Genomic DNA, 40,823 nt, shown 5'->3' with positions numbered 1-40,823 from the left:
GATGGACCTTCCCGCCATAATTTTTGTTCTTATCATTCTCGTAAGAAAGGAAAACCCCCGAGGTTCCGATACTACATAGGGCTGTTCCCTCTGATAAAATCCCTGCCCCAATGGCACCACAAGCATTATCCGCTCCACCTGCAAATACTTTTGTCTTGGCCGATAAACCGGTAAGTTCGGCCACCTCTGGCAAAATCGTCCCGACTAATTCTTCTGTTTCCACTAATGGCGGGCAAATGGACGCTGGGATTTCAAAAGTCCTTAAGATGTCGGCGCTCCATGATTTATTCACTACATCCAAAATAAGTGTACCTGCCGCATCTGAATAATCCATATTGATTTTTCCTGTTAACCGATAGCGCAAATAATCTTTAGGTAGTAAAAAGACACTTGTTTTTTCAAGGTTCTCCGGCTCATTTTCTTTTACCCAAAGGATCTTTGGTAAGGTAAAGCCTTCGAGCGCTGGATTCTTGGTGATCTCAAGCAGCTTTCCGCCTAATTGCTGATCAATTTTCTTACACTGCGGAGTCGTTCTGGTGTCATTCCAAAGGATCGCATTCCGAATAACAAGATGCTCTTCATCTAACAAGACCAACCCATGCATTTGTCCGGAAAAACTAAGCCCCTCAATCTCATCGGGGTGTACATTTGCTTCCTGGACTAACTGTTGGAGGGCTTTCGTTGTTTGCTCTACCCACTCTTCTGGATTTTGTTCGCTGTAGCCCGGCTGCTGTTGAATAAGCGGGTAGTCCTTCGAAACAGAATAGTGAACAGTTCCTTGTTGATCAACGAGTAGTACTTTAACTGAGCTTGTTCCTAAATCAATCCCCATCACATATTTCATGTGTATCTCCTCACATTTCACCGAATGATTTTTAGATAAATAAACGCTACCCTTCATGTAGCTAGAGGATAGCGTTCTGTTTTGATTAAGCAGTCTTTTTCCAGGCACCTTCCATGTCTTCTAACGTCTTGCCTTTTGTTTCAGGCACAAACTTCCACACAAAGATGGCTGAAAGCACACTCATTAAGCCGTAAAAACCGTAAGTTAACGCGCCACTATATTCCATCATCATTGGATAAGTAGAAGAAATTAAGTAGTTCGCAGCCCATTGTGCGGCAACCGCAATGGCCACGGCGCGACCGCGGATATTATTTGGAAAAATTTCAGAAATCAATACCCAGCAAATTGGACCCCATGACATCATAAAGGAAGCCGTATAAACAATAATGAAGATTAATGTACCCATTCCAATGACGCCAGCATAGGCCATGCCCGCAACCCCAAACATACCTAGAGCCATACCAATCGAACCAATGATTAACAATGGTTTACGTCCCCATTTATCAACCGTCATAATCGCCACAAGTGTAAAGACCACGTTAACAAGTCCCATCACTGTCGTCTGCATCATGGAAGCATCTTTCCCAGCCCCCATGCTTTCAAAAATTCTAGGAGCATAATATAAGGCCACATTGATTCCTACAAACTGTTGGAACACAGACAACAGAATGCCGATCACGATAACCGTTTTTCCATATGTAAATAGTTTAGCTGATGACACATCAACCGTTTGTTTAATCTGTTGCAGAATGGATTTTGCTGCGGCAGAGCCATTTATTTTCGCAAGGATAGACAGTGCCTTTTCATCTTGATTTTTTAATGATAAGTAGCGAGGTGTTTCAGGCACCATTAATAAAAACACTCCGAACAATAAGGCTGGAACTGCACACGAAGCAAACATATATCGCCAACCAATATCATTAATCCATGCTTGTGTTTCTCCACTCGAAATGGAGAAGTTAACAAAGTAGGCAATTAGCATCCCCAAAATAATCATAAACTGGTTAAACGATACTAACCGGCCGCGGACATGTGCCGGAGCCACTTCGCCGATATACATCGGGCAAACAGCCGAAGCCAAGCCAACGCCAATTCCACCTACAATACGATAAAGGTTAAACGCGATTAACAGGCCAATCGTTGGTTCCCCTTTGCTGAAAAATAAAAACTCTGGGTAAGCAGCCCCTAAGGACGATATTAAGAATAAGATTGATGCTATAATGAGTGAATTTTTTCGGCCAAATCTTGAGGCAAAAATACCGGAAATGAAGCCCCCAATAATACAACCAATTAATGCACTAGAGATTGTTGCTCCATGAATGAATGCTCCTAAGTGCAAACTATCAATTAAATAAACTTTTAATGATTCCTCAGCCCCAGAAATAACGGCTGTATCATAGCCAAATAGCAAGCCGCCAATAGCAGCTACCAGCGTGATTCCAAATAAATAAAATGAGTTCTTCTTTTGCTCCATCGTAATAGTTAAAGACAGCCAGCCTATTTAGAAAAATAACATCCATTCTATTATTACAGCGCTTTCAAATAATTCAATAGAATGGTAGTCCGTTATCTTTCATCCTCGCCCCCATCTTTATCCTCCTTTTATTTTCGATAATGGCTTGTTACTCAAAAAGAAGGGACCCGCAACAAATGTTCACGCTCTTTTAGTTGACGGGTCCTTTAAGAAGGACTGATGTTTTATACTTCTAAAAGGTATTGATTTAAGATGGCCTTTAAACGCTCTGTTCTACCGGATACGTTTTTAATGGTGTCATTGTTAAGTGCATATGCTTCAAGGGTGTGGAAGTTAGCTCGGCCTTCCACGATATCAAGGCCAATGCCCTTTGTGAAGCTGCTATAACGATCGGCAATCACATCTTCAAAGACACGATCTTCGATTAATTTATGAGCGACTTTTAAGCCTCTTGCAAAGGCATCCATACCTGCCACATGTGCATGGACAAGATCTTCTACTTCAAAAGATGTTCTTCTTACTTTTGCATCGAAGTTTAAGCCACCCTTACCTAGACCACCATTTTTCAAAATTTCATACATAGCAAGAGTGGTAGAATATAAGTCAGTTGGGAATTCATCTGTATCCCAGCCTAGTAGTGGGTTTCCTTGGTTTGCATCAACAGAACCAAGAAGACCGCTTGTTCTAGCTACGCGTAATTCATGTTCAAATGTATGGCCAGCTAGTGTAGCATGGTTTGCTTCAAGATTTAATTTAAAGTAGTCTTGTAAACCATATTGATGTAAGAAAGCAATTGTTGTCGCTGCATCTGTATCGTATTGATGAGTCGTAGGCTCTTTTGGTTTTGGCTCAATTAAGAATTGTCCTGTATAGCCGATTTCTTTCGCATAATCAACCGCCATATGCATAAATCTTGCTAAATTATCAAGCTCAAGTTTTAAATCAGTATTTAATAAAGTTTCATAGCCTTCACGGCCGCCCCAGAATACATAGTTTTCGGCACCAAGTAATTTTGCTGTTTCTAAGCCCTTTTTCACTTGTGCTGCAGCGTAGGCAAATACGTCCGCATTATTAGTTGTCGCTGCCCCATGAACAAAGCGAGGATTCGTAAACATATTCGCTGTGTTCCACAATAGTTTCGTATTACTTGTTTTCATATAATCTTGAATCATTTCAATAATAGTATCTAAATTTTTATTCGTTTCACTTAAATTCTTTCCTTCTGGTGCAATATCGCGATCATGGAAGGCAAAGAATGGTACGCCTAATTTTTCAAACAGTTCAAATGCTGCTTCCACTCTGGCTTTCGCTAAATCCATTCCAGTGAAGTGATTCCATGGTCTTTCCATTGTAGCAGCACCAAATGGGTCTGTTCCATCAGCTGTAAAGGTATGCCAGTAGGCTACTGAAAAACGTAGAAGATCTTTCATTGTTTTGCCGCCAATTACTTCCTCGGGATTATAATATTTAAACGCCAACGGATTTTTAGAATTCTTTCCTTCAAATACCACCTTGTTTACGCTTCCAAAATAATTATTCGTCATTGTTTGTATCATGTTTATTCCCTCCTGAAATGGTAGTTAGTAAAAAAAGTTATCTGGCTACAATAAATGTTTTTCTATTAGTTTGTTGTTCCAATAAACTAACTTAATTACATCTTATAAAATTAAAGCGCTTTAATCAAGCTTTTTTTTTGAACATTTTATGTATATATTCGATGAAAAATCCTTTATAATAGGAGAATACTACTAAAAATCGGTTGTAAGACTTAGTTTAAATACCATACAAACAAGGGGTTAGCATATGATAATTGCAGATCAGACTTTAGTAAAAAAAATCAATCAAAAAATTGTTTTACAGGAAATAGTCGCTAATTCACCTATTTCAAGGGCCAGATTATCGGAAATAACCGGATTAAATAAATCGACTGTCTCCTCCCAAGTTAATACATTAATAGAAAAGAATCTGATCTTCGAAATCGGCCAGGGACAATCAAGCGGTGGCCGAAAGCCCGTGATGCTTGTTTTTAATAAGAATGCCGGCTATACGATTGGCATTGATATTGGTGTCGATTATTTAAATGCCATCTTAACAGATTTAAAAGGGAACATTGTCCTTGACCATTATAATCCCATCGTGAAATCTTCATCTGGCTTCAACAAGGATGTTTTATTTTCGATCATTAAGGAATTAATCGAGCAGATGCCAGACTCCCCTTATGGGTTAATGGGCATTGGCTTATGTGTGCCAGGCCTTGTCAACACAGAACAGAAGATCATTTTCACGCCAAACATTGACTGGGATTATGAGGTTGACCTGAAGGCACTTCTCGAACAGGAATTTACAGTCCCTGTATTTATTGAAAATGAGGCCAATGCCGGGGCCTATGGTGAAAAAGTATTCGGGGCGGCAAAAAATTATGAAAATCTGATTTATGTGAGTGTCGGAATTGGGATTGGGACCGGAATCGTCATTAACAATGATTTATACCGAGGAGTAAATGGGTTTGCCGGTGAATTGGGGCATGTTTCCATTGATTTAAATGGGCTCAAATGCAGCTGTGGTAACCGTGGCTGTTGGGAATTATATGCTTCTGAAAAAGCACTGCTCCATTCCATCCACGATAAACAGGCGCTAGTCTCCCATCAAGAGATCATTCAGCTCGCTAACCAAAATGATCCGGAGATATTAATGGAGCTACAAAATTTCGGTTTCTATATAGGGGTAGGGTTAACCAGTATCCTCAATACCTTTAATCCACAGGCGGTGATTATCCGCAACGAACTGGTAGAGGCTCTGCCGATGGTGTTGAACTCGATCCGAAATTCGATATCATCACGCATGTATGATCAACTGAATAACAGTTATGAATTATTGCTGTCTTCGCTTGGAAAAAACGCCCCCGCATTAGGCGCCTGCTCTATCGTCATGGATCACTCTTTTGAACGGTTTACAGAGTAATAAGAAAAACCGGGCAAAAACCGCCCGGTCCTTTTTGGTTTGGCTCTGTCAAAAAAGTCTGTTGATTTCCGCTCCAGGTGCTTGCTTTCCGGGGGGGGCGTTCGCCGAGCCTCCTCGTCGCAAGCTCCTGCGGGGTCTCGCCTGTAACGCTAATCCCCCAGGAGTCAAGCACCTTCCGCTCCAATCAACAGAGTGTTAAAAATCAATCTTGAGCATTATCTTAGTCTTTGTTATGTGAATATCCGATAATTTGTGCTCTATTCCATGAACTCCTTTATCATACTCCGGGTCCATTTCTCCACCACATTTTTCACATGAAAACATGGCTGGGAGTTGTGAAAAGGCCAATGTGAAAGGATAAGCCACATCCATTGAGTAACCAACGAAAGTAATAAGCGGAGTTTTTCCGGTTAAATACAGAATGGGGCCCGTTTCGGGGGTAAATAAGCGGAGTTTTTCCGCTTATGCAAAAAAAATCCCCCCATTTTCACGTTTTTCGAGTCAATAAGCGGAATTTTTCCGTCTATTTTGGCTAATTTTGATGATAATTCCTAAATAAGCGGAATTTTTCCGTCTATTTATCAGATCGGGTGCTTAACCGGATCTCAAAACCGATAAGAGCGAGGCCAGGTACCGCGACTTCATGCTTCTCGTCTTTAACCTTCTCGACGGACCCGCTTGTGACCTCGAGCCGATGGCTTCTTGAGCTGGACCATTCTCAAAGTCAAAATTTATACATTCTTATCTTTCTAAAAAAAGGATCCTCACGAACAAAAATAGGTTAGCTTGCATAAGTTGGATTAACTAAACAACAAGGGATGTTTCCAAATGTCTTTAATACCTGGGCAAGTGAAAATTGATACCGTAAGTGGAGGGGTTGTCCAATTTGGCGGGGCTGTTTTTGTTTCCCCTAAAAATGCCTTTAAGACGACACATGGTTCAGGTGCTTCCAATTCGGGGGCACAGATCGTAACAATTAATGGCGTCAATTCAACGACAACGCTCGACACCGATGTCATTGACCAGCCAATTCTTCGCGATAACTAATTGGATTAGCACCACTCCCCCATTAAGTTCAGTAACAAATTTGCATCTTTTATTTAAATCGTGTACGATTAAATCGTAGACGATTTAAATATGTGTTCCAAACTATCTTGGTAATGGAGGAATAAACAGTGACAACGGTATATGACTTTACTGTTACAATGACCAACGGTGCGCCGAAATCCTTGCAGGATTACAAGGGCAAGACATTACTTATTGTGAATACTGCTAGTAAATGTGGATTTACGCCTCAATTTAAAGGACTTCAAGCCTTATATGAAAAATATAAAGACCAAGATTTAGAAATTTTAGGTTTTCCTTGCGACCAATTCAACAATCAAGAATTTGATAATATTGATGAAACCACTCAGTTTTGCCAAGTCAACTACGGTGTCACCTTTCCGATTTTTGCCAAAATCGACGTGAACGGAGATAAAGCTGATCCCTTATTTACATTTTTAAAGGATCAGAAAAAAGGCTTACTCCTCAAAAATATCAAATGGAATTTCACGAAATTCCTTGTGGACGCTAGCGGTCAGGTATATGATCGGTATGCACCGACAACGGAACCGAGTAAAATGGAACAGGATATTATAAAATTATTATCGTAGTCCTTCACCCTGATTGGGAAAATGAAAAATATAGGTGATAGTGTGCACGACTTCTTCACATTAAAAAAGCAACTATGCTTTGCTATCTATGAAACTGCAGGTGAATTCACCAAGTTATATACGAGTGTGCTCCATCCCTTTGGATTAACCTATCCGCAATACCTGGTTCTCTTGGCTTTATGGGAACAGGATGGTATCACCCTTAAGGATCTAGGTGAGACGCTGTCACTCGGCACTGGGACCTTAACCCCGATGATTACCAGAATGGAAGCAAATGGCTGGCTGCGAAAAGAGCGTTCCAGACAGGATGAACGAAGGGTGTTCATTTTGTTAGAAGAGAAGGCTCATGCTGAAAAGCAGGCGATCACAAAGAAGGTAGGTCAGGAAATTCAATCCTGCCACATTGAACTTGATGAATATAGCCAGCTGATGAAGCAGTTAAATCAGTTACAGCAAAAATTGAAACAGCGAAAGTCGTAGCATCCTGATGCAGATCAGGATGCTTTTTTCTATCCAAGTGCCAAATCATTGACCATGCCTATTCATTTTCAGCAAAGAACAACGTAACTTGAAAAGTGTAAGACGCCCGCCCATTCATCGGACAAATATCATGCATACATTACAGATAGTAAGAATTCTTTCTTTGCAACAGAACATGAAGGAATAGCTGAATGTGAAAAAGGAGATGTATGAGCATGATGAATCAAAGACAATTTAGTGGGCAGTTTAGCGGTCACCATGGAGGGCATCACGGCGGAGGTGGGCATCACGGTGGAGGTGGACACCACGGTGGTGGGTACCCACATCATGGACATGGCGGTTTTGGTGCACCATTTCTCGGAGGCGTATTAGGTGGATTAACGGTTGGAGCCTTATCATCGGCAGGGGGATACCCGTATCCATACCCTGTTTCCTATCCAACTACTTATCCAGCACCATACCCCACACCAGTCCCCTACCCTGCACCGTATCCATATGGCGGCGGAGGCTACCCTTACTACTAAGAATAAGAAATCGGCTATGATGTAAGGTCTTTACCTCCGGGCCTTCGTCATAGCTTATTCTATTTTGTATTCTTGAGATAATGTGTAATTCCCTTTATTCCTTCCTTACTGAACACAGCATTTTTCTAAATTACGACAACAATTGACGGCAATTCCTAAATAATTTGGAATTAATAGATGGATCAGGAATATATATATATCACTCAAGTATATTCTAGATAGGGTGGTTGAAAAATGGAAGTAGTGAGATATGAAGGAAAACTATATACGGTCATTTATAAGTACACTTCAGGCTATTGGGAAATCAAAGAGAAGGAAAATCGTTTTAATATTCAATTAGTCCATCAATCAGAAGTACAGCAAGTATCATAAAAGTTTATAAATAAAAAGAGGCTGACTCAACTGTCATAAAGTACATGACGTTCGAGCCAGCCTCCTTTTCTTGTTTCGTGCTTCATCCCCACTATTTACACAAAATTTTGGGTTGAATTATTTCGGCTGAATTTATAAACGGCAATTAAGAAAAAGGCAGCCGCGAAGGCGAAGAGAATCGCATAATTTAAATACAGGCTGCTAAAGGACTGACCCTCTTGTAGTTGTGTTAACGTATCAAGCGCCCAGCGCTGCGGCAAAAAGTCAGCGATTTTCTGCAATCCTTTTGGCATGACCTCCACTGGCCAATAGCACCCGGAGAGCATAACGGTCGGTGTAATAATTAAATTTTGTAAAGCACTCGCAGCACTGCGGCTATTTGAAAAGGCAATCATCAGTAACGATAGACCCACAGCAATGAATGAGAATAATAACATGACAAAGAATGCATCCACAAATGACACGTTAAGGCCAATATGGAAAATGGTTTTCATGACCGTTAGTGTAATAAGCACTTGCATGGTCATGATAATCATGTTGACAATGACATTCGCGAGTAAATATTTTCGCGCATTAATCGGCGTCGAAAGTAAGCGAAAATAAGTACGATTTTCTTTTTCTAACAAGATGATTTCGGACATATTGGCCGCGGATAGCATCATAATCATAATGAGGAAGCCAATGGTTTGATTCGTCATGTTCTTACTTCTAGCTGCATTTTCTAAAGAATGTGTGCCAAGCTTGAAGTCCTTCTGTTGATAGGCTGAATACAATTGCTTAAAGGTTTGCTCATTCCCATCAGCTGCTCTACTAATCGTCGAAAGATTATCGATAAACTGATATAAATAAGATTTTACGTAACCTGTAATGGCTGCCCCTTTAATCGATGTCAGTTGAATATGATCAGGCTGCCCCTTTAGGACACTGTCTGAGTATCCCTTTTCAAACGTAATAACCGTATCCAGTTTGCCCGAGGTCATTTTATCCTTCATATCCTTGGCGGCAATCTTAGAAATTTCCACGTTATCTAATCCCTCTAAAAACTGGATGGTATCCGTTGTGATTTCGCTATTGTCATGATTCACTATCCCCACATTTAGAGTAGTTCCTTGATTTCCACCATAAGCAAGCAAGGCAATGATAATTCCGACGAGAGGCATACAAAGGTACATAACAATATTTTTCTTCTTTCTAAACGTCACACTAAGCGTGTTCTGTATTAACCAGAGGATATCCTTCATTATAGCCCCTCCCTTCTTTGTAATGAGACGATAGATATAAGTAAGAATAGAATGGCCCCTACCAAATTGATCGTCAGCGCCGGGATGGCAGCAGAAAAGTCATTTGCATAGATGATTTTCGTTAATGCCGAATTGATCCAAGTTAACGGAGAAAGATCTGTGATAAACTTAAAAATGCCCTCTGGATTTTCCAGTTTGAAATAGGCTCCACCAAAGAAGGATGATAATTGGACAAACAGCATGATGATCACCTTTGGGGCCGCACTTGTTTTCGCTAGGAAGCTTACACCGATTCCCAGACTGACAGCAAAGATAACTTCTGCTAGTAGCACTAAAAATACCAGACCCATATGGTCTCCCCAGTTGGCTTTGAAAAATAGTTTACTAAACAGGACGACTAGCAAAACGCATAAACTATTACTAACGAGACTCCCCAGGACTTTGCCGATAAAGATTTCACTTTTTCTGACAGGAGATGCTATTAAACGATCGGCTGTCTTTCTTACTCTTTCCCCAACAATTAATGAGCTTGACGACATCGCCCCGTAAAGAACAATCATCGACGTGATCACAATCGCATAATAATCCATTGAACCTGGTTGTTTAGTGGGATTGACCGAGGTTTCTTTAATAAAATTCGTTTGTTTCCCACCGGAGAAGGCCTGCTCCAATTTATCAGGGGCCACCTTCATGATTTCAGAGGAGATATTGTACTTGTCGACATAGGAAGAGAGCATTCCTTGGAGGATATTTCCGCCTATGCTGTCACCCGAATTGACATACAGTTCGACCCCTTCTTCCGTCACTTCTACATACCCCGTGTATTTTCCTTGTTTCACTTCTTTTTTACCATCGGTGTGTATCGTCACTTTCTTAAACTCAATCCCTGATTGATCAGCCTGCTGAATAAACTGCTGTAAGGCCGCACCGTCCGTTGTATCCTTATATAAGACATCGATATCATCTATCGGAAGTGTGGTCGTAAACGCATTTGAAAGTGCTGTTCCAAGCACAAGCATTAAGATAATAGGGAAGGCTAACATAAAAAACAAGGTGCGGATATCACGAAAATCCGTTTTGATTCCCTTCCAAGCCATATTGATTATATTCAAAGAAAAAAACTCCTTTCCCTTTCTTATTGGTCACGTAAATTTCTGCCTGTTAACGTTAAAAATACCGTCTCTAAATTTGGTGCCTTTTCCTGTAAGGAGCGGATTTCGATATGACTGTTCATAAAGTGCTCAAGGATTTTGTTTAAGTTGTTAACACCTGTATCGGAGTTGATTTTAATAAAATTTTCATCCACAGAAACAGCCTCTACGCCGTTGATGTCTTGAATGGCCGCAAGATTCACCTTTTCCGTTGTTTTCACTTCAATCCAGACATCCTTCGTATTGGTAATAATCGATTTCAACTGTTCCTTCGTGCCCTCCGCGATAATTTTGCCATGGTCAATGATGGCAATTTTCGAACAGATCTCCTCGACTTCCTCCATATAGTGGCTGGTATAGATAATCGTACAGCCCATTTCGTTTAACTTCCGGACAGAAGTCAGAATGTAATTCCGGGACTGTGGATCAATCCCAACGGTTGGTTCATCCATGATAATTAACTTTGGGCGATGGGCAATAGCACAGGCAATGTTTAAGCGTCGTTTCATCCCACCGGAAAAACTTTTTGGATAACTTTTATGTTTATCTTGAAGGCCTACGAACTCAAGCGCCTCCACGACGCGTTCATTGAGCTCCGCTCCACGCAGACCATATAGTCCGGCAAAGAATTTGACGTTTTCATAAGCTGTCATATCCTCATAAATCGCTATATCCTGTGGCACCATCCCAATATTCATTTTGGCAAAGCGACTTTGTTTGGCATTATTTTTTCCAAGAATACTAATGGTTCCATCATTACTGCGCAAGAGACCAGCAATCATGTTAATCGTGGTACTTTTTCCTGCCCCATTTGCGCCAAGAAACCCAAAGATTTCTCCCTCCGCCACCGTTAAGCTCATATTATCAACAGCAATAAAATCACCGAATTTTTTCGTTAAATTCTTAATTTCTAATACATTCATGTTTTCACCCCTAGTGAAGTTTCTTTATGTTTCAAGTATAAATAAAAAGAATGAACGCTATAAGTGCAATCGTTCATTCTTTTCGCATGAGAATATTCATATTGTGGATGTGAGATGTTCATGAGGGAATCGGCAAGAGCGTGGTGACGGAAAAACCATGGCTGCTGTCGACAATGATTTTGCCGTTCAGAGCGGCGGTACGTTCTTCCATACCAATAATGCCTAGGCCTTTTTTGATAGTATCCGTTCCCGCCCCATTATCCCGCACTTCTATTCTGATGATTTTGTTTAGCACCTTCAAATCGATGGAAACCTGTGAAGCATGCGAGTACTTCATCGCATTCGTTAGCGCCTCCATAACATTTTCATGGATAATTTTCCATTGAATCGATGTGATAATATCAAGATTCCCCTCATGAGTAAGCAGTGTTTTGATGGATTGCTTCGTATTAAAATTCTCCACTAACAGCTTTAGGCGATGAATCCCAACCTGCTCGGTCGGGGGCTTCATATTTTTAAGCGTCATCCGGATATTTTCGATGCCATCCTTCGAAATGTGAATGGCATTTTGCAGAAGCTCCGTTGCCTTTGGTTGATTTGTTTCCATTAACCGTTTAGCCGCTTCCATTTGAAAAAGGGCCCCAGTCATGGAATGGCCAATTTTATCGTGAATTTCCTGTGAAATTCGATTCCGTTCCTCTAATTTAAAGGTGTACTCCGATTGCCGAATGTATTCTGTATTTTCATTTAAATCTTTCGTAACCTTCTGAAGCTTTTTCCGCATCGCATCTAATGACGCTTCATTTTTCAAGCATATCCTACTATACGTTGATGTGAACGTAAAAATCATAAAGGAAAGGATCGCGACTAAACCGTATAGCGGCCTAAGCATCTCATCGATATAAAGAATCGGGACAAGTGGAAGAATCAACAGGACCCATTTTTTCTCCGTTAATCCTGCCGCCAATTCCACCATCGATAACGGAAAAAGCAAACTAAACACTGGGTTCACGACAAAATAGGCCCAAATGGAAAGACCCATCGATAGAATCAGGAGCAGTTGTTTGATGATGCTATTTTTAAAAAGATAAACCGTAATATTGACACAAAAATAGAGCAGTATCGTGAGAACAATCCATGAGATGTGGCTGATATGTGCTTGGACAGATTGAAAGGCAATATACAGGATCAAGGTCAGCTTCGTAAAGATGATCCAAAACTCCATTTTAGTCGACTTTCCCGGTGAGATAGTAAATCGCAATCTGCGTGCGGTGCTCAAGTCCAGTCTTGCCTAAAATCGAGGTGATGTAATTGGCGACTGTCCCCTCGGAAATAAACAATTGTTTAGAAATCGCTTTGTTGGAATAGCCCTTGGCAATTAAGGCCATGATCTCCCGTTCCCGCTCGGTAAACAGGCTAAGATCCATTTTCGTTTCTGGTTCCTTCGCTGCCGCTAAATTGGACTTTATTTTTTCTAAAATCACATCCTGGATAATGCTGTTACCGTTAAAAACACTTTTCATGGCATCACGAATTTGTTCAGGGTCATTGTTTTTTAATAAATAGCCTTTAGCTCCATTTTTAATGGCATCGAGAATATACTCGTCATCATCAAAGGTCGTTAAGATGATCGGCTTGGTGGACGTTTGCTCTGTAATAAGCTTCGTTGCTTCCACCCCGTTCATATTGGGCATGCGCACATCGAGCAGGGCAAGATCGACCTTATGTTGCAAGCAATACGCCAAGGCCTCTTTCCCATCATTCACGGTGTCGAGCACCTCAAATTCTTCGTATGTAGAGAGAATGATTTTCAAACCTTCTCGAATAAATGAATTATCATCTGCAATGATTACTTTAATTTTCATATAGTGGGAAGACCCTCCCTGTTTCATATCCTTAATATTAACGCTTTCCACTTGCCATTATAGCAAGAAATTGGGTGAAAATGCATTAATAGTAAAAATGACAGCAACTAGTAAAAGCACCACTCCATTGAGCGGTGCTTTTACTTTTTGTTTAGGTTATGTGTGTCCATTCATAAACTTGAAAGAAGCATTTATTGTTACTCATTTGTCTCTTTTTCGATCAGATAGCTGCTCATGCCGACCATTGTTTCATCTAAGAATTCTTTAAATTGTGGAACCGGCATCGGCCTCGCATAATAATATCCTTGAATTTCGTCACAGCTTAGATTCGATAAGGCATTTAGCTGATTCTCGTCCTCTACTCCTTCTGCCACAACTCTCATCCCTAAGGAATGCGACAATGAAATGATCGAATCAATAATCGCTAAATCGTTTTTATCCTTAAAAATTCCACTCGTGAAAGCACGATCGATCTTTAAAAAGTCAATCGGTAATAACTTCAAATAGCTCATCGACGAATATCCCGTTCCAAAGTCATCGAGTGAAATACTCACGCCCAATTGTTTTATTTGCAGCAATTTTTCAATTGCATCATCGATATTATACAACGCAATACTTTCTGTAATTTCTAAATTTAAGTTCTCAGGCGATAACGAAGTCTCTTTTAAAACTTGTTCAACCATTTTAACAAAATCATCCTGCAAAAACTGCCTACTAGAAATATTTACACAGACAAGGATGGGTGGATACCCGCTTCGCTCCCATTCCTTTGTTTGTTTACAGGCTGTTTCCAGCACCCATTTCCCAATTGCGATGATCAAGCCCGTATCTTCGGCAATCGGGATAAATTCAACCGGTGACACCGCACCAAGAATCGGATCATTCCATCTGATTAAAGCTTCCATACCGGTAATACGATTCGAGAATAAGTGCAGTTTCGGTTGATAGACAACGGACAGATTGTTTTCTTCGAGGGCTTTGCGCAATCGCTGTTCGAGCTGAAGCCTACGGTTCACTTGCTTCCCAATTTCCAAAGAATAGAGCTGGTATTGGTTTCCGCCAAAATCCTTGGCAAAATGCAGGGCTGAGCCCGCCTTTTGAACAAGATCTTCTAAAGTTTCATTCATTTCAAAGGGAGCAATCCCGATACTGACGGTAATCCGAATATCCTGTTCTGCTAAATAATAAGGCTTCGATAGGTCGTCTAATAATGTAGTCGCATGGGCCAATGCCTGCTGCTCATTTGTATCTGGCAAATAAACAATAAATTCATCTCCCTGACCTCGAAGCACCTTTCCCACCGATAGACTACAATTTGCGATTCTGTTTGCTACAAGGGTAATAAGTTGATCACCGACCCGATGTCCAAAGGAATCATTGATTAACTTAAAGCGATCGAGATTTAAACATAGGATATAACCAGGATTTCCAAGACTGGTAGATTGATAATACTGGTTCGATAAATCCATCAAATAATGCTTATTCGGAAGCCCTGTAAGCGGGTCGTGATAGGCAACGTATTCTAATTTCTCATTGGCCTTCTTTTTATCGGTTACATCTATTGCTACCCCAATAATCGCTGTGTCTCCATCCATAGAGGTTAATCTAGCTTGAATTTCAAGGTATTTAACCGCGCCATTTAGATCATTTGTTTGGATCAAATCAATGAAATGTGCTTCTTTCTCCTCTAACAATAATTGAAAATGGGAAATGATGCGGTTCCGATCCGCTTCGTTCAAATATTCTGTCAGCCTTGTGCCAAGTAATTCTTCCTTGGTCAAACCGAGCATTGTGGAAAACCAGGGATTCACATAGACCAATTCCATATTTTGAACCATAAATACGCCTACAATGGAGTTCTCGACAAGGGTCTTGTATCGTTCTTCCGACTCCTTCAAATCAATTTCTAGTTCCTTTTGTTTGGTGATGTCTACGTTGGTCCCATCATACCTGACATGCTTACCATCCTCACTAAAAACAGGAATACCGCGATCCCGGATCCAACGGATATCCCCATTCGATCGGATGATCCGATATTCGTATTCATAGTCCTCCAGAGCTTTCCATTTCTGATCAATTTGCTCCACGATGACGAGATCATCAGGATGGATCGATTTTTTCCAAAAATGGTGATCACGTAGCTCCTTTTCACGCGACATGCCATATATATCTTCAATTCCTTTTGAAATGAGGAAGTTTTCCCTTTTTCCGATCGACCAAATCCCGATATCGAGATGGTGAAACACACTCTCAAGCAAAGTATTGGCCTTCGATAATTCGATCCGTCTTAATCGATTATTTTTCACAAGGTATCCGACGAAAAGCGAGACGAGCAAATTAATCGTTGTCATTTCAAAAAGGATGATGACTTCTTGTTTACTTATTCCCTCTGGTTGTAATAAGGATTGATCCATTAGAAAAAACAGGGAAGACACGGCTGTAGCCAATCCACCATATTTGCTTCCTTTATGAAAGGCAATAATTAATGCGGGAATAAGATAAAAATACCAAAAAACATTTTGTAAACTTTGATCCTGAAAATCTATATAATCCAACACAGGAGGAAACAAATAAAAAAACACTAATATAATCCATGTTTTAACAGATATATCCTTGAACATGCTCATTGGAAATTCCCCATTATTTAGCCGCCTTAGAAAAATTATGTAAAAAAATAGTCCTTCTTTGATATTAGCATATAATGTCGAAATTGGGTCTAATATCAAAAAAATTCCACTGTTATTCAAAAAATAAAGTTGATTTGGTGCCTGACACCCATCCCGGCATTTTCACTATGAAAATAGAAAAAATAAGCCCCTAGGCTACAGACTGTAGACAAACTCGAAAATTTTCGAGTGCCTACAGTCTTTTTTCTTTTAGAATAGAAACAGGTAAATAGTGCAGGTTGATTTCCGCTCCGGGTGGACGCTTTCCGCGGGCGGGGCCGAGCCGCTTCCCTCGCTACGCTCAGTCCAGGGTCTCGACTTTCCCGCTTTTCCCGCAGGAGTCGCCACCCTCCGCTCCAATCAACTTCAACTGGTTAAAACAGTAGATAAACTAATTTTCGAGGTGACGTACCATGATGACGAGAAACCAATCAAATGAACGTGGACAATTAGAAATGCTGACAATTGATCAATTAGTTCCTAAAATATCCTTTAGTGCGCAAGCTGGAGTCTGCCATGAATTTTTCATTCATCTATCCCTTGGTTGAAAACCTATATTCAGAGATTGGTCGTCCAAGCATCGGCCCCGTAGTGTTGATTAAGATGGTCTTCATACAATACATATGCTGTCATGAATTTAAAGAAAATGGCAACCAGCTTGAGTGTGAGCCAAACTAGTTGATTGGAGCGGAGGGCGCTTGACTCCTGGGGGATTAGCAGGACAGGTGAGATCCCGCAGGAGCGTCAGCGACGAGGAAGCTCACCGCCTGCCCCCCGGAAAGCAAGTGCCCGGAGCGGAAATCAACGTATTTTAACCGCAATCCTATCCAAAAATGACAAAAAACACCGAGAGGGGAGTCCTCTCGATGCCTTTTGTCGACAATCTGAAGCCTCTAGGCTTTTCTTCCGCTTAGAAGAGCCTGGGGGCTTATTTTCAGAGTTTTTAAGGTTGATCTCACGAGACTATTATTTCTGTAGTTTTTCGTATGTGGTCGAGTAGAGTGGTTTCAATTTTTTTCCTGGTTGTAAATACGCTTTTGCGCTATTGGCAGCGGTTGGTCCCTCGGCAAATCCACCCGAAATTAAATGAAGTTTATTAGGGTAGGTCACAATATCCCCAACTGCAAAAACTCCCGGAATATTGGTCGCCATTCCACTATCAACGCTGATATTGCTTCCCACAAACTCCAACTGCCATTCCTTCATATGCCCACCATCGATGGAAAAGCCATGATTGACGAGAACGGCATCGACTTCAATTTTCTGCCTTTCACCTGATTCCAAATTCTTCACGGTCACACTTGTTAACACATCGTCCCCATGTAACCCATCCAACACACTCGGGGTCCATATCGTCGCATCGGATTCCTTTAGATAGGTAATATTTCGGCCAATACCAGCAAATTCATTTTTACGATGGACAACGGTGACCTGCTTCGCAAGCGGGAGGAGCTTAATGGCCCAATCCACAGTAGAATTTCCGCCCCCCACAAGCATCACATGCTTGTCTGTCCAATTCAAACTTGTATCGATTGCATCATAAAAAATACTTTTTTGCTCATAGTGACAGGCATTTTCCAGTTCCAGTTTCGCACTTTTTAAGGCACCAAATCCTGTCGCTAGGATAACCGTTCGCGTATAATGTCGTTCACCAGTATGACTGGTTAACACAAACGTACCATCCTCTACCTTTTCCACTCCCAAAACCTGTTGATTCAGGACGATCGTCGGATGGAACGTTTTGGCTTGGGCCTCAAGCTGGCGAATCAAATCCTCGCCCGCAATTGCCGGGATCCCGCCAATATCACGGATCACCTTCTCTGGGTAAAAATATGACACCTTTCCACCCACAAACGGCAAGAATTCGATGACCTTCGTCTCCATCTCTCTCATTCCACAATAAAAAGCTGTGAACAAACCAACGGGCCCGCCACCAATAATTGTTACATCATATACTTTCATCTCGTTCCCCATCCTTAACTCTAAAAACTCGCTACCCGTTCCTCTTTCTTTTTCAATCAAGTAAGATAAAAAGAATGATAATCATTATCACTAAGTATAAAGTGACACTCTTGTTTTTTCAATATGGTTGGGCGATAAAAAGCACTCCCATAAATATCCTTCACAATTTAGTCTAAAATCATTTCATTTCTTTATTGACTCTTCATTTGAAGATACAATCAAGAAAACAGCGGAGGGTGGTCGTCCATGTTTTATTCACTCAAATGTAAGAAAATCTTCATGTTTTTACCACTATTATCATCTTAATTCACTTTATAATCGTGATAGGCACTACATAATGAAAATATCCATTAAGGGTACTCACATCGATGCCTAGAAATTTTTAAAATCATAAAAACGGAGGCACAAACGATGAAACAACTTTGGACCTTAATTGCGTTGACCCTATTCGTGTTAGCAGGCTGTTCATCAAACGAAGCAAACGATACATTGAAGGATGGCGATGCTATTTACGCAGCGAAATGCTCAGCATGTCACGGTGGAAATCTACAGGGAGCTGTTGGGCCACCAGTAACAGGGATGGCGAAAAAATATACCGACAAGCAATTAACGAAATTGATTACGGATGGTACGAACAAGATGCCCGGTCATCTTATTAGCGATGACCAAACAAAAATGGTTGTAGAATGGTTGATGGAGAAATAAACAAGACTCTATATGTAAATAGGGCTCCAACTCAAGTCATTTGACTGACTTGAGTTGGAGCCTTTCTAGTTAAGTTTCTTCGAAAAAGGAAACGTAGACACAATTAGCGGATGTACATAATAAAATCTACGTTAATCGGTTCGCGACCTCCCTGGCGCAATGAACGGTTAATTTGCCCACGATGGTACTGACCATGGAGGGCAACATGTGTGAGAATATCCCTGATTGACGTCGTAAATGCCGTACCCGTACTATTTTTATAGTGAATGATCCGCTCAGCATCTTCTTCCGTTAAAACGGCTAACAGTTCAGAAAAATGTTGCTTATTTCTTTCCACAAGCTTACAGCATTCCTCCACACTTAACTCATTCCAGATAGCCTGGGGTGAACTGTCTCCACCGTTAATCCGCCGAATCCAGACCTCCTCTGCGAGCAAAATATGAGAAAATAACAGCTTGGCTTCATGCTTCTGTTCTTCAATCGTTTTCATAATCTCTAAAATACGTAGATTGGCCCAGTGTACATGCTCAAACATGGCCATAATGGTTTTCACTCGATTACCCCCTACCTTGTAAAATACGATCTGAAACCAATCGTCTTTTGTTACCAGTTGTTACGCTCACACAGGGTGCGAATATGGGCCAAATGGTGTTGCCCATGCCAAGCATACATGCCGATATTTTTCCCTACTGACACCGTTCCTGAATCGGGGTGAATAAAAGTCCTTTCCCACTCAGCAGGCGTTAGACTGCGCAATAGGTTGACCAAGCGGATATGGAGTGCTTCAAGAAGAACAAGTGAATGCTCGACCGGCAGCTGATAATCGGACAGCTCCGCCCATTTTCCTTCCTCATAGGGCTTGATGACAGGATTTTCCTCTGTCAGAGCTAGTTTAAACCGAAGATAGGCATTCAGATGGCTATCGATGACATGATGGACCACTTGACGAACCGTCCACCCGCTAGCGCGATAAGGAGTATCTAATTGTTCCACCGACAAATCTTTAACAGTCTCTCGTAATAGACTAGGTAACACCTCAATGTCCCTGATCCATTCCTCTATCAAACTTGGTGTCAACTCCCCAGCAAACTGAAATTGACCGATTGGATAACGCAGATCCATCTCCCATTCCTCCTCTAAAAAGTTATTAATCTAACATTATTCTCCGCTATCCCCACTATTCCCTTTAAACTGGATTAGATGATTATTCACTGATTACTTATAAACTACAGTCTATTCAAAAAGGAAACGTAGACTTACCCCACGTTTCCTTCGTTATATATCTATATAGACCAGCCCAGCCACCCCCACTTGGTTAGCCATTTCAGTCATTTTCAATTGAATAGATAGGGAAAACTTCCCGACCCAATATATCAGGAATTTGCAGGAGATCAAACACTTCAAGAATTTGCTCGCTCAATTGCGTAACCGTAACGCTAATTTCTTGTTCCTTTAAATATTGGACAAGGTTCATTAATAAGCCAATCCCAGTAGAATCAACAAAAGAAACAGCTGCAAAGTTGAGTTCGACCTGTTGAACATGTTGTAAACCTGGAAGAATTTCTTCCTCCATTACCTCTGTAATTTCAATATCCATGTCTCCCTTAAAGAAAACTGTCGACAGCTCTCCCTCACGGACCATCTTATAATCAAACATATTCTCTCTCCTCCAGTAGAAAAATCAAAACAATAGTAGTCGGCCTTCGTTCGTTACTCTAGCACACACATTTTGAGTTGGATGGGCAAATTGGTGGATGTGGTTGCCAATCTTGATAATGGTTCCCTCCAAGGCATGTTGGATTTGAATCATTTCGGTAACAGGGACCTCAATAGCCGTAAGCTTGCCCCCTTTGCTACCTGTTTCATTGACTATAGCCCCTTTAGCTGCAAAAACATTCCCCCCTCTAAGCACTCCCTGGATTAGGACTTTCCCCTGGGCCTGAATGGTTGAATCGATGCATCCCTTTCCAACAATCGTGATATCCCCACTGCAATAAAGTTCACTATTCATCGTATATGGAATCATAATATGGGCATTCGATTCTGGAGAAACAGTGCTTGTCTCCAGAACTTCTTCCACCCTATGGAGCAGCTCGGCAATATCATCTGGTTTTCTAAATTGTGTCGGCACCAGCTTGATGAAGCCACAAACTAAATCAGCTTGAATCTCTCGATATTCAGGGTCAAGAATTTGCATTTGATCTGCTATGGTCACCAATTCACTGATTTCATTAATTAACACCGGTAGGGCTTTGAATTTTTTTTCTAGCAAAATTCGAATCAAGGAGCTCAAGCCCATTTTTGCTATATCAGAGGTTTTAAAAACCGGTGACAAGTAAATCTGTTCTACCGCTCCTTTAAACCCATGTAAATCCTTGATTAACCTCCTCATCAGCTTGGCCAATTCCACCATCATTAGGTTCCGTCTGCCGGCAATCACATTGCTGTTCAAGACATTTTTACAAATGATTACGTTGTTTTCAGCTGTAATCTTGGATTGTTGGACCGAACCATGAATAAGGAGATCTGCCATCGCTTCTACTGTCATCTTTTCTTTACAATCCCCGAGAATCTCGATATCACCAAAATAGGACAGACTCCCTGAAGTGACATCCACATCTGTTGAATGACGCAGTCGAGGAATGACGGACACTTTTGTCACATGCCCTTCGGTCTCGATAAAAGGGCGTCCCGTTGCAACCGCTACGAGTTTTTTCCCTTCGTCAATGGAATCCACACCTCTTCCCGTTAGGACCAGGATGGACTTTGATTCCACGGGAGGAACTTCCTCACCCGTTACAGCCAAACCCGGTTTGCCAGGTAAAGGGGGATAGATGATGCCAAGGAGCTGTCCTTTATAAATACTCGGAATGGTAACAAGGGTACGATCGTCAATGTCTCCATTCTCAACAAGCTTTGGGATATGATTCTTCCATTCTGTTTTGAAAAGACACTTTATACGGCCATCTTTTCCCCGCTCGGGATTAATCCCTCTAGCGATGATAAAAACTCCCGGCTCTCTTGCTTCGAGTGCCTTTTGTATCTCGTCTCGATCAATACCTGTTTGAATACCTAATTCCTTCATCCTTTTTTCAATTTCCGGTAATCGAAGCGGATTGATGACCTCCTCGTCGACAGCCAATTCAAGGGTAAGATGCTGACGAGGCTCTTGATCGATGAGACGATACCTGCGCCTATAGCCTGGTTCGAGGGTAAGTGACGCTGTTATCTTTAATGAATCAAACACAATCGACCACACTGGCTCCTTGTCTTCACTTGGGAGCTTTACTTCAATTTCATCCTTTTCCATGAGGGCCGTTGTTTTCCGTATTAACTTGCCATTTTTATAAAAAGAAACCTCTTTTGGCGGTGTAATCGTTGGAAAATGGGCTGCCGTTTCCTTAAAGAATAGTTGACCATCTGTGACCCAAACCTGTCCGAAGGATCTCTCCGTATCACCGGTTAGCCCATTCGAGCTGGACAATGAGGAAATATTCTTTAAATCCCTGTCCGCACCACTCTCTTTCTTCGCTATTATGCGGACGATTGCCGGCTTTGTACCAATTAGCCCTAAAAATCCTGCCGTTTCGTTTTGAACAATTTCAATTTCAACCTGAGATTCTGATAATCCCATTTTTTCTAAACCATTCTCAATTGCCTCTTGTGAATTTTTACCTTTTGCAACAATTCCTTCACTCATTTTTCTCACCCCTTTACGAGTAAATCATTGGTGCATTAAAGCTGGAAATATCTGTCCGATCTTCTCCAACACGGAGGGTGACCATGGTAATGTCATCCTTTTGAGTTTTATCCCCTATGAAATCAAAAACCGCATCTACTACGGCTGTTTCAACATTGCCAACATCCTTGCCTTCGTTTTTGAGCAATGTGTTTTTCAACCGCTCAATCGTGAATTGCTCACCCGCTTGATTTTGCGCTTCCACAATGCCGTCAGTATAAAATAAAATATATTGATTAGCGTTAAGATGGACATGTTTTTCCTGATAGGTTTGATTCGGCAATCCCCCCAGCATTACACCGGTTACTCTTGGCAGCTCCTCAACCATACTTTTTCCAAGAAAAAGCGGGAGTGGATGGCCTGCATTAGCAAAAGTAAGTATTCTCTGTTCTGGATCCCAATCGGCACAAAAGACGGTCACAAACGATCGTAACGAACGCAAATCTCTATATAGGGCATTATTCATGGCTGTTAATGTTTCCCCTGGACCAGTTGTGCTAACGGCCGCACTTCGGAAGGCACCTCTGGTTAAGATCATTAACATCGCGGCAGGAATCCCTTTCCCCATCACATCGCCGATGACAATCCGGACTTTTCCATTTGCCAACGGATAAAAGTCAAAATAATCTCCACCAATCAAACGTGCTGGGATGGATCTCCCCGTAACCTCACCGGAACTTAGTTTTGGAACTTCGGCATTTAGGAGCTTGGACTGAATATTTCTCGCTAAGTTGATTTCTCTTTTTAAGGTCTGTATTTCATCATGTAAATTTCCCTCATCATCTGGAAAGGAGGAGCGGTTACGAAAGTTCAACTATACTCCCTCCTTCTTTAGAGTCTCGATGATTGTAAACAGGCCGAGAACGTCAAATATTTGTTGGATATTTTCATCTATCCCGCGGAATTCCAAAGCAAAGTTTTTTTCCTGGGAGAGATAAACTAATTCGACAATTGCGCCAATACCAGTCGAATCAATAAATTCCAATTGGCTAAAATCCAACAGCAAGGAGGTAATCACTGGCAGTTGTTCTATTTTGCTATGGAAGGCATCTACAGTGGTAATATCCATTATTCCGTTGATCCAAACGATAGCCTGATCACGATCAATATCTTGGTAAATTTGTAAACTCAATCTGTTCTCCTCCTTTATCTTTAGGTGAGCGTAACTGCTAAATTTGTAGATTTTGTGTCAAGACAGAAAATTTTAAAATTGCGCTTGTACATTTTATTTTCTGCCAGTAGAATGTTACTAACATAGGACATTCCTACCACCTAATCAAAATTTTCACTGTAGCGAGGGGAATAAAAATGAGCGATGAACGACGACAATATGGGCGAGTTGACTTCGATACGACGATTCAATTAATGATTGTTGAACCCGTTTCCCAAAGGGCCGAGCTAAACGATGCAAGTAATAATGGTTTAAGAATCGTGACTGAAGCTGACTTTGCATTAAACACAGTCATAACATGTCTCAATATTGAGTTAGAAAATAGTATTCCCTTTACAGCCAAAATCGTCTGGAAAAAGCAAGTCGACACTGGTAAATTTCAATACGGGTTACACATTGAAGAGTAACCATCAAGAATATAAACCGAGGGTCCGCCGCTGTTTCACAGGACCATCGGTTTTTTATATTTCATGAGTAAGATTCCTCTTTTTCAAAAAGCGATCATGTTCGCCACTTCTTTTTTCTAACAGATTGTACTGCATTAAAAGCGATGTCCCTGTGGACGACGTATAGACTTGTACGCTCTATCTGAAAAATTAGCAATCATTTTAAAGCCCTGCCCTAACGAGCGCTTACTTGAGTACCCCGACACCAAAATCGTTTTCGGAATTTCATGTAAAGGAATCCCTGATCCCTTATCAGAAATAAGGAACTGCAATCTATTCTCACTCCGGTAAATCGCCAACTTCCCTCCGCTTGCATGCTTGAGAACATTGGTCACCGCTTCTGACACGGAAACTTGAATCTTCATCGATTGTAATTCGGTTGGATGGTCTTTGAGTGTGGCTAAGGTCAATTCCCTACATTTCGAGACATCCGAAGTACTATTAATGGCAGTTTCCGCTAACCAGTCACCGATTTCACCCTCTAGGTTTTCTTGAGAAGAGTGAAGCTTGAACTTTCCGCCTGATAATGTCTCAATCACCTCTACATAAGATTCCAAAATATTCAGTTCCATTTTCTTTCTAAATGTAAGATAAGGGGTTACATCATGAGCAAATATCGCAACCTCTCCGTTATCGAGTGTTTGAGCGTGGAGATCTAAGGTGAGTTGGTTGTGATTAAAAGTTTCATGTACTAGTTCTCGCCGTTCTATAGCTGTATTCACTAGAGATTGAAGAAAACTAGTCGGAAGTTCTTGGATCGGAGAAAGTGCTTGTCCATCCCTTACATGAATAAAGAATGATCCCCCCATATGGGCAAATGAATCAGTTGCATAGGGGTTCTCCGATAGCTCGTTAACGGCCTGTGTATCCGGAATTGGCCAGAGATCCCGCAAATCATCGAGCATCGTTTCAATATGATCCAATCTTACCTTTTCCACTAAGCTGGGATCGAGCACCGTCCCTCCTCTTTCTTGTACTAATTTTAAAATGGTGTCCGGATCGTGATAGCGGGCAAGAATATGATCTAATTCATTTGCCAACGCAATAATCCGCGCCTCCAGTGGAATTTCCTCTTCACGTAGCCCTTTCGGAAAGCCTTTCCCATCCCAGCGTTCATGGTGATATAAAATTCCGTTTGAAAACTCCTCGTTCGGAAACAAGGTTTTAACCATTTCCACGGCTTTTTCTGGATGGCTTTTATATTCCCTTTCCTCGGATAAGGTTAGGTGTCCACGCTTTTGAAAAATATGACTTGGAATTAGGGCATTACCAAGATCATGAATGACCGCGGCCTGCACCAAGTCATTCCGTTTCCGTTTCGGATAAGCGAGATCGTCGAGCAGTGATTCACAGATCAATCCAACGCGATTGCCATGCCCAGATAAACTTGGGGTTAGGCGCCCTTCTAAAACCTGGATGAACGCACTCGTTGTATTATTGCGAAAAGAACGCTGTTTTGAATATTCGTGCGAAAAGAAATAGACAATTAATAAAAAAAACGATGAGTAGAAGATCGAAAAGATTAAGGCTGTATCTGATTTGATTAAAATCAACCTGGAAAGTACAATAACGCAAACAATAAACGGGATAATTAATTCAATCGTTTTCGTTTTTAAATTGGTAAACATTTTTTTCCTGAATACTGTTGCGTCTATTCCTTCTAAAACAATAAAATTACTAATTTCAAAGACCAATGCCACCATGACTACCTGAAACAAAATATGGAACTGAGCAGATAATTTCATTGCAATAAAGGAGGTAAGGACCGATACAATATACATACCAATCGTAACAAACAGCCGACTAAGAGGGATCCTCCTCCTTCGCAAACTCTTAAGATAATAGGCAAGAGTCGCTAAATAAATCGCTAGTACACTATAGGAATATCCTCCATAAAGGAGTAAAAACAAAAAGCCAATATTACTGGCGGCATAGTGATCACCACTTGGCAGCTTAATCGGGTAAAGTTCAAGGATAATGACGATTCCGGTCATCACAATGAAAATGGTCAGATTAAGAGAATCCAGGTCAGTAAGAGCATATAATAGGGAAATTAATGCGCTGATGACTAAACTTACCGTATACCAATTCATCACTTTCATAGCGCTCACCTTGAAGTATTCATTTTTGATGAATTTAGTATGATTAATAGCATAATTCCAATCCCAACGAGCACATCACCTGGGCTTAATACATAATCTGCAGCGGGGATCCAGTCCCCTAAGACCCAATAGAACAATGATTTATCTTCCATCAAGTGATGGCGCGAATCTGTCACGAATGATGCCAGTTCTACTTGTCCTGTTTGGAGGAGTGCTTCTTCAGAAACAGGCATTGACCCACCGTTCATCAGTAATGCTGCTAAATTCAAGATGGCGCCCATCACCATCCATTTTACACCGGCTACCTTTCTATTTTTCCACAGTCCGACAATCACTCCCACTATGGTTAATACTAAGATCAGTTCTAGCTTTGTTTTTGTCTCGATGGTAATGAATACAAGCGAAATTTGTATTCCAAAGCTAACAATCAGGAGAAGAGGCCATTGAAATTCAATATTTTTAATAAAGGTAAGTGGATTTCTTTTTTGTAAAAGTGTGATGACAATCGCTAGTAAAAGAAAATATTTCAATTTCAATGACCTCCTAATGTCAAGATAGAAAAGCAGACTTGGAGTTCTTCTAGGCAGAAATCCTATGAATCGTCCAAGTCTCTTTAAGTGCTTACCACCAAGGCTTACTGATGACTGGTCCTAATGCTGCGGCAACAACAGCGCCAATTGTTAATACATACTTTACGCGATCTTTCATGATGAGTTCACCTCCTCTCAATTTCCTTTACACAAGCAAATCGCACCGAAAACAGGTCTAAATACCCACATTAGCTATAAAAAAATCCGCCTTGAAAAAGGGCGGATTTGAAATGTATTCCGTCTTTTTCGGTAACCCGGCTACCATAGCAAATTGCTTTAGGCCCGTGGCTTTGCGTCCCGATCTTTCAATAGGTTTGCCTTTATCGTTAAGATAAAATGATATTTTATTACTTTAATAATATATCATTGTTTGTGTAGTGTAAATAATTTTCCGCACTTTTTTTACTATATTCGGAATTTTCATTCTGTGCCTAAATACCCAAACTAGTTTTGCATGCACTCGCCTGTTTTCATCTTATATCGCCCTTAACCTTCAAGTACTTATGGATTGGATATCAGACTTTTTCACTAATAAGGGCCAATTGTCATCTATTAACGATTTACCCGTCTCGTAACTTTTGGTAAGGTTATAGATGGTATGTCCATAAATAAATTAGCTAAAATGAAAGTTTTTCATAAACAATCGAAAAAGAAAGAGGGATCGCGATGAAGGACCAGTGGAAATTATTGTGGCAAATATTTTGGACCTTTTTTAAAATTAGCCCCGTCACCTTTGGTGGGGGATATGCGATGATTCCTTTAATCGAGAAGGAAATAGTCGATAAACGAAAATGGTTAAATAATGAGGATGTGACCGAAGTGTTTGCCCTATCACAAACGGTACCAGGTGCGGTGGCCCTAAATTCAGCCACTTTTATCGGACAGCGAATCGGCGGGGTACGCGGGGCGCTTGCTGCCATGTTAGGTGTTTCCCTTCCTACATTTTTAATCGTACTCACATTAGGATTTTGCTATTTCTTCATTCATGATCATCCAAAATTAGAAGCAGCGTTTGTATCGATAAGAGCATCGATTGTCGCCATCATCGTTTATGCCGCCATCAAAACAGCTCGGACGGCCATCATCGATAAGGTCACCTTCTGTATCATGCTTATAGGGATTCCGTTGTTATTTTTCATTCATCCAATTTTGGCCATTATTCTTGGGGCTGTAACAGGGATCGTAACCACGATGATTAAAATCAAATTGGGTTATACCATCAAATTAAAACATGATGAGGAAGATGATCCCACTAAAGATCCCGGCTATTTCATGGGTGCTGGAATATAGAAAAGCGGGAGCTCCTTGTCCAGGGGCGCTGGAGCTAGACAAATAGAAAAAGGGGACTATTTTATGGTACTGTGGCAATTATTTAAAACATTCTTTTTAATGGGATTTGTTGCTTTTGGCGGTGGGTATGCAATGATTCCTCTTATTGAATCAGCCGTCACAAAATACGGCTGGATGACGGCTGAAAAATTTACAAATGTGATTGCCATTGCGGGAATGTCGCCTGGTCCGATTGCAACCAATAGTGCCATTCTCATCGGTTACTCGGTAGACGGTTTCATCGGGGCCATCATCGCGGCCATTGGCATATTACTTCCTTCGATTATATTGGTCATCGTGGTGGCTACATTTTTCATCAAGGTGCACCATCATCCGATTGTCCAATCGATGTTTTACGGATTAAAACCGATTGTCGCTAGTTTAATCATCTATGCGGCCATCAGCTTTGCTAAATCCAATCAGTTAGTAACGTTAAAGGTCTCCTATCATTCTGTAACCTTACTACTTATCTTTGGCTTATCCTTATTTGCCCTATTAAAGCTCCGTTGGCATCCACTCTATGTCATTTTGCTGTCTGGATTAGTGGGCGTGGCACTTTATTCATGATAAGCGCCCCACTCACAAGGAGTTAGACATCACACGATGGAAAATTTTCATTTCTCCAACATAGAAAAAGCCACCATATAAGGTGGCATCAGATTTCTGCTCCAAATGCTTGCGGGAAAAGCGGCTCGGCCCCGCCCGCGGAAACCGTCCACCCGTAGCTCACTTCTAACCAGACTATTTCGCAATTTCTAAAGCGATTTGGTTGGCAGCAAAACACTCACGGACTTCTTCGGAGACATCCTCATCCGTGATAAACAAGTCGATATCAATTGGACGGGCAAAGGTGGCACTAGAACTCTTATTCAATTTACTATGATCGAGTAAAGTAATCACTTTGTTGGCAACCGAAACCATAACTCGCTTTAATTCCACCTCATACAAACTAAAATCAGACAGCCCATCGCGGATATTAAAAGCATAGGCTGATGTAAACAGAAGATCGATATTAATTTTTCGTAACAGCTCTTCCCCTAGAAGGCCTTCAACAGAATTGGACGAGTTTCGGACAATCCCCCCCACAATAATAACCGTTAAATAGGGATTTTCTTTCAGCATCGCAGCCGTCGCGATACCACTTGTCACGACCGTCAACTTCATTTTCGTATCTCGTAAATATTTCGCAAGTTCAAAACAGGTCGTGCTCGCATCTAAAAGAATACATTGCCCTTCATGAATATATTTTAAGGCACTATACCCAATCCGTTGCTTTTCAGCACGGAATTTTTTTTCACGATTTTCATAGGCTTTATCAAAGGAAGGATCTGTCTCCTCCGCCTTTAACATCGCTCCCCCATGGGTACGAATCAGCAAGCCTTGTTTCTCCATTTGATTTAAATCCGATCGTATCGTAGCTGCAGAAATACTAAGTGAACTGGACAAATCATTTACGGTTACTGTTCCTTTTTCTGTCAATATTTCGATAATTAGATTTCTGCGTTGATCAGCAAACATAGTTTCACCCTTTCATTTCTTTTCAATAATTTACTAAACATTCTCCTAAAATAATATTGGTACTCATATTATATAGGTAAACAGCAAAAAAGTCCTGTTTTAAGACAGAAACTGCTAAAATTTTATTCCTTTTATCTCAAATATACTTTCACTTTGTTTTGTTTGGTTTTATTTACGCAAAGAAACCTTATCTATGTTAAAAATCCTCTTCCCTCTCATCTTCCAGACTAGACGGACTGTTTCTGTTCCTTTCCACATAAAAACCCCTCTTTAGCAAGGCAGACCCATTCTGGTCTGACTTCTAAAGTGGGGATTGGTCATCCGATATAGCTCTTTTTCTGAGCTGCTTGCGCTCCTAGTTGTGTAAGGATTTCTTTGAATTGCTCAATGTCCCACGCAGCCCTGCCGATAAATAACCCATCTACATTTTCTAGTTTGCTATATTCAAGAAAATTATCATGATTCACACTTCCACCATACAAGATAGGAATCTCCAGCCCCACCTCTTCAAACAGACCTATTAAAGTCTGGCGTAGAAAATCATGAATTTCTGCAACATAAGCAGCATCAGCCGGGACCCCTTGTTCCCCAATGGCCCAAACAGGTTCATAGGCAATCAGTACATTTTTAGCTTGCTGCTTCGATACCCCGTGCAGGCTTATTTTCAGCTGTGAAGCCAGTGTCTCTTTAGAAATGTGATAATGCTTATGATCTGCATTTTCTCCAATGCAAATAAGTGGCTTCAGTGCATAGGCTAAGGCAGCATGGACCTTCTTATTAATAGCTTCATCCGTTTCATTAAAATATTGCCTTCGCTCCGAATGACCTAGTTCAATCAAATCAAGGCCCATTTCCGCTAGCATTCTTGGGGAAATCTCACCTGTGTAGGCGCCGCCATCCTCCCAATGCATGTTCTGCGCCCCTAAATAAATGGAGGAATCAGACGTAAACTCCTTGATGGGCACAAGAGCAGTGTGAGACGGAATAATAAATAATTGAATAGCGGATGGGAGCGTTTCAGAAATCTGCTTAAGTCTAGTTGTAAAGGCAATCCCTTCGGCAATCGTCTTCGTCATCTTCCAATTCGTACCGATCCAAAGCTTCTTCATGATGAAAACATCCTCCTCGATTCTTGCAAACTCGCATTCACTAACGACTAGCCACTAAATTCAATGCCTGCTCTAAAATAGCCCGAGTCGTTTTTTCATTGGCGTGGACAGCTTCTTGATCCTTGCCCCTCACTTCTACAGCAACGCGCAAACCATTCTCAGCTTGGAGACTAAGTTCATCCGCTTTTCGTAAAATATCACTGATTTTCTCGACCGTTAAGAAGCCTGGTTTCCCAATCGGCATATGATTATCCCCATATAGGGCACTAGTTTGATCCAAAACAGCATTTGAAAAATGAATTTGGTGAATCTGTGCTTTCGCCATTTCCATAGCTTGACAAACGTCCTCCCCATTCAGGGCGGCATGGGCCGTATCAAAGGCAAGACCAATATTTTGATATGTTTCAGCCACATCGGAAAGCAAAGGGACCGTTTCCTTGATTGGTCCAATCAACCTTTTCTTATGGGCATATCGATCAAGATGTTCAACCAGAACATTCATTTGATAGGTGGTGGCTTCAGCACAGATTTCACAAAGACTTTCATAAAATCCCTCGATTGCCTCTTGGCGACGATCCTCCCCAGGGTCTTGCCCAGGAACAAAGGCAATATTGGTCGCTCCACACTCTGCTGCTAGATGGATCGCATCTTTGATCTGTCGCACCGATTCCACGCGTAGCTTTCTATCAATAGAAGAAACATCGAGATTGTTTTTGTCAATGAGAAAAGTGAACCACTGCGTAAGCTGAAAATCATAGCTTTCTTTTAATGCTAAGATTTTTCTTCGCTCCTGTTGGTCGTCGACATCACCAATTTCAAACGAACGGTAAAACCCTTCTGCTGCCATCTTTTCAATCAAATTTACTGTAAACCCCGTTTCATTTTTAACAGAAAAATAGACTTCTGGTACGAGAAGTGATGGAACAAATTGTGTACTCATCCTGACAATTCTCCTTTAACTAATTTTTCAAATGGAACCTAAACTTCTTCCCTTTTAGCTCACCGGTTCTGCTAACCCGACGTTTTGATAGACAACTGTCGCCTCCTCCACTGTCCCGTTTTGATGAATAATGGTATTTAAGCCCGCCACAACACCTAACGGATTGTCGTCGAGTGTAATATTACGTCCAACTGCTACACCTTTGGCGCCCATATCCATGCAATGCTTCACATATTGAAAATAGTCACGGATTCGTTCTGTCTTCGGACCTCCTAGGACAAGGACAGGGCGTTTGGCCGCATCAATGATTCTCACATCACCAGGTTCTCCAGTAAGTCTTGTCTTAATGATATCCGCACCAAGCTCCGTTCCAACCCGGGCTGCTGCGGCAATCGCGTCGATTTGATTAGACTCCGGACTTGTCACATGATAGCTATAAGGAAGCGTTTCACACATAAAGGGAACATTCCAATGATCAGCGGCTTTCGCAAGCTCCCAACTAAGCTTATGTGAGGCAACTTCATTCTCGGCTCCAGGAAAAGTCATCGCTATCACACTATCTGCCCCAAGTTTTAACGCGTCCTCCACCGTTAGAAGATCTGTTGTAGCTGGAATGCGCGCGTCAAAGACACTTGTTGACAGGTCAGCACGAACAATTAATCCTAGGTCAACAAAAGACTCTGCATGCATTTTAGCGATACCATAGGTAACGATCACGGCATCAAGTCCTAATTCCTTTAACTTGGGCAGGAGGTGAATGGTTTTATCTATCCCATCTGTTTTACTAGAAAAATAGTATCCATCCAGCGCGAGCGTAATCGACTTCCCATCCTTTGCAAAAATCTTCGACATTCTTCTTATTTTCGACATAGTTCTCTCCCTTTCTACTCGTATTGACAATGAAAAGCGGTTAAAAAAGATCCCATCGCGGAGATCTTTTTCAAATAGTTTTACACTTGCACACCACTTGGGTCTGGCAGCAATTCCGCCTTCACCAGTATGGTTTTCAGTTCGGCAAGCTTTTCATTATTAAGGGAGCGTGCTGGTGGTAGTACATGTGTTGAAATATCCAGTCCTCTCAACTTCATTGCTTCTTTCACCACATTGACAAAAGGGGAATCTAGTTTGTACATCGTCGGTATAAAGGCTAGGCGTTTATGTAAGGCTACGGCTTGATCGATACGATTTTCTTTGAATGCCTTGTAGACACCTATCGCAAGCTCTGGGGCGAAATTGACACTGGCACTAATGGCTCCATCCCCGCCAAGACTCAAGGTTGGGAATAAATGATCATCGAAGCCAGAGAACACGACAAAGTCTGGAAACTTCCCTTTAACCGTTAAAATCATATCGCGAATATGGGCGATGTTTTCGACGGTCTCCTTAATCCCGACGATGTTTTCATGCTTTTCAACTAATTGGAGGACGAATTCAGGACTCAAATCCTGCCCCGATAAGGTCGGGAAGTTATAAAGTAAAATTGGTAAATGAACAGAATTGGCAATCTCGCTATAATGAGCAAATAAATTTTCCTCTGTCAAAGCCCAATAGTACGGATTAATGATGACCACCGCATCAGCGCCGACTTTCTCCGCATGCTGACTTAACAGGACTACTTCACGGGTGCTTGTACTTCCCGTCCCAATTAAGACGGGAACTCTGCCATTGACATATTCCGTTGTAAAGGACGCAACTTCCTTGCGTTCCTCCACGGACATTTGTGAGAACTCTCCACCACTTCCTAGAAAAAACAAACCATCGACGCCAGCATCAATTAAAAAGTCGATAACGGTCGCCATTCCCTTTTTATCCAATTCCCCTCGGTCATTAAAGATGATCGATACTGGTGGAATAATTCCCTGAAACTTTGTAGTGGAACGCATGTATTTTCCTCCTATTCATGATTGAGTTCTAACTGAAGTTTCTTATCTGTCCTATTCTTGGTTGATAGCATTCTCGACCCATTCCCGCATTGCTGTAAACATAATCCAAACAGTTGTTGCCCCTGCATCCTGATGACCAATCGCCCTTTCACCAAGCGCCTTCGCACGACCAAACTTCGCAACATATTCCTTCGTTTGTTCTACTCCCTTTTCGGCAAGGCTTTCCGCAACTTTAAGCCCTTCTAGTAAGCTCTGATTTCCGATCACACTTTGCTTTAACCCCTCAACCGCTGGCTCAAGCGCGTCAATCATCGTCTTATCTCCTCGTTCAGCCTTCCCGCGTTGCTTAATCGAACTCACAGAGCCCTCCAGAATTTGTGCTAATAATGGCAAGGTCAGCACTTCTTGTGGGTCAAGTCCCTTTACTCCACCAATAAAAAATGTCCCAAAAATAACCCCGGAAGCTCCGCCCATCGTAGAAATCATCGACATCCCAATCGTTTTAAAGACATCATTAATGGTAGTGAATTCTTTTTGACGCAAGCCTTCTTCTGCTTTTGTAAACCCAACAGACATGCCAATCCCATGATCTCCATCACCGATCGCGCTATCAATTTTGGTTAACAACGGCTTGTTCTCACGAACCTTTTCTCCCACATATAGAAACATTTCCTTAACTTGGACAGCATTTAATTGAACTTCTTGTAAACTATTTGGCATAAACGTTCCCCCCAATACTTTCTTTTTTATAATATGGTGAAACGGCCGGGGCACTATAGTAATCTTTTAATTCATTATCTAGCTTCAATAGTGTAATAGAGAAGCCCGCCATTTCCTGTGTTGTACAATAGCTGTTAACATCCATGTCATAGGCTTGAATTCCTTTTTCCTCCAGAACCTTCGCTACTCGTCGGTTGACTATAAATAATTCCATTAAGGTTGTGGAGCCTAAACCATTCACTAATACCGCCACTTCATCTCCAGACTGAAGATTACTTTCCGCTAGCAATTTTTCCAATAGCTTATCCGTTAAAGCATCCGCTGGCATCATCTTCGTCCGTTCCATTCCAGGCTCGCCATGAATGCCCATCCCAACTTCTAATTCATCATCTGCCAGTGTATATGGGAGCTCAGTCGCGCCTGGTATTGTCCCAGGAGCTAAGGCAACGCCAATAGAGAAAGTATGATCATTCGCTTTTTGGGTAACCTTCGTGACTTCTTCTAATGACAGGCCCTTTTCCGCAGCCGCACCAGCGATTTTAACCACAAAAATATCGCCAGCTATTCCTCTGCGCTCGTCTTTTCGCTCTGTTGGAGCGGAGGCAACATCATCCGTCACTAAGACCGTATTCGTCGTAATCCCTTCCATTTCAAGTAATTCGACTGCCATGCCAAAGTTTAGAACATCGCCAGAATAATTACCGTAAATAAAGAGAACTCCCTTACCAGCATCCACAGCTTTTGCCACTTCAAACACATTCGTTGGCGGTGGAGCAGCAAATACGTTTCCAAGAGTGACGCCATCGGCAAGTCCCTCGCCAATTAATCCTAAAAATAAGGGCTCGTGTCCACTGCCACCGCCCGTAACAATCGCGACTTTATCTTTCCGATCACGCCGAACGATACCGTTTACATTTTCTACTTTTTGATAAGACCTTTTATAGGCTGCCAAGAAACCCTCGATCGTTTCTTCTACAACTTGTTCAGGATTGTTAATCACTTTTTTCAAACCAGCATCTCCTCTCAAGTAAAAACAAAATGTAGACTTTCGTTTTTTATTGTTTATTTTTATTTATTATCATATACCCTGAAATAAATTGTGTCAATTTTCATATTAGTGAAATTTTTTATCCTTTTTCGACAAAAACCTACATATTCATCATAGAAATTATGGTAAAACAACAAGAAGGCTGTGATTAACAGCCCTCTTATTCATTTAACTATTTTGCTTCTGCAGGTTTAATAGGCTCTTTAACGATAAACCAATAGAAGAAGGCAGCAAATCCAGCGATGATCCCACCGGAGATAAAGGCGATCGAATAAGAACCGGTTGAATCTAAGATAATCCCTGTTACTAATGGTGCAAATGCCCCGCCAAAGTAACCGCCGAAGTTTTGAATGGCCCCGACAGAACCCACCATAGCAGGTGGCGCAACGTCACCTGACAATGCCCAAGCACTGCCTGTAATCGCTGAAATAACACATAGAGCAAGTGTCATTAATGTAATCGTAATCGCTAATCCATGCACAAATGGAAGGATAATCACAAATACTGCAGCTAATAGAGCACTGACAGCAATAAGTCCACGTTTCGCGTTGATAGGTGAACAAATTTTCTTATCAGCTAACACTTTTGTGATATAACCGCCGCCAAGGTTACCAACAATCCCGCCAACCCAAGGGATAGCGGCATAAATACCGAGCTCTTTAAAGCTAACATTCTGCGTGTTTAATAGATATAATGGTAAGAAAGTAAGGAAGATATTCCAAATCCAAATGGTACAGAAGAAGCCAAAGATCATTCCCCAAACACTTTTATACTTAAACAACTCTCTCCATTTAATATTCGTCGATTCAACGGAATCGTTGCTTGCGCCGCCTTCAGCCTTAATATAGTCATATTCTTCTTTAGAAAGCAGTTTACTTTGATCTGGCGATTTATAAAACTTCATAAATAGAAGGATAAACACAATACCAATAGCACCAGTAATGAAAAATAATGCACGCCAGCCAAATGCCATTTGAATGGCTACGAGAATGGGTGGTGCAAGAGCCGGTCCCACTTTCGAAGAGGCATCCCAGAACCCTGTTGCTAAGCCGCGTTCACTTTTCGGAAACCATTGCGCGGTAATTTTTGCATTAGACGGCATACACGGTGCTTCCCCGACGCCAAGTAAGAATCTGGCTCCAATTAAAGTGAGCATTTTGTTACACGCACCCGTTAATGCTGTGGCAACACTCCACCACAGAACCGCAATCGAATAAACGCGCTTCGCACCAAATTTATCAATTAACCAACCGGAAGGAAGCTGCATGACGGCATAGGTCCAAGAAAAAATCGTACCTAAAAGACCAATATGCGTCATATTTAAGTTTAACTCCTCAATCATTGCTGGAGCTGCAATGGAAAGGTTTGTTCGATCAAGATAGTTAATAATTCCCCCAATTAGCAGCCAAATAACAACGGTCCAACGGAAATTCTTCTTCGTTTTCGCTGCCTGGACGGGCAGATCTGCCTGAAGCGCTTGTTCTGTTTTCATACTGTTCCTCCTACCTTTTTATCGTTCAATTTTATATCAAACCTTAGATAGCGCTTTCAAGGGTGTCGAAAAAAGCATCCCCTTCTTTTGCGGCGAGAAAAGGATAGAGTGATTGGTAAAATTTAATAGCATTTATTCTTCTATTCTATTGAAAATGAGCTTACTTACTCCCAACTAAATTCAAGGCTTGTTCTAAAATGGCTCTAATCGATTTTTCATTGGCAAAATGATCGTTATGGTCTCTTCCCTGCACTTCAATCGTTACAGGCAAGCCATGTTCAGACTGAATGCCGAGTTCATCCACCCTTTGCAAAATTTGCGTCATTTTATCCAACGTTAGAAATCCTGGTTCACCAATAGGCATATGATGATCCCCATATAAATCGCTCTTCGGATCCACGACAACATTCGCAAAATGAAGGCGGTCCATCACTGGCCTTGCTAATTCCAGTGAGGTAAAGATCTCTTCACCATTTAGCGTGACATGAGCGGTATCAAAAACTAGCCCGACATTTTGATAGTGCGCTCTTACTTTTTCAATAATAGGAACCGCTTCACTTGTTAGCCCTAACACCCGCTTTTTATGCACTTCTCGGTCCATCGCTTCTACCGACACATGCATATTAAACGTAGCGGCTTCCTCACAAATTTCACAGAGACTTTCAAAGAATGCTTCCAGTCCTGCCTTTCGCAAGTGTGCGCCCGGATCCGGTCCAGGTACCAAAGCAACCGTTGACACGCCACACTCGGCCGCTAGATATAAACTAGCTTTAATTTCTCTAATGGTTTTTTCTCTCAATTGCGCATCAAGCGCCGAGACATTTAGGTCTGTCTTATAGGTTAAAAAGGTTAACCACTGTAGAATCGATAGATTATTTTTTTCCTTTGCTTGTAAAATCCTTTTTCGATCCTCTTGATCATAACCTGTACCAATTTCGAAAGATTGATAGAATCCTTCTGCCCCCAATTTCTCGACAACACTTGCTGCGAACCCCTTTTCATCTTTTACAGGAAAGAACACTTCGGTAACAAGCAGGGAAGGAATATGTCGGTTCCTCACGAGATTTTCACCCCATTAATAATCGGCTTCAATTTTTCATCCACATAGCCACTAATATCATGGATACATTGATCAGCATTGGTTTTTGTTTCTTCTGTTTCTTCCTCGACCATAATCCAACCATCATAACCATAATCAACAAGCGCTTGAACAATTGCCGGGAAATCAATATCGCCGTAGCCCATCTTTTTCCACTCAAACCTGTTCGAACAATCTTTAAAATGTACATGCTTGATGATGGAGAGATGGTTTCGAACCACTTCGACTGGATCCATTCCACCAGCGGCAATATGGCCTACATCTGGAGTATAGCCCACATATCTTGTGTCTAATTCTTCAAAAAGGAGTGCATAATCGCTTTCAATTCTAAAGTAAGAAGTTGCAGGTGAATGGGGGTGAAATACTGCGACTACACCGTTTTCAGTCGCTCGTTTTCCAACAGCATTTACACAACTAATAATGTCTCGTTGTCTTTTTACTAAATTGTCGCGATTCGGACCTACACGCGCTGGTAGATTTAATTTTGCATTTGGGAAGTGTTTTAAATAATTTATATAATAATCTGCCCGTTGCTTCTCTTCTTCTGATTCATGATCACTTTCCCAACTGAAAGGTAACGTCAAGGCCGCTAATTCAAGACCCATACTGTCAAGTTTCTCTTTCAGTTTTTCTGGAGCCTCATTGTATTGCCCCAATAGTGCATACTGAACATCAATCCCTTTAAAACCAGCCTTCTTGACGGTATCCAAGAGATGATCTAAGCAGTCCACTTTCTCGTCATAATCAAGTACCCACGTTGATCCGTGACAACCAAACTTAATCGTCATTTGCTAATTCCCCCTTTTTAGATTGAACCCTTAATCTCAGCAAGCGTTTGCAAAATCAATCAGCAAATAAGTTGTTTATCTATTTAGAATATTATCATTTGTTTTTGTTTTGTCAATTGTTTTTTTAGAGGTTTTTTTCAATTGAAAATAAATGAAAAAAATAATTTAAATAAGTTGAATTTTTTTATATAATTAACAAATTTCCATATTTATCCCTTATATATTCACTTTTATACTCCGAAAACACTATTATTTTTAAATTCATTTGCTTTCATTATTTTTCGTTTACAAAGAATAATATTGACATAAACGAAAATAAATGAAAGAATACAGATAAATAAAACAAATTGGAGTGATAATCGTGAAAATCGGCGTCGGATCAGATCACAATGCCTTTCAAATGAAAGAGGAAGTAAAGTTATATATTACTAGCTTAGGTCATGAAGTCGTTGACTATGGTTGCTATTCTAATGACGAAGTCGACTATCCTGGGGTTGCCTTTCAGGTAGCAACGGATATCATGGCGAACAAACTGGACCGAGGGATTCTATTTTGTGGCACTGGCATCGGAATGTCGATTGCTGCCAATAAGGTTCCAGGTATTCGCTCCGCCCAGTGCCATGATGTCTTTTCAGCTGAACGGGCCCAGCTAAGCAACAATGCGCAAATCATGACAATAGGCGCGAAAGTCATCGGTGTGGAACTGGCTAAGAAGGTCGCAGAGGCCTACCTGAAGGTTTCCTTCCAAGGTGGGAACTCCGCAAGAAAAATCGACCAAATCATGGATAAAGAAAAAGAATTTCTTCTAAACGGTTCATGCTGTTAAGAGTTAAATCAGATGAGCGAGCTGCGACAGCCTTCAAAAGAAACTGATTAACTGGAGGATAACAATATGCAAACAAAAAGCCGGGTCTGTACACAAGGATTAGTGATGGATTTTCTTGCTGTCTCTCAACAGGCAGCCATCGCTGCTTATCCATGGATTGGAAAGGGAAATAAACTAGAAGCAGATGGTGCGGGTACTGGTGCGATGCGGGAGCGTATGAACACAATCGACATGAACGGAAAAATTGTCATCGGTGAAGGGGAAATGGATGAGGCCCCCATGCTTTATATTAATGAAGAGCTTGGAACGGGAGTCGGTCCACTAGTGGATATTGCGGTGGACCCTGTCGAGGGAACTACCTTGATGGCAAAAGGACAAGAAAATTCCCTAACCGTGATCGCTGTTGCAGAGCGTGGTAGTTTATTGCATGCCCCAGATATGTACATGAAAAAGTTAGCAGTCGGCCCAGGAGCAAAAGGATGTATTGATATTGAATTATCGTTAACGGAAAATATGATGGCGGTAGCGAAGGCATTGGGAAAAAAGGTCGAGGATTTAACGGTAATGATTCAAGATCGCCCACGTCATACCGCCTTAATGAATGAGGTTCTTTCAGCAGGCGCCCGCCTCAAGTTATTTTCTGATGTTGATATTACTGGTGCCATCGCAACCGCACTGGATGGGATTGATGTTGATATTTTAGTTGGTACGGGCGGTGCACCTGAAGGAGTCATTGCGGCTACTGCTTTAAAATGCTTAGGTGGGGACTTCCAAGCAAAACTACTTCCACAAGATGACCAAGAATGGAATCGTTGTCGCACCATGGGCATCGATCATCCCGAAAATCCCTTGAGATTGGATGATATTATCAAAACAGAGGATTGCTTCTTTGTTGCAACCGGCATAACGGATGGCGTGCTCTTAAGCGGAATCAAGAAAACGGAAAACGGAAATATGAAGACCTGCTCGTTCGTCACGGTCGGCGGGGCCACCAAAAATGCGCAGTACATTGATGCGACCTTTTTTAAAAACTAATCCACTAAGAAAAGCGCAAGGCGCCCGTAATCGTCGATAAGCACAAGACGAGCCGGCCGAAAGGTTGTTCTTTAACCTTTTGGTCGGATTGGCTTGTGACCTCGAGCCGATGGCGCCTGGAGCTGGACAATTCTCAAAGTCAAAATTTATACTTTCTTATCTTAC

Annotated in this window: 40 protein-coding genes, 1 pseudogene and 1 riboswitch; of the genes and pseudogenes, 13 read left to right on the top strand and 28 right to left on the bottom strand. The window is 41.4% G+C overall.

Features of this window, described 5'->3' with window-relative positions:
• The 3 genes from xylB to xylA form a co-directional block, all read right to left on the bottom strand.
• Positions 1 to 844: xylulokinase (gene xylB / locus TY15_RS15720; RefSeq protein ID WP_042374977.1), on the bottom strand; the 844-nt coding region annotated here is incomplete at its 3' end.
• Between the two features lie 85 nt (positions 845 to 929).
• Complete coding sequence (xylE, locus tag TY15_RS15715; protein ID WP_040203720.1) at positions 930 to 2,318, bottom strand: D-xylose transporter XylE; 1,389 nt, start codon at positions 2,316 to 2,318, stop codon at positions 930 to 932.
• A 224-nt stretch (positions 2,319 to 2,542) separates the two neighbouring features.
• On the bottom strand, positions 2,543 to 3,874 hold the full coding sequence (gene xylA / locus TY15_RS15710) for a xylose isomerase (RefSeq protein WP_040203718.1): 1,332 nt from the start codon (positions 3,872 to 3,874) through the stop codon (positions 2,543 to 2,545).
• Positions 3,875 to 4,121: 247 nt separating this feature from the next.
• Here xylA and TY15_RS15705 point away from each other — a divergent pair, with 247 nt between their 5' ends.
• The 6 genes from TY15_RS15705 to TY15_RS24360 all read left to right on the top strand — a co-directional run bounded on the left by TY15_RS15705 (position 4,122) and on the right by TY15_RS24360 (position 8,310).
• Positions 4,122 to 5,279, top strand: coding sequence for an ROK family transcriptional regulator (locus tag TY15_RS15705; protein ID WP_040203716.1), 1,158 nt, complete (start codon positions 4,122 to 4,124; stop codon positions 5,277 to 5,279).
• A gap of 828 nt (positions 5,280 to 6,107) precedes the next feature.
• Positions 6,108 to 6,326, top strand: coding sequence for a spore germination protein (locus tag TY15_RS15695; RefSeq protein ID WP_040203710.1), 219 nt, complete (start codon positions 6,108 to 6,110; stop codon positions 6,324 to 6,326).
• A gap of 128 nt (positions 6,327 to 6,454) precedes the next feature.
• Complete coding sequence (locus TY15_RS15690) at positions 6,455 to 6,934, top strand: glutathione peroxidase (RefSeq protein ID WP_040203709.1); 480 nt, start codon at positions 6,455 to 6,457, stop codon at positions 6,932 to 6,934.
• Positions 6,935 to 6,976: 42 nt separating this feature from the next.
• Positions 6,977 to 7,414 carry a MarR family winged helix-turn-helix transcriptional regulator gene (locus TY15_RS15685; RefSeq protein ID WP_040203707.1) on the top strand — a complete coding sequence of 146 codons (438 nt, stop codon included), beginning with the start codon at positions 6,977 to 6,979 and terminating at the stop codon, positions 7,412 to 7,414.
• A 218-nt stretch (positions 7,415 to 7,632) separates the two neighbouring features.
• A complete protein-coding gene (locus TY15_RS15680; protein ID WP_040203739.1) occupies positions 7,633 to 7,938 on the top strand; it encodes a hypothetical protein in 306 nt (101 codons plus the stop codon).
• A gap of 234 nt (positions 7,939 to 8,172) precedes the next feature.
• The gene (locus tag TY15_RS24360; protein ID WP_157042266.1) at positions 8,173 to 8,310 is read left to right on the top strand and encodes a hypothetical protein; all 138 of its coding nucleotides are present in this window, start codon (positions 8,173 to 8,175) and stop codon (positions 8,308 to 8,310) included.
• A gap of 95 nt (positions 8,311 to 8,405) precedes the next feature.
• Here TY15_RS24360 and TY15_RS15675 read toward each other — a convergent pair whose 3' ends face one another.
• The 6 genes from TY15_RS15675 to TY15_RS23255 form a co-directional block, all read right to left on the bottom strand.
• The gene (locus TY15_RS15675) at positions 8,406 to 9,551 is read right to left on the bottom strand and encodes an ABC transporter permease (RefSeq protein ID WP_040203706.1); all 1,146 of its coding nucleotides are present in this window, start codon (positions 9,549 to 9,551) and stop codon (positions 8,406 to 8,408) included.
• Positions 9,551 to 10,663 (bottom strand): ABC transporter permease, encoded by a 1,113-nt coding sequence (locus TY15_RS15670; protein WP_040203704.1) that lies wholly within the window; start codon positions 10,661 to 10,663, stop codon positions 9,551 to 9,553. The genes TY15_RS15675 and TY15_RS15670 overlap by 1 nt, the downstream gene beginning before the upstream one ends.
• A 23-nt stretch (positions 10,664 to 10,686) precedes the next feature.
• The gene (locus TY15_RS15665) at positions 10,687 to 11,625 is read right to left on the bottom strand and encodes an ABC transporter ATP-binding protein (protein ID WP_040203703.1); all 939 of its coding nucleotides are present in this window, start codon (positions 11,623 to 11,625) and stop codon (positions 10,687 to 10,689) included.
• A gap of 118 nt (positions 11,626 to 11,743) precedes the next feature.
• Positions 11,744 to 12,850 (bottom strand): sensor histidine kinase, encoded by a 1,107-nt coding sequence (locus tag TY15_RS15660; RefSeq protein ID WP_040203701.1) that lies wholly within the window; start codon positions 12,848 to 12,850, stop codon positions 11,744 to 11,746.
• Between the two features lies 1 nt (position 12,851).
• Complete coding sequence (locus TY15_RS15655) at positions 12,852 to 13,490, bottom strand: response regulator (protein ID WP_040203699.1); 639 nt, start codon at positions 13,488 to 13,490, stop codon at positions 12,852 to 12,854.
• Between the two features lie 197 nt (positions 13,491 to 13,687).
• The gene (locus TY15_RS23255; protein WP_052353809.1) at positions 13,688 to 16,117 is read right to left on the bottom strand and encodes a bifunctional diguanylate cyclase/phosphodiesterase; all 2,430 of its coding nucleotides are present in this window, start codon (positions 16,115 to 16,117) and stop codon (positions 13,688 to 13,690) included.
• 452 nt (positions 16,118 to 16,569) lie between these two features.
• On the opposite strand from TY15_RS23255, the pseudogene TY15_RS24355 reads away from it, so the two are divergent.
• Positions 16,570 to 16,780, top strand: a pseudogene (locus TY15_RS24355) (transposase); the annotation flags it as partial.
• Between the two features lie 342 nt (positions 16,781 to 17,122).
• Here the strand turns inward: TY15_RS24355 and TY15_RS15645 are convergent.
• Positions 17,123 to 18,130, bottom strand: coding sequence for an NAD(P)/FAD-dependent oxidoreductase (locus tag TY15_RS15645; protein ID WP_040203698.1), 1,008 nt, complete (start codon positions 18,128 to 18,130; stop codon positions 17,123 to 17,125).
• Positions 18,131 to 18,529: 399 nt separating this feature from the next.
• On the opposite strand from TY15_RS15645, the gene TY15_RS15640 reads away from it, so the two are divergent.
• Positions 18,530 to 18,823 carry a c-type cytochrome gene (locus tag TY15_RS15640; protein ID WP_052353808.1) on the top strand — a complete coding sequence of 98 codons (294 nt, stop codon included), beginning with the start codon at positions 18,530 to 18,532 and terminating at the stop codon, positions 18,821 to 18,823.
• A gap of 103 nt (positions 18,824 to 18,926) precedes the next feature.
• Here TY15_RS15640 and TY15_RS15635 read toward each other — a convergent pair whose 3' ends face one another.
• From TY15_RS15635 to TY15_RS15610, 6 genes are all read right to left on the bottom strand, one after another.
• On the bottom strand, positions 18,927 to 19,376 hold the full coding sequence (locus TY15_RS15635) for a DinB family protein (protein WP_040203696.1): 450 nt from the start codon (positions 19,374 to 19,376) through the stop codon (positions 18,927 to 18,929).
• Positions 19,377 to 19,426: 50 nt separating this feature from the next.
• A complete protein-coding gene (locus TY15_RS15630; protein WP_040203695.1) occupies positions 19,427 to 19,945 on the bottom strand; it encodes a YfiT family bacillithiol transferase in 519 nt (172 codons plus the stop codon).
• 202 nt (positions 19,946 to 20,147) lie between these two features.
• Positions 20,148 to 20,480, bottom strand: a complete 333-nt coding sequence (locus TY15_RS15625) for an STAS domain-containing protein (protein ID WP_040203694.1) — start codon at positions 20,478 to 20,480, stop codon at positions 20,148 to 20,150.
• Between the two features lie 24 nt (positions 20,481 to 20,504).
• A complete protein-coding gene (locus TY15_RS15620) occupies positions 20,505 to 22,523 on the bottom strand; it encodes a FapA family protein (protein WP_040203692.1) in 2,019 nt (672 codons plus the stop codon).
• 13 nt (positions 22,524 to 22,536) lie between these two features.
• Positions 22,537 to 23,376, bottom strand: a complete 840-nt coding sequence (locus TY15_RS15615; RefSeq protein WP_040203690.1) for a PP2C family protein-serine/threonine phosphatase — start codon at positions 23,374 to 23,376, stop codon at positions 22,537 to 22,539.
• Positions 23,377 to 23,694 carry an STAS domain-containing protein gene (locus tag TY15_RS15610; RefSeq protein ID WP_040203687.1) on the bottom strand — a complete coding sequence of 106 codons (318 nt, stop codon included), beginning with the start codon at positions 23,692 to 23,694 and terminating at the stop codon, positions 23,377 to 23,379.
• 176 nt (positions 23,695 to 23,870) lie between these two features.
• Between TY15_RS15610 and TY15_RS15605 the strand changes: the two genes are divergently transcribed.
• Positions 23,871 to 24,140 carry a PilZ domain-containing protein gene (locus tag TY15_RS15605; RefSeq protein ID WP_040203685.1) on the top strand — a complete coding sequence of 90 codons (270 nt, stop codon included), beginning with the start codon at positions 23,871 to 23,873 and terminating at the stop codon, positions 24,138 to 24,140.
• Positions 24,141 to 24,274: 134 nt separating this feature from the next.
• Here the strand turns inward: TY15_RS15605 and TY15_RS15600 are convergent, their stop codons facing one another.
• Positions 24,275 to 26,281: an HD domain-containing phosphohydrolase gene (locus tag TY15_RS15600; protein WP_040203683.1), complete on the bottom strand. Its 2,007-nt coding sequence runs from the start codon at positions 26,279 to 26,281 to the stop codon at positions 24,275 to 24,277.
• Positions 26,282 to 26,286: 5 nt separating this feature from the next.
• Positions 26,287 to 26,811, bottom strand: a complete 525-nt coding sequence (locus TY15_RS15595) for a DUF5317 family protein (RefSeq protein WP_040203681.1) — start codon at positions 26,809 to 26,811, stop codon at positions 26,287 to 26,289.
• A gap of 305 nt (positions 26,812 to 27,116) precedes the next feature.
• Positions 27,117 to 27,200, bottom strand: a riboswitch (cyclic di-GMP riboswitch).
• A 337-nt stretch (positions 27,201 to 27,537) separates the two neighbouring features.
• Here TY15_RS15595 and TY15_RS15590 point away from each other — a divergent pair.
• On the top strand, positions 27,538 to 28,161 hold the full coding sequence (locus TY15_RS15590; protein WP_040203680.1) for a chromate transporter: 624 nt from the start codon (positions 27,538 to 27,540) through the stop codon (positions 28,159 to 28,161).
• 63 nt (positions 28,162 to 28,224) lie between these two features.
• The gene (locus tag TY15_RS15585) at positions 28,225 to 28,767 is read left to right on the top strand and encodes a chromate transporter (RefSeq protein WP_040203678.1); all 543 of its coding nucleotides are present in this window, start codon (positions 28,225 to 28,227) and stop codon (positions 28,765 to 28,767) included.
• A gap of 174 nt (positions 28,768 to 28,941) precedes the next feature.
• Here the strand turns inward: TY15_RS15585 and TY15_RS15580 are convergent, their stop codons facing one another.
• The 10 genes from TY15_RS15580 to TY15_RS15535 all read right to left on the bottom strand — a co-directional run bounded on the left by TY15_RS15580 (position 28,942) and on the right by TY15_RS15535 (position 38,797).
• Positions 28,942 to 29,718: a DeoR/GlpR family DNA-binding transcription regulator gene (locus TY15_RS15580; RefSeq protein ID WP_040203676.1), complete on the bottom strand. Its 777-nt coding sequence runs from the start codon at positions 29,716 to 29,718 to the stop codon at positions 28,942 to 28,944.
• A gap of 317 nt (positions 29,719 to 30,035) precedes the next feature.
• Positions 30,036 to 30,827, bottom strand: coding sequence for a triose-phosphate isomerase (locus TY15_RS15575; protein ID WP_040203673.1), 792 nt, complete (start codon positions 30,825 to 30,827; stop codon positions 30,036 to 30,038).
• A 40-nt stretch (positions 30,828 to 30,867) separates the two neighbouring features.
• Entirely contained in the window at positions 30,868 to 31,767 is a 900-nt protein-coding gene (locus tag TY15_RS15570) for a sugar phosphate isomerase/epimerase family protein (RefSeq protein WP_040203671.1), read from the bottom strand.
• Positions 31,768 to 31,821: 54 nt separating this feature from the next.
• Positions 31,822 to 32,637, bottom strand: a complete 816-nt coding sequence (locus TY15_RS15565) for a class I fructose-bisphosphate aldolase (RefSeq protein ID WP_040203669.1) — start codon at positions 32,635 to 32,637, stop codon at positions 31,822 to 31,824.
• Positions 32,638 to 32,717: 80 nt separating this feature from the next.
• Positions 32,718 to 33,650 (bottom strand): dihydrodipicolinate synthase family protein, encoded by a 933-nt coding sequence (locus TY15_RS15560; RefSeq protein ID WP_040203666.1) that lies wholly within the window; start codon positions 33,648 to 33,650, stop codon positions 32,718 to 32,720.
• 51 nt (positions 33,651 to 33,701) lie between these two features.
• A complete protein-coding gene (gene dhaL / locus TY15_RS15555) occupies positions 33,702 to 34,370 on the bottom strand; it encodes a dihydroxyacetone kinase subunit DhaL (protein WP_040203665.1) in 669 nt (222 codons plus the stop codon).
• Positions 34,360 to 35,370 (bottom strand): dihydroxyacetone kinase subunit DhaK, encoded by a 1,011-nt coding sequence (locus tag TY15_RS15550; RefSeq protein WP_306454177.1) that lies wholly within the window; start codon positions 35,368 to 35,370, stop codon positions 34,360 to 34,362. The genes dhaL and TY15_RS15550 overlap by 11 nt, the downstream gene beginning before the upstream one ends.
• Positions 35,371 to 35,590: 220 nt before the next feature.
• Positions 35,591 to 36,910 (bottom strand): MFS transporter, encoded by a 1,320-nt coding sequence (locus TY15_RS15545; RefSeq protein ID WP_040203661.1) that lies wholly within the window; start codon positions 36,908 to 36,910, stop codon positions 35,591 to 35,593.
• Positions 36,911 to 37,070: 160 nt separating this feature from the next.
• On the bottom strand, positions 37,071 to 37,970 hold the full coding sequence (locus TY15_RS15540) for a sugar phosphate isomerase/epimerase family protein (RefSeq protein WP_040203660.1): 900 nt from the start codon (positions 37,968 to 37,970) through the stop codon (positions 37,071 to 37,073).
• Entirely contained in the window at positions 37,967 to 38,797 is an 831-nt protein-coding gene (locus tag TY15_RS15535; RefSeq protein ID WP_040203659.1) for a sugar phosphate isomerase/epimerase family protein, read from the bottom strand. Before TY15_RS15535 ends, TY15_RS15540 begins: the two co-directional genes overlap by 4 nt.
• Positions 38,798 to 39,158: 361 nt before the next feature.
• On the opposite strand from TY15_RS15535, the gene rpiB reads away from it, so the two are divergent.
• Positions 39,159 to 39,623, top strand: a complete 465-nt coding sequence (rpiB, locus tag TY15_RS15530) for a ribose 5-phosphate isomerase B (RefSeq protein WP_040203657.1) — start codon at positions 39,159 to 39,161, stop codon at positions 39,621 to 39,623.
• A gap of 66 nt (positions 39,624 to 39,689) precedes the next feature.
• Positions 39,690 to 40,658 (top strand): class II fructose-bisphosphatase, encoded by a 969-nt coding sequence (glpX, locus tag TY15_RS15525; protein ID WP_040203655.1) that lies wholly within the window; start codon positions 39,690 to 39,692, stop codon positions 40,656 to 40,658.
• Positions 40,659 to 40,823 lie beyond the last annotated feature (165 nt).

It is taken from the genome of Neobacillus jeddahensis (assembly GCF_000612625.1).
Classification (GTDB): Bacteria; Bacillota; Bacilli; order Bacillales; family Cytobacillaceae; genus Neobacillus; species Neobacillus jeddahensis.
The sequence above is the reverse complement of the archived record's forward strand: the minus strand, read 5'-3'. Positions and strand labels throughout refer to the sequence as shown.

Coding starts and splice junctions, on each gene's coding strand:
- TY15_RS15605 (WP_040203685.1), top strand. CDS start 23,871: ATGAGCGATGAACGACGACAATATGGGCGAGTTGACTTCGATACGACG.
- TY15_RS15545 (WP_040203661.1), bottom strand. CDS start 36,910: ATGAAAACAGAACAAGCGCTTCAGGCAGATCTGCCCGTCCAGGCAGCG.
- TY15_RS15575 (WP_040203673.1), bottom strand. CDS start 30,827: ATGAAGAAGCTTTGGATCGGTACGAATTGGAAGATGACGAAGACGATT.
- TY15_RS15560 (WP_040203666.1), bottom strand. CDS start 33,650: ATGCGTTCCACTACAAAGTTTCAGGGAATTATTCCACCAGTATCGATC.
- TY15_RS23255 (WP_052353809.1), bottom strand. CDS start 16,117: ATGAGCATGTTCAAGGATATATCTGTTAAAACATGGATTATATTAGTG.
- TY15_RS15680 (WP_040203739.1), top strand. CDS start 7,633: ATGAATCAAAGACAATTTAGTGGGCAGTTTAGCGGTCACCATGGAGGG.
- TY15_RS15535 (WP_040203659.1), bottom strand. CDS start 38,797: ATGACGATTAAGTTTGGTTGTCACGGATCAACGTGGGTACTTGATTAT.
- TY15_RS24360 (WP_157042266.1), top strand. CDS start 8,173: ATGGAAGTAGTGAGATATGAAGGAAAACTATATACGGTCATTTATAAG.
- TY15_RS15590 (WP_040203680.1), top strand. CDS start 27,538: ATGAAGGACCAGTGGAAATTATTGTGGCAAATATTTTGGACCTTTTTT.
- TY15_RS15565 (WP_040203669.1), bottom strand. CDS start 32,637: ATGTCGAAAATAAGAAGAATGTCGAAGATTTTTGCAAAGGATGGGAAG.
- TY15_RS15585 (WP_040203678.1), top strand. CDS start 28,225: ATGGTACTGTGGCAATTATTTAAAACATTCTTTTTAATGGGATTTGTT.
- TY15_RS15655 (WP_040203699.1), bottom strand. CDS start 13,490: ATGAAAATTAAAGTAATCATTGCAGATGATAATTCATTTATTCGAGAA.
- TY15_RS15625 (WP_040203694.1), bottom strand. CDS start 20,480: ATGTTTGATTATAAGATGGTCCGTGAGGGAGAGCTGTCGACAGTTTTC.
- TY15_RS15695 (WP_040203710.1), top strand. CDS start 6,108: ATGTCTTTAATACCTGGGCAAGTGAAAATTGATACCGTAAGTGGAGGG.
- TY15_RS15660 (WP_040203701.1), bottom strand. CDS start 12,850: ATGGAGTTTTGGATCATCTTTACGAAGCTGACCTTGATCCTGTATATT.
- glpX (WP_040203655.1), top strand. CDS start 39,690: ATGCAAACAAAAAGCCGGGTCTGTACACAAGGATTAGTGATGGATTTT.
- TY15_RS15705 (WP_040203716.1), top strand. CDS start 4,122: ATGATAATTGCAGATCAGACTTTAGTAAAAAAAATCAATCAAAAAATT.
- TY15_RS15570 (WP_040203671.1), bottom strand. CDS start 31,767: ATGAGTACACAATTTGTTCCATCACTTCTCGTACCAGAAGTCTATTTT.
- TY15_RS15620 (WP_040203692.1), bottom strand. CDS start 22,523: ATGAGTGAAGGAATTGTTGCAAAAGGTAAAAATTCACAAGAGGCAATT.
- TY15_RS15640 (WP_052353808.1), top strand. CDS start 18,530: ATGAAACAACTTTGGACCTTAATTGCGTTGACCCTATTCGTGTTAGCA.
- TY15_RS15665 (WP_040203703.1), bottom strand. CDS start 11,625: ATGAATGTATTAGAAATTAAGAATTTAACGAAAAAATTCGGTGATTTT.
- xylA (WP_040203718.1), bottom strand. CDS start 3,874: ATGATACAAACAATGACGAATAATTATTTTGGAAGCGTAAACAAGGTG.
- TY15_RS15600 (WP_040203683.1), bottom strand. CDS start 26,281: ATGAAAGTGATGAATTGGTATACGGTAAGTTTAGTCATCAGCGCATTA.
- TY15_RS15675 (WP_040203706.1), bottom strand. CDS start 9,551: ATGAAGGATATCCTCTGGTTAATACAGAACACGCTTAGTGTGACGTTT.
- TY15_RS15630 (WP_040203695.1), bottom strand. CDS start 19,945: ATGGATCTGCGTTATCCAATCGGTCAATTTCAGTTTGCTGGGGAGTTG.
- TY15_RS15645 (WP_040203698.1), bottom strand. CDS start 18,130: ATGGGGAACGAGATGAAAGTATATGATGTAACAATTATTGGTGGCGGG.
- TY15_RS15580 (WP_040203676.1), bottom strand. CDS start 29,718: ATGTTTGCTGATCAACGCAGAAATCTAATTATCGAAATATTGACAGAA.
- xylE (WP_040203720.1), bottom strand. CDS start 2,318: ATGGAGCAAAAGAAGAACTCATTTTATTTATTTGGAATCACGCTGGTA.
- dhaL (WP_040203665.1), bottom strand. CDS start 34,370: ATGCCAAATAGTTTACAAGAAGTTCAATTAAATGCTGTCCAAGTTAAG.